The following is a 57671-nucleotide window of genomic DNA, read 5'->3' as shown; positions in this document are numbered from 1 at the left end:
AACACCACGGTTGTTGCAACTGGAGCAACAAGCGCCTTATTTACAATCTATGTTGTGCGCGCCCAGTCGCGAAGCGGTGAGTGAATGGTTGTGGCGACATCATCAGGTCGCGGCCGAGGGAGAAAACGCCCGGCAACTACAACGCGCCATCAGCCACAATCGCGAAGAGGATATTCGTGTTCAACCCGATAGCGTCAGATTCGGGCTGGACGCATTGTCGCACTACATGGATGACCCGCAAGATACCTGGTTTGTTAAATCACCCAAGTCGTTTCTCGGCGCAACCGGACTAAAACCACAGCAGATAGCGCTGTTCGAAGATCTGGTCTGCGCCATGATGCTGCATATTCGTCGTCAGGCCGAGCAACAACTTGACCGGCCTATTGAACAGGCGGTCATCGGGCGACCCATCAACTTTCAGGGGATGGGTGGCGAAGAGTCCAACCTCCAGGCTCAGGGTATTCTGGAGCGTGCCGCCGGGCGCGCCGGGTTCCGGCAGGTGGCGTTTCAATTTGAGCCGGTGGCGGCTGGTCTTGATTTTGAAGCAACCCTGCAACAGGAAAAACGGGTACTGGTGGTCGATATCGGCGGCGGTACCACCGACTGTTCGATGCTACTGATGGGGCCAACGTGGCGTCATCGCCGGGAGCGCGCGGAAAGCCTGCTCGGCCACAGCGGTTGCCGGGTCGGGGGTAACGATCTGGACATTATGCTGGCATTCAGGCAGTTCTGCCCGTTGCTGGGCATGAACGGCAGCACCGAAAAAGGCACCGCCCTGCCGGTCTTGCCGTGGTGGAATGCGGTGGCTATCAACGATGTACCAGCGCAGGCTGAATTCTACAGTAACGCCAGCGGCAAGCTGCTGCGTGATTTGATTCATGATGCCCGCGAACCCGATCAGGTAGCACGCCTGCTGACCGTATGGCGTCAGCGACTCAGCTATCGGCTGGTTCGGCTGGCAGAAGAACAGAAAATTGCCTTGTCGCAGGCAGACATTTCGCAGGCCTGCCTGCCGTTTATCTCGCCCGAACTGGCAACCGACGTCAGCGTAAACCAGCTGGAAGAGGCGATCGCACAACCGCTAGAGCACATTAAGCGCCAGCTTATTCAAGCACAGGAAAGCAGCCAGACGCAGCCGGACGTCATTTATCTGACTGGCGGTAGCGCCCGTTCGCCATTACTACGCACTGCCATCAGCCACTGCCTGCCTGGTGTCCCAATCGAAAGCGGCGATGACTTCGGTTCTGTCACCGCCGGTCTGGCCCGCTGGGCACAGACACTGTTTCGCTAGATAAAACCTGCCGCTGACGACTCAGGTCACAGCGGCACTAAGGCGCTCAAACCAGCGCTGGCTGTCATAACCGTCCGTCAGCACAATCCCAAACTGCTGTTGCAGACAATCCAGATAATCACGATGACTGCTGATAACACGCTCGCTCTTCTGGCCGTGCCGGGTGACAATCAAGCGGTTATTAGACAGGGTTAATCGCCCTTGTGCCGTTACGCGGGTGCAAAGCGACTTGGTGGTAAATGGCGATAATGGCGAGGTTTGATGGTAGTGCGCCATCCCGGCGTAGTCTGCCAGTTGGTAAGCGTGCAGCGTAAACTTGTATTGCGGTTTCCAGTCGTTATCGCCAATCCGCTGCTGCAACTGATAGCCTCCCTCCACCGCCACGACCTGATAGTGGGCAAACGCTTCACTCGACACCTCACCCGACAGTGGCACCGGCACACAGAATGAATCCCCAAAGCTGATATCGGCAATGACGGACGCTTGCGGCAGCGTCACATGTAAAAACAGATGATCGAAGGGCTGCCCATAGTGACCATCATCGTTCCACACCTGACCGGCCAACAGGTGTACCTCAAACCCTAACGCCTGCAACAGCAAATAAAAGCCGTAATTAAGCTCGTAACAAAACCCGCCACGCCGGTCATCAACGATTTTTCGATAGATAGCAGACGGATTCAGGTGTATCGGTTTTCCGAACACCACATCCAGATTTTCAAATGGAACATGCGTGAGGTGGGCAAGATGAAGGGTGCGCAGTTGTAAAGCCGGTTCCGCAGGCAAAGCGCTGACGCCAATGCGCTGTAGATAGCGTTGAACTTCCGAATTATTCAGCATATGTCTTCCCGGTGCCTGAATAAAAGCCAACACACCCGCAACTCGAATTATTTTGGGTAGATAGCTGTAGGCATCATTGGCAATGTGCTATCGATAATACCCCTTCGCTGTCTATTGATAAACGGAACTCACTATTCGACTGACAATAAAGCGATAGCGGTCACGGCACCCTGCCGACAGAGGAGACTGCCGGCAGGGCCTACCCCACGCTGCGGTTAGTTCCGGGAAGGCAGTGTGTACTGCGTGGTGCGCTCGCCATTAATGTACAGCACGCGTTGCTCATCTGGTGGCAACTGCACGGTCAACTGCCGCCACGCCGGTACAAACGCCCCTTCCGGGTAGAAGGTCACGTCAATACGTCCGGCGCTGCAACAGAGCTCCCAACGCAGCCACAACGCCTGTCCATCACGCCAGCGGTGGGTTTCGCCGTCATCTTCAAACAACAGGCCCTGACGTGTGCCATTCCCCATCAGCGGGAAAACTAGCATGGTGCGTTGATCGTCGCTCTGCGGGCTGACAAAATCGGTACGCGCCGACATCGGTATCATGGCACCGGCCCGGACCAGCAGTGGTAAACGTTCCAGCGGCGCATCCAGCGTCACCGTTTGGCCTGCGCTGAACCAGTCACCGCGGTAAAAGTCGTACCAGCCATCGCCATTGTCCGGCAAATACACCTGACGCTGACGTTGCCCCGGCTCCACGACGCTGGCGACCAGCAGGTCTTTACCGAGCATGAAATCGTCACTTTCCTCAAAGGTGCGCGGGTCATGCTCATGATCCAGAAACATCGGGCGTAGCATCGGCTCGTCGTCCGTATGGGCCTGCCAGAACAAGGTATACAGGTACGGCAACAGTCGATAACGCAACTGAATGGCATCACGGATAATCGGCGTGACCGCCGGGTACATCCAGGGTTCGTTAACCGTGGCGTCGTCATTCCATGAGTGAATGGTAAAGCGCGGATGCATCACCCCGTTTTGTACCCAGCGCACAAACAGTTCGGCGTCCGGCTTATTACCGGCAAAACCGCCCACATCATGCCCGACGTTATACAGGCCAGACAGGCTCATACCGACGCCCATGCGGGTGTTATAACGTAGTGTCTGCCAGTTGGTGCGGTTGTCACCACTCCAGGTCTGCACATAACGCTGCATACCGGCGCTGCCGGAGCGTGAAATCAGGTAAGGACGTAGCTCAGGCGCGAAGCGCTGCTGCGCCTCCATAGACGCACGCATCATCAGCAGCGGCATCAACGGGCGAATATGCTTGATGGCAATCGGCTGCCCAAAGCCATGACAGCGCGCCTCGCCATCCCAGACTTCGAATTCGTTGTTATCGTTCCAGGTTGAATCAATGCCTTTTTCCAGCAATTGCCGGGTGACATTTTCCTGCCACCAGGCAACGGTGTCCGGATTGGTGAAATCCAGATGGGAGCCTTCATCGTCCCAGAAACTGGAGCGTTCCGGGTTATCCGATTCTGAATCACGCACAAACAGCCCCTTCGCGGCCACTTCCTGATAGCGGGGATGATCCTGCAACAGGCAAGGCTTGATATTGGCAGCCAGATGCAGCCCCGCGTCATGAAACGCCTGGCTCATCTGCTCCGGCTGCGGCACCTTGTCGTAGTTCCAGTTAAACACGTAGCGCTTATTGCCGATCGAGGTGTACCCGGACGAAAGCTGGAAAGAATCACACGGGATAGCATGCTGACGGCACAATTCAATGAACGACAACAGCTGTTGCTGGGCATCCGGCGCATCGGTGTAATGCATGGTAGACCCACTGTAGCCGAGGCTCCATTTAGGGCCAAAGTAGGTTTTACCAGTCAGCCGCACAAAGGCTTTGGTCACATCCAGGATTGCCGGGCCGAGCAGGAAATAGTAATCCAAATCCCCGGCCTCAGCCTGATAGCGACGGTAAGCCAGATGGTAGTTATCAAGCTCGTTACCCAAGTCCAGCCAGGTGGAACTGAGGTTGTCATAAAACACGCCATAGCTGACACCAGGCTGGTTCACAATGGTGAACGGCAGGTGCTTATACAGCGGATCGGTGCTTTGCGCGTTATAGCCCATCGCATCCAGATTACGGAATTCAAAGCGACGACCGGCGCGGTTGAGATCCCCGGCTTTTTCGCCCAGACCGTAGCAACGTTCCTGTGGTGTACGGCGCTGGTAGTGCGCCACACCATCACCGTGACGGTTAAGCAGATAAGCACCGGTTGGCCGGTCAGAAGCCAGCGGTTGCCAGTTCCCCTGCGCATCACAGTGTTCCCATGACAACCACAGCGGCTGGTGTACCGTCACCCGCAGTTGCGCGGTGCTTATCTGCAACGCATCGCCTTGCCAGGATAAGGTATACCCCGGTAAGGCAAAGCCGTCGCTGCTCTCGCGCACTCGCCCCTGCCAGGGGACATCCTGCTCTGGTGCGATACTCCAGGTACGGTTCAAGCGCAGTTCATCATCCTGCTTAATCAATACCCGCATTAACCCCGGCGCCAGCACATACAACATAAAGCGATGCGCGCCGTCCACCAGCAACTCAACCCGATCCTCGGCCTGATGGTGCAATACCCAGTGTTTCAATGTCTTCATAACATCACTCGTCTATTCGAAAATTCTGTCTATGCTGAAACGTTGTTAATACCAAAACGTTATCAATGTGCGCGCTGACGACGCTCGGCAATGAACGCCACCAAAAACAGTGCGCCAAACAAATCAAAAAAGCCCATCGCCACAAACAGTGGATTAAAGCCAATCTTGTCGGCAGTCACACCAATCAACAACGAAAACAGGAAACTGGCAATCCAGGCGCTGGCACCACGCATGCCGTTAACGGTCGCCATTTGGCCTTTATCGAACGAATCCACCACTACCGCGCTCAGCATGCAGGAAATGATCTGGTGACCAAACCCGCCGATGGAGATCAAAATGATGGCCAGATAAGGGTTTTGGGTCACGCTGACCAGTGCGAGCGACAGCATCAGGAACGCGCCGGTCACCGAACTGCCCACCACGGAATTAATCCGCGAACAACCAAACCAGCGCGTGTAGAGCTTGGTCAGGTAACCACTGGCAATACTGCCAAAGTCAGCAGCCAGAAACGGCAGCCAGGCGAACATGGCGATCTGTTTCAGATCCATACCGCGCTCTTTCGCCAGATACAGCGGCACCCAGAAGCTCAACACCGCCCAGGCAGGTTCGGCCATAAACGCCGGAATGGCGATACCGTAGAAACGGCGGTTTTTCAGCACCGTTTTCATGGCGGTGAAAAAGGGTTGTTTCACCGGTGCCGGTTCGTTGTCCTGACGGATAAATGCCAGCTCGGCTTTACTCAGGTGCGGGTGCTTTTCCGGGTCATGGTAAAACAGCCACCACAACACCACCCAAAGCATCGCCAGCACCCCGGCAAAAATGAATGCGCCCTGCCAGCCCAACAGCGAATGAGCAACCACGATGATCGGCGGAGCCAGCATCGCTCCGATGGAAAAGCCAACACCCGCCCAACCGGCAGCGACAGGCCGTTCCTGACGAGGGAACCACTCGCCAATGGTTTTCGCGTTGGCCGGTGTGGCGGCAGCCTCAGCGCCCCCCATCATAAAACGCAAGACCGCGAGCTGAACCCAACTGCCTGCACCGGCATGCAACAGACACATCAGCGCCCAGATAACCGCGCAAATCATGAAGCCCATCTTTAAGCCGATGACGTCGATAAGCCATCCACATAACGGCTGAAATATGGTGTAAGCCAATTGGAACGCACCGACAATCCAGGAGTATTGTTCGGTGGTAATGTTTAAAACGGTTTTTAATTCAGGTGCCAGTATACCCAGTGAATTACGGGTGATGTAATTGACGGTGACGCCAAACAGAAATAACGCCAGAACCCACCAGCGTAATTGTTTGAATTTTCGTTTTTCATTCACAACGGGAGAGGAATTAACGTCGAGACTCATGGTGATCTCCTTACAGCGGATGTCGGTGAATACCTGTCGGCACACACCATCCTGATGTTCTAATATTCAGATTTTTATAAAGTTTTATGTCTTTTAAATTCATTTTTCCGGCGGAAGATGGCCGGAAAAATCGCGACAGATTCAGCGTAAGGAAATAAAAAAGCGGGAGATACTCACTTTTTTGCAACTATTTTCATGATAACGTCATTACCCGCTGTTTTGGGTCATTTATCTCCGTAAAACCGCCCCTCTTCTGCTTATGAAAATTTTTTCATCAGCCAAATTGAGCAGGATCACAAAATGAAAAAAAACCTCCGGATCCGCGATATTGCCCTGCAAACCGGTTTTTCCGTCAGTACCGTTTCGCGGGTGCTGGCGGGTAAATCCAACACCAGTGAAGAAGCACGGATGCGCATCCTCACCGCCGCCCGGCAATACGGTGTAATGGATAACCTGGCGACCGGTCGTTTATTACTGAATAGCCTGACGGTATTCGCCCCGGAGCGGGCCTTTAACAGCCGGGCCGACATCTTTTATCACAAGGTATTGCAAGGGGTGCAGGAGTCGCTGGACCCGCATGATGTCCGCCTGCGTTACTGCGGGCTGGCGGAAAACGACAGCGATGCCTCTCTCTTTCTGGAAAAAATGTCCGCACCGGAAACCGAAGGCGCGATTTTGATCGGTATTGATGACCCGTATATCCACGCGCTGGCGGCCGAATTGAATAAACCCTGCATACTGGTGAACTGCTTTGATCACAAAATGAGGTTGTCTGGTGTCTCACCTGCGCACCAGCTTATTGGCGAATTCGCCGCTAATTACTTGATTGAGCAGGGACACCGCCAGATCCTCACCCTGCTCTGCCTGCGGCGTTATACCATGGAGTGGCGACTGATGGGGATCCGCGAGGCGTATCAACAGCATAACCTGCCGTTTAGCGAAGAGCGCCACCTGCTCACTCCCCGCGGTTTCGGCAGTGCAGAAACGGAACAAGCCGTCACCGAGTTTCTGGCTACCTGCCCACGGGAGCAGTACCCTACCGCGATACTGGCAGGTGGCAACTTCATCGCAGTCGGTGCGATTAACGCGCTGCATAAAGCAAAGTTGCGGGTACCACAAGACATATCGGTGATGAGTATGGACGGTGCCAACCTGGCGGCGGTGCATGACATCCCGCTCACCTCGATACTGATTCCATGCGAAGAATTGGGCCGGGAAGCCGTCAGATTATTGCAACTGCAGTTGATGCAACCGGGTCGCGGTCACGGCAATCTGTTGCTGAACGGTACGCTGGCAGTGAGAAGTTCGGTCAAGCGTATTCGGCCAAGTCAGCGCCACTCGCCGGTACAAGACACGGATTTATACGATGCCTGATGAGGGGTAGAAACCGGTAGGATTTCATGGCTTCAGGCCCGCCATACCGTCAGGGTGTGGTGGGCCTGTCGGTCTGGCGCATCAACTGGACTGATTGATGACTAACTGACCGTTGCTGTCGAGTGGGATACGGGTACCAGGGTCACGATCCATCCTGATTTTGCCTTCCTGATCGCCAATCTTATAAGTGACGTCATAGCCCAGCACTTTTTGTGATTTGTCATACACCGTTTGGCAGCGTTGCTGCGTAGAGGTAGTGACATCACTGTCCTGCATATTCCCCTGCACCTGATTACCGGCATAGCCACCGGCCAGCGCACCGGCGACCGTTGCCACATCGCGTCCGCGTCCACCACCGATCTGGTGCCCCAGCACGCCGCCTGCCACCGCCCCCAACAGTGAACCGGCAAGGCGATTTTCATCCTGCACCGGCTGACGGTGCGTCACCGTCACATTACGGCATTCCTGACGCGGCGTTTTCACCGTTTCTTTGATGGGTGTAGCTGTCAGCACCTGTGCAAACTGCGGTCGGGATGCGAACACATCCAGACTGGCGACAGCGGCCACGCCCAGAGCAGCCGCCATACCGATACCTACACCCGCTAACATTGACTTGTTCACAGGAAACCTCCTGAATAAATAATCACGCACCGTCCATCTCGTCTTACATGACGGTTTGTCACCGACGGATGACTGACCCGAGAGCCCCGCTTGCGGGGTGCGGCGTGTGCGCGACGCCGCCTGATGCGATGAAGTCTGCCGAATCCCTTCGATACTCTCAATCGGATTACTACCTTAAAAGGGAGGCACAGATAACAAAACTGTCACATTTGAGAGTTTTCTTACCTTAAGTTGGTGTTAGTGCAATATTTTGTTCTGAAATAAGTACGGTATGGCGGGGAATAGCAGGTTACCCGCCGGACAGCGGGCAACCTGAAGGCAAGGCTGGATAGTGTCAGCCTTAGTGCAGTTTGAGACGCGGGCGGATAACCCGGTTGATGCTCCCGACCAGCATCATCAGGCCGGTCTTGAGGTAGCCATGCAACGCAATCTGATGCATACGGTAGAGCGAAATGTAAACGAAGCGGGCGATGCGCCCTTCTACCATCACCGAGCCACGCATCAGGTTCCCCATCAGACTACCGACGGTGCTGAATTTGGATAATGACACCAACGAACCATGGTCTTTATAGACATAGGCTTTTAGCGGCTGACCATTCATCAAGGCCAGAATGTTGCTGTAACAACGTGACGCCATTTGATGCGCCGCCTGCGCGCGCGGTGGTACCACGCCGCCGCCTGGCTGAGGACAGGACGCACAGTCGCCGATGGCGAAAATCGCCGGATCACGCGTAGTCTGTAACGTCGGCTCCACCACCAACTGGTTGATGCGGTTAGTTTCCAGACCCGCAATCTCCTTCATCGCATCCGCCGCTTTGATACCCGCCGCCCATACCATCAGGTCAGCGTCAATAAATTCGCCGTCCTTGGTATTCAGACCGCCTTGCTCAGCGCTGGTCACCATGGTTTTGGTCAGAACGCGAACACCGAGTTGGGTCAATTCATGGTGCGCCGCCGCAGAAATACGCGGAGGCAGGGCTGGCAGAATACGCTCACCGGCTTCCACCAACGTCACGTTCAGTGCCTGATTGCTGAGGCTGTCAAAACCGTAACTGTGCAGCTGTTTGACCGCGTTATGCAGTTCAGCAGACAGCTCCACGCCGGTGGCTCCGCCCCCGACAATCGCGATATTGACCTTCTCTTTTTCGCCCTGAGAAGCGGAGAATTTGAGGAACAGGTTGAGCATTTCGTTGTGAAAACGGCGAGCCTGTTTCGGGTTATCCAGGAAAATGCAGTGATCTTTGACACCAGGGGTACCAAAGTCATTGGAGGTGCTGCCCAGCGACACCACCAGAATGTCGTAAGGCAGTGAACGGGCCGCGACCAGCAGCTCCCCTTGTTCATTGCGGATCTCAGCTAACTGGATAGTACGCTGTTCACGATCAATATCGGTCAGCATACCCAGTTGGAAATTGAAATGATGATGGCGGGCATGCGCCAGATAGCTCAGCGCATCCATGTCATCATCCAGCGAACCGGTCGCCACTTCGTGCAGCAGCGGCTTCCACAGGTGGCTGTGATTACGGTCCACCAGCGTAATTTCCGCTTTATTCTTGCGACCGAGTTTACGCCCCAGGCTCGTCGCCAGCTCCAGTCCGCCGGCACCGCCGCCGACAACCACGATTTTCTTGATTGGCAATGATGTCAAAATGACCCCCTGAAAATTTGTGAACCAATAGTTAATAAAGAGTAAAGAAATAATATCCTTAAATTACATATGGTTATAAATGATTGAATGGGATATTTGTCATGAGAATATCATGTAAGGTCATTTGGTCATACCAAAATTGATTTAAATCAATTTACTTTAGTTACAGATAGTCAGCCTGAAAAATTAGATATTGATAACCAATGGGTTAGCAAAAGAAGTTGGCAGAAGAAAAACAGGCTGCCAGACCCGCACTGAGCGGCTCCGGCAACGATAGAAAGCGGCAGGAAGGGATCAGCCTAAGGATTTAAAGGCTTTGATGCGCTGCAGGTGTGAAGAAATATCGCGGAACTTATGGCCTTCGATGTCGTTCCAGATGATTTCGTAATACTCGCCCAACAGGCGGGCGCTGCGCTGGTTGTCCAGCATGTCGTCATGACGTGATAAGACCACCATACAGCGATCGCGGTTTTTCTCACGGAAATTCTCTACGCATTTGGTGGCGATATCAGCGTACTCTTCCGGGCGATCGATTTTGCCAGCCATATTCTCTTGCGGGAACAAATTAGGGTTGAACATGACCTGACGGATATCGCACAGGAAGCCAATGCGTTCAGCCCAGAATCCCCCCAGCCCGACGCCGCAAATCAACGGGCGATTATCCTCATTGGATTGCAGTATCTTGTCGACTTCCCTGAGCAGATGCTGCATATCATGACGCGGATGCAGGGTGCTGTAGCTCACCAGTCGGACATCCGGGTCGATGAACTGCAACTGCAGCACTTTCTCATGATTACCCGGACTGCTTGAATCAAAACCGTGCAAATAGATGATCATCTGTGCCTTCCCTCCAGCCTTGTTTAGCGGTGATTAACCGGCGGCTTTATGTGCCTGCCAGCGTTCACTCAATGCCGTCAACTGCGACGTCGCCTGCTTCCAGCGCGATGAATTCAGCAGTTCCCGACGCGTGATCATTCCCCGATGATAGAGCGTCTCCAGCCCCGGTACTTTGACCACCGACAGATTATCCAACACGCTGATGGCTCCCTGGCGCTGATTGCAGACCAAAATCATGTCGCAGCCAGCGTCCAACGCGGCCTGGGCACGCTCAGCGTAGCCGCCCATCACCGCCGCCCCTTCCATCGACAGGTCATCCGAGAAAATAATGCCGCCGAATCCCAATTCCTGACGCAACACCTGTTTCAGCCAGTACGGCGACCCGCTGGCCGGGCGAGGATCGGCATCACGGTAGATAACATGCGCGGGCATGATGGCATCCAACTGCTGTCGGGCAATCAACTCCCGAAATACACGCATATCCCGTTCCCTAATCTGCGCCAGCGGCCGGTTATCCTGAGGCGTTTCCTTGTGGGAGTCCGCCGTGACCGCACCGTGTCCGGGAAAGTGCTTACCTGTCGCTTTCATACCGGCGGCACGCATACCCGCAATAAAATGCTCCGCGACGGCCAGCAAGGTATCCGGGTCGTCGTGGAAAGCACGATCGCCGATTGCCGCACTCTGATGTCCCACATCCAGTACCGGCGCAAAGCTGATATCAATGTCGAGGGTGATCATTTCCGCCGCCATGACCCAGCCCGCTTCTTGTGCCAGTTGCTGCGCCTGCTCCAACGGATTCAGTGCAGCAAAAGACTGGGCAGCCGGTAATGAAGTAAAGCCGTGACGAAAGCGTTGCACCCGGCCGCCTTCCTGATCGACAGCCACCACCAACCGTTCACGCGAGGCACGCCGCATCTGGCGGACTAATTCGGTCAACTGGTCAGCATCGTGAAAATTGCGGCTGAACAGGATAACGCCCCCTACCAGCGGGTGCGCCAGCACCTCACGATCTTCCGCGTCCAGCTCGTAGCCAGCCACATCTAACATTAACGGACCCACAAAAACCTCTTCTTGTTAATTGCCATCAGCCTGATGGCCGCAAAACCTGCCATGGCGCTACCCGTCTGCCCGACGCAATGCGTCGGCGGTCTGACGGTAGCTCTGCTCACCGGTTTGCCGCCAGCGGACTTCGAACCACATTAAGACCAGGTAATCCGCCCAATATTGCCAGCGTGCCACCTGTTGCCGCAACGACGTCAGTGACAAACCACGCCAGTGACGGCAGTAAGCCTGTAAAAAATCCTGCTGCTGTGTCGCATCCAGCTCACATCCCCGAAACAACAACGCCAGCTCCAGCCCAATGTCGCCGTCTGCCGCATACTCCCAGTCAATCAGCCGCCAGCCCGCCGTGGTACACAGCAGATTGCCGGGATGCACGTCCAGATGCAGCGGTGCCAGCAATAGCGGTGCGGGTAACGGCCTGTCAATAAGCCACTGACAGGCGCGCTTCAACTGCGGTGAACGTCGGGCCGGGTCCATATGCAGCCAGTGATGTGCTATCAAACGTTTCAACGCCAGCGGATAACCGTAACGCGGCTGGTGATGCAAGCGCGCTATTAACGCCGCCAGCCGTCCTTCAGTGAGCAATTGCGAAAACTGACTGGCATCTACGTCAGAGCCTGCCAGCCATTCGGCTAACAACCAGCCATCACGCCAGCATATCGGGCGCGGTGCCAGCGCGTGTCCGCTCAGCTGACGCAGCACACGGAACTCACGCTGGCGAGAGGTGCCTAACTGCCGCCCTTGCGGCGTTTCGCCACGCGCCAGCCAGATCCCCGCCGGGGACTGCACGCGCCAGCTCTGCTGGCTAAGGCCACAGACCGGCTGCAAATGAAAACCGGCGGTGGCTACCGCCGGCAGAGCCTGCTGCAACAGCGCCTGCAACGCTTCACTGCTGGCGAACCGAGCCATTACCGGACCAGACTATCTCACCGGTCTGCACCAGCATCAGTTGCATCGCCAAATCAGGTGATTTGACATCACCACTGGCATCAGCGTACAACACATACTGCGCACCGACGTAACGGGCCAACCCTACCGCTTTGCTCCGCGATTCGAGGCTATCTTCTTCGGACAAACCTAGCGATTGCCGGGCTACACCTAACTGCTCATGCGACACCATCGTAAATTGTCCCGATGCGGCCAACGCGTTATATAACGCCGTGGTCGCCTGCGCAGACGGTAGCGAACCATTAGTGTTATTTTTAATCTTGTTCACCAACAGAATACTGCCTTTCGCAATACCGTCTGTTTTCACCATCTGCCCGACCAGCGGCGTGACCGCAGCAGACCAATTGAGCACCGGCACCTGAATTTTCGGCGGTGTCGGCAACGGCTGACTTTCTGATGGCGGCAACGTCGGTTTCACCGGCACAGGTGGCGCGACAGGTTCGATCGTCGCCGGTTGTTCTGTTTGCGGCGCGCGGCTGCTACAGCCTGCGATCACCAGCGCCATCAGCACGATGCCAAGATATTTTTTCATGTCTGTCCTCTCAATCACGCATCAGAGAAAAAGATAAAGCCGTACCTGGCTGGCTGCCGGATTAGCATGCGTGGCCACAAGGGAGATATCCGTATGGGCAGGGATCACCACCGTCTGGTTGGTACCCAGCGGCGGCACGTCCAGTCCCTGACGATCATACCAATAAAATTGATAGTGCAGCGTTACCGGCTGTGTAGACGTATTGCTGACACGCGCCGAGGCCTGCTGACCTGCATTGTCACGTGACAGCGACGGACTGGCAGCACGAATGCCCACAGCCAGTACTGCGGCATCCAGCACCAATGTCTGTTTGGAATTAATGTTCAGACTGGCCGTCCTGCTGCATCCGACAAGTGACATCCCCAGCAGCAGGGCGACCAAGATGCCCGGTAACACGCTTTCGGGTAATACCTTACGCATGACCGTATCAACCAGCCAGCAGCGGCCCCAGCGGGCGACCGCCCAGCAGATGCATATGAATGTGATACACCTCCTGTCCACCGTGGCGATTGCAGTTAATGATCAAACGATAGCCGTCATCCGCAATGCCTTCCTGCTGCGCAATCTTACCCACGACCGTGATCATTCGACCAAGCGCGGCCTCGTGCTCTGGCGCGGCCTCATTCACCGTGGGGATCAGTACATTCGGTACAATCAAAATATGGGTGGGAGTGCGGGGTGCGATGTCGCGAAAAGCCGTCACCAGTTCGTCCTGATAAACGATATCGGCGGGGATTTCCCGACGAATGATCTTACTGAAAATGGTTTCTTCAGCCATAACACAGTTCCTTTAAAAACAAGCGCTCTTGCGCGAAGCGGCTTGCAGTATGAGTGATAAATCTAATGCTTTTCAACTCTCTTTGTCAGCGTATGCTATGCCTTAAGCAAGGTATTACGCTGCAAAAAATGCCGCTGACATCCCCAACGAGCACCCGGCATCGGTAATTTTCCGCCACTCACCTTCGGAAATGACGATACCATCAGCCAGACGTTGCACACGCGCCTGACGCTCAGGCTCTCCGGCAATCAGGATCGGCGCGGACGAGTCCGGCACGCGCGACGCACGCACATAAGCCAGCATGGCATCATACTCCTGTTGCAACCATGACATGCCCACCAGCTTCGTCGGATCGATCAGAATCGTGGTCATGTTGTTTACTATCGCGCCTTCGCGCGGGTTACCCGGATGGATAGTGCCGCCGCCGGACAAAATGCCCGCCAGTAATTCCGCGGCCAGAATCAGACCGCCGCCTTTGTGGCGCGCGATCGGTAGCAGCGCACCGGTTTGCTCCCCTTCCCACATGACTCGCGGATCCGCACTCGGATGTCCATCACGGTCCAGCATCACCGGCTCATCAAAGGTTTTCCCCGCCAGCCAGGCTACGCGTGTCTTACCCAGCGCCACCACACTGGTGGCAAAATCCAGAATAAAGTCGGGGTTGTTGTCACTGCCCGGGAAGGCGATACAAATGGGGTTGGTGCCAAAGCGTGCGTCACTGCCGCCAAACGGTGCTACCAGCGGTGCAATATCACTGACATTAACGAAATGAATCGAAATCAGGCCAGCCTGCGCCGCCATTTCACCGTACGTCCCGATCCGTCCCAGATGGCAGGTTGACGATAACGTCATCAGGCACACGCCGGTGGTTTTCACCCGCTCAATCGCCGCCTGCATCGCCTCACGGCCGGTTCGTTGCCCAAACCCGCGATCGCCCGCAAACTGCAATACCGCACCGCCGTCCTGTACCAAACGGGCCGGGGTATTGGGGTGCATGTTACCTGCGGCGATAAAACTGACGTATTCCGGCAACATGCCGACCCCGTGGCTATCGTGCCCCTTGAGATTCGCGCCAACCAGATGGTGCGCCACACACTCAGCCTCATCATGCTCGCACCCGGCATGACGTAACAGTTCATACGCTATCTGCGTCAAGCGCTCAGATGAAATCTGCATCCTGTTCCCTCTGAAAAAGTGATGTTGTGATACGCCGCTGATGGATGATGTTGTTATTCCAACGATATGGTTATTCAGGGCGGCGTTGGTTATCGCGCTACCGGTGATGATAAGCCAACGGTTACATGACACGCGGCAGCGTCAATCATCCTACTGCTGAATATCCTGTGAGGGGAAACGATTCTGTTCGGTCGGGTGGGAATTTAAAGGCACAATATCGATGGCAATAAAAAATCGGCAGCAATAAAAAAGGGGCCGCAGCCCCTTTCGTCAACTCCCTGTCATCCGTCAATGGCGACGGACCTTTCAGTGGTTGCGGATGTAATCATCCATATCGGTTTTCAGGTTATCGGACTTGGTGCCGAAGATAGCCTGTACACCGGAGCCAGCTACCACCACACCTGCCGCGCCCAGTTTCTTCAACTCGGCCTGGTCAACCTTGGACACATCACCCACGCTAACACGCAGACGGGTAATACACGCATCCAGGTTAGTGATGTTTTCTTTACCACCGAATGCCGATACCAGCGACGCGGCCATTTCAGAACCGCCCTGAGCAGACTGCTCGGATGCAGAATCTTCACGACCTGGGGTTTTCAGGTCCAGCTTGGCGATCAGCACGCGGAAGATGGTGTAATACACCACGGCGTAGCACAGACCCACAATCGGGAACAACCACAGTTTGCTACCGTTACCGCTCAGTACAATGAAGTCGATCAAACCGTGAGAGAAGCTGGTGCCATCACGCATACCAAGCAGAATACAAATCGGGAACGCCAGACCAGCCAGAATAGCGTGGATGACGTACAGGATCGGCGCTACGAAGATGAAGGAAAACTCGATAGGTTCGGTAATCCCGGTCAGGAACGCAGTCAGCGCAGCGGAAATCATGATACCGCCCACTTTGGCGCGATTTTCCGGTTTAGCCGAATGCCAGATAGCCAGTGCAGCCGCAGGCAGACCATACATTTTGAACAGGAAGCCACCTGACAGTTTACCCGCCGTCGGGTCACCCGCCATATAACGCGGGATGTCGCCGTGGAATACCTGACCTGCCGCATTGGTGAACTCACCAACTTGCATCTGGAACGGTACGTTCCAGATATGATGCAGACCAAACGGCACCAGGCTACGTTCAACGATACCGTAGATACCGAATGCCAGCACCGGGTTCTGGTAAGCCGCCCATTTAGAGAATGTCTGGATCGCGCTACCCACCGGCGGCCAAATGAACGACAGCACCACACCGGTGATGATGGCGGTCAAACCAGAGATGATCGGCACAAAACGTTTACCGGCAAAGAAGCCCAGGTACTCAGGCAAGCGAATGCGGTAAAAACGATTGAACATGTAAGCGGCGATCGCACCGGCGATAATCCCACCCAACACGCCGGTATCGGCCATGTGGTTAGCGGCGATATCAGCCGGGGACATGTGCAGCACCAGCGGTGCTACCACTGCCATGGTTTTCACCATGATGCCGTAAGCCACTACCGACGCCAGCGCCGATACACCGTCATTGTTGGTGAAGCCCAGTGCCACGCCGATGGCAAAAATCAGCGGCATATTGGCAAAAACCGAATCGCCTGCCTGCGCCATCACGCTGGAAACAATCGTCGGCAACCAGCTAAAGTTGGCTGACCCGACGCCCAGCAAGATACCGGCGATAGGCAGCACAGACACTGGCAGCATCAGCGATTTACCTACTTTTTGCAGGTTTGCAAATGCATTCTTGAACATAATAGAGAGTGCTCCTGAGTAATAGTGCTTCTACTTCTGATAGTTTCTGACAGTTCACCTGAAGGTGGGGAGGTCATCCTTCACGCGGTCGGGATGTGATATGCATCCTCATTAATTTTTACGCAGAGTAAAATAAATGTTGCATCAAATGTTTGATAGCAGTCACGTTTCAAATCATGGAAAACCCACGTTACTATCAGAAGTCTTATAGTTTGTGATCTAACGCCAAAAATTAGCCCTACCACCGTGCAGAAAACACTGCAAATGGCAGGGATTATTAGCGATTAATTACGAAGCAAAAAAAAACTCGCGTATTCTCAACCAGGATCAGGCCCCGGTCAACCGTGCTGAATCAATGTGGAACAGACGGGCGAAGTTTTCAGTGGTGGTGGATGCCAGCTTTTCAAGACTGACATTTTTGAGAACAGCCAGATATTCCGCGACATCACGCACGTACGCGGGCTGGTTTTCCTTGCCGCGATAGGGAACCGGTGCCAGCCACGGTGAATCGGTTTCAATCAATAGCCTGTCTAACGGCACATAGCGCGCGACATCTCGCAGCGCCTCGGCATTACGGAAGGTCACAATCCCGGAAAAAGAAATGTAGAACCCGAGATCCAGCAGTTGCTCCGCTGTTTCCTTATCCTCGGTAAAACAGTGCAGTACACCACCGCACTCATCGGCTTTTTCTTCGCGCAGGATAGCCAGCGTATCTTCACGCGCAGAGCGGGTATGCACGATAACGGGTTTGTTCAATTCCCGGCCGATGCGAATGTGTTCACGAAACGACGCCTGCTGCGAAGAGACGGTATCTTGCTGATAATAGTAATCCAGCCCGGTTTCACCCAATGCCACCACCGACGGCAACGCCGCCAGTGCTCGCAGTTCAGCGAAATCATACGGTGTTTCCTGGCTGAGTGGGTGCACCCCGCAGGAAAACGCCACATCGTTACGATCGCCAATCAACTCGGTCATCGCACGAAACCCAGGTAACGTGGTGGCTACCGCCAGAAAAAAGCCCACATCACGCTCACGTGCCTTGTTCAATACATCAGACACATCACGATGCAGGGACTGATAATCCAAACCATCAAGATGGCAGTGGGAATCGACTAGCAACATAATCAGGACTTCCGGTATTCAGGAAAAAGGTGACGGAATCGGCAGCGTAGGGGACGACAATACCGACTCCCACGTCAACAACAGTTCCGTTAATAACAATTCGCGGTTAACGCCAGTCACCGACACCAGTTGGTGCCGACACTGTAGCCAACACCGCAGACTGGCATGCAAGCGGGCATCGCCACATTGTGATGACAGTTGCGCCACTAATGATGCCTGATCCTGGTTGGTTCGTTGGCCAGACGCCTGATAGCGCCATTTCAGCGCATCCAGAAACACAGTGCTGACCCAGTGAATTCGGCGTTCGGCATCATCATGATTCAAGACGGGCAACAGCGTCAGCGCATCGCCCGATTGCAGGCTTTGGCTTAACTGCTGACAGACCGACTGACGAGCCTTCCAGTGGTCAGGTTGCAGCAACGCCTCCGCTGCCAGCGGTGCCCCTGCCGACAACCTCAATGCGGTCTGTAATGCAATTTCATCAGCGTATCCGCGCGTACGCAGCCACTGCATTCCTTGTACCTCAGTCGGCACATCCAGATATAAATGCAAACAGCGGCTGCGCAACGTCGCCAGTAACTGACCCGGTGCCCGGCACCCCAACAGGAAATAGGTGTGTGCTGGCGGCTCCTCCAGCGTTTTCAGCAACGCGTTGGCTGCCGCTTCAGTCAGGCTTTCCGCCAAGGGTAGCCAAACTACCTTGGCCCCTCCCTGCCGCGAACGCTGGTACACCGGCTCCAGTGCGTCACGCACCGCGTCAACCCCCAGACTGTGTTTCCCTTTCTCGGGGCTGAGGGTGTGCCAGTCAGGGTGGGTTCCCGCGCTCATCAATTCACAAGAGTGGCAACGTCCGCAACTTTTAGCCCCCTCCGGCTGCTGGCACAGCAGCCATCGACTGAAGGCATACGCCAGCGACGCCTCCCCCATCCCCTCGATAGCCTGCAACAACACCGCATGATGACCACGCTTTGCCTGATGCGACGCCAGTAACTGTCGGTAAGGGGCATTCAGCCAGGGATACCACTCCATCAACGACTCACTCCCCTCGCCCGGTCAGCTGCTGCAACCAGTCACGGAGTACCCGACGAATATCAGCGTTAACCTGCTCCAGCTCGCGAGAGGCATCCACCGTCACAATACTGTCGTCGGCTGCCGCCAATTGCTGATAGCGGGCTCGCGTACGCTCGAAAAACGTCAGCGACTCCTGCTCAATGCGATCCAGCTCACCACGCTGGCGGGCGCGTTTTAGCCCCAGCTCAGGTGGGATATCCAGATAAAGCGTCAAGTCAGGACGAAAAGTGCCCAGCACCGTATCTCGCAATGACGTCATCAAGTGAGGGTCCATTCCCCGACCACCGCCCTGATAAGCCTGGGACGAGAGGTCGTGGCGATCGCCAACCACCCAGGCACCACGCGCTAGTGCTGGGCGGATCACGTTCTCCACCAGTTGCACGCGAGCGGCGTACAACATCAGCAATTCTGCTTTGTCCGTGAGCTTTTCTTCTGCCACACCCTGTTTGATCAGCGTACGCAATTTTTCCGCTAATGGCGTACCGCCGGGTTCACGGGTAAAAACGATATCGTCAATGCCAAACTCACGTAGCGTTGCTACAACCACGGCATGAGCACTGGTCTTACCCGCCCCTTCCAGGCCCTCAATCACAATAAATTTACTGTTCATTCTTTTCCTTTCCGGCGGCCGCAGCCTGCGCGGAACGATATGCCTGCACGGCGCGATTATGATCGTTCAGATTCGTGGTAAACGTATGACCACCTTTACCATCGGCCACAAAATAGAGATAACTGGTTTTGGCCGGATGCGCTGCCGCTTCAATCGATGCCTTGCCCGGCATGGCGATAGGCGTTGGCGGCAGCCCGTTAATCACATAGGTATTGTACGGTGTGGCTGCTTCAAGCGCACTGCGGGTAATCACGCCGTTATAGCTCTCGCCCATGCCGTAAATCACCGTTGGGTCAGTCTGCAAGCGCATCCCTATTCGCAGGCGGTTGATAAACACCGACGCCACCAGTGGCCGCTCCTCGTTAATGGCGGTCTCTTTTTCAATCAATGACGCCATCACCAGCAGTTCTTCCGACGTTTTATACGGCAGGCCGTCATCCCGTGCGGTCCAGGCATCATTAAGTATTTTGGTCATCCGCTGGTGCGCCCGCTGCAGAATCGACTTATCACTCATCCCAGCGGTATGGAGGTAGGTATCTGGATAAAACCACCCTTCAGGGTTCGGTTTATCTTTCAATCCTATCGCGTCGGCAATCTCCTGCGGGGTTTTATCATCCAGCGTGTGCCGCAGATACGGTGCCGACTTCAGCGTTTCCAGCCAGTCTTTCAGGCGAGACCCTTCCACAAATCGCAGCGAAAACTGTGCTTCCTTGCCACTGGCCAGCAATGCCAGCATATCGCGCACGGTCATGGCAGGCGTCAGTCGATAGGTTCCGGCTTTAAACGTCGCCAGTTCCGGCTCCAACTGTAGTAGCCAGGGAAACCAGTGACTGTCGTCGATAATATGCTGTTCTGTCAGTAATTCTTTCAAGCCTTCACGATTCGTGCCAGCAGGGAGAGTAAAAATGGTTTCCTGTTTGATGATAAGCGGCGACGCAGCGAAGTGTTGTATTTGCCGCCACCCGCTCCAGACAACCACCGCCAACAGAACAATAATCCCAAGACCCCACTTCGTTCTCTTCATAACCCATCATGACTCACAGTTAGGGCTCAGAAAGTCGTATAACTCTCGTGAGCGATAACGCCAGATGTGCGCCTGATTCACGGGTATCACCGGCATCAGCGCATTACACACCAGCACTTCATCGGCATCCGCCAACGTTTCCAGAGGCTCCGACACCACATGGAGTTCAAACGCAGAGGGCTGCAACAGCGCCATAATATGTCGACGCGCCACACCGTCAACACCACAAAGTGAGATATCGGGCGTAAAAACCCGCGATCCCTTACGCCAGAATAAATTAGCGGCACAGCATTCCACCAGCGCCCCGGAGGTGTCAAGCACCAGCGCCTCATCAGCACCGGAGCGTTCAAGATGCGTGCGAATCAGTACTTGCTCCAGTCGGTTCAAATGCTTGATACCCGCCAGCCACGCATTTTGCGCCAGCGGTACCGGGCTGAGCGCCAGCCGGATGCCATCCTGACGCCAGTTGACGTAATGCTGTGGGTAAGGTGCCTGCATCACGATCCGCACCGGTTGGTGACAGCCCGCGGTGCTGTAACCACGACCACCATGACCCCGGCTAATGATGACTTTTACTACGCCATCCGCACGGCCTGCTGCCGCTTGTTGTATTTCATCGCGCAAACACAGCCAGTCAACTTCAGGCAACAGCAATGTTTCCGCCGCCTGCTGAAGCCGCTGAATATGTCGATCCAGCCATACCACCCGCCCCGCGACGACTCTGGCCGTAGTAAAACACCCATCGCCAAATTGTACACTGCGATCTGATACCGGCAGTTGTTGTTCCGCCTTTCCGTCAACCCACCACATAGTCGCCTCCCCGGCCAGAGTGCAAGCCTGTCAATCGCCGGGGTGTCCGGCAAGCGGCAATACTCCTATTTTTGCACAGACGAAAAAAAACCCGGCATAACCGGGCTCTTTATTAAAGCATTACATCAGACTTTTCGGAACACCACAGAACCGTTGGTACCGCCGAAGCCAAAGGAGTTACACAAGGTGTATTCCATATTGGCGACCTGACGCGCTTCATGCGCCACAAAATCCAGATCACAACCCTCATCAGGGTTATCCAGATTGATGGTCGGTGGAACGGCATTATCACGCAACGCCAGAATACAGAAGATTGACTCTACCGCACCCGCGGCGCCCAGCAGATGGCCTATCATCGACTTGGTCGAACTGACCAACACACGGGTATCTGCACCAAAAACGGATTTCACCGCCTGCGTTTCGGCCTTGTCACCCGCTGGGGTAGACGTACCGTGTGCATTGATATAACCCACTTTATCGGTGGTAATGCCTGCATCACGCAACGCGTTTTCCATTGCCAGAGCGGCTCCGGCACCGTTTTCCGGTGGAGAAGTCATGTGGTAGGCGTCGCTGCTCATACCAAAACCGACGATCTCGGCGTAAATTTTCGCGCCGCGTTTTTTGGCATGCTCATACTCTTCCAGCACCAGAACACCGGCACCATCGCCCAGCACGAAGCCATCGCGATCTTTATCCCACGGACGGCTCGCAGCCTGTGGATTCTCGTTGCGGGTCGACAGCGCTCGCGCTGCGCCAAACCCGCCCACGCCCAACGGCGTACTGGCTTTTTCAGCCCCGCCGGCCAACATAACATCGGCATCGTTATACGCGATAATACGCGCAGCGTGGCCGATGTTATGCACACCAGAAGTACATGCGGTGGCAATCGAAATGGTAGGTCCACGAAGACCAAACATGATGCTCAGGTGCCCGGCGACCATGTTAACAATGGTAGACGGCACAAAGAACGGACTGATTTTACGCGGGCCACCATGCACCAATGCGCCATGGTTTTCCTCGATCAGCCCCAGCCCACCAATACCCGACCCGATAGCAGCCCCGATACGACTCGCATTAGCTTCCGTTACCTCAAGGCCTGAGTCCCGCATGGCCTGAATGCCTGCTGCAATTCCGTATTGAATAAAGGCATCCATCTTGCGCGCTTCTTTGCGCGAGATGAAGTCTTCACTGTTAAAGTCCTTTACTAAGCCAGCAAAACGCGTTGCATAGGCACTAGTATCGAAATGATCAATCAGGCTGATACCACTCTGACCGGCAAGCAGAGCATTCCAGGTTGACGCTACTGTATTGCCGACAGGAGATAACATGCCCAGACCAGTCACAACTACTCGACGCTTAGACACGCTGATCCTCCAGGGAGGGAAAAAATGATACTGAGGTAGAAGAAAACTTAGGCGGTCGAACGACCGCCTAGATATGTTCGATTACTGCTGATTAGCCTGAATGAAATCGATGGCTGCCTGAACAGTCGTGATTTTTTCAGCTTCTTCGTCTGGAATCTCGGTATCGAATTCTTCTTCCAATGCCATTACCAGCTCAACAGTGTCAAGAGAATCAGCGCCCAGGTCATCAACGAAAGAGGCATTGTTCACGACTTCTTCCGGCTTAACACCCAGCTGTTCAACGATGATTTTCTTAACGCGTTCTTCGATAGTGCTCATACTCTTAAATTTCCTATCAAAACTCGCTTTCGCGATGGTTTTCGTAGTGTATAAAATGTTGAAAAAGATGCAACAAAATCAATACTGGTCAAACCAAGATTTTGTGCTTTTTGCAGTTTTCGCTGTAAATTAACGCAAATTACGGTGCTACTTATCAGATCATATACATGCCACCATTGACATGCAATGTTTCACCGGTAATGTAGCCCGCCTCATCAGAGGCTAAAAACGCCACAGCACTGGCGATTTCTTTTGGATCACCCAGACGGCTGGCAGGAACACCCGCCAAAATGCCCGCCCGTTGTTCCTCGGTCAATGCCCGGGTCATATCGGTTTCAATGAAGCCAGGCGCGACGACGTTGACAGTAATACCGCGAGACGCGACTTCCTGCGCCAGCGACTTACTGAAACCCACTAACCCTGCTTTAGCCGCGGCATAGTTAGCCTGCCCCGCGTTACCGCGAGAACCAATTACGGAACCAACAGTAATGATGCGGCCAAAACGTTTTTTCATCATGGCACGTAGCACAGCTTTTGACAGGCGGAAAACCGAACTCAGGTTGGTATCCAGCACTTCCTGCCAGGCATCGTCTTTCATGCGCATCATCAGATCATCGCGCGTGATACCGGCATTGTTTACCAGAATATCAATATCGCCGAACGCTTCTTTGATGCTGGCCAAAACGCTTTCAATCGAGGCGCTATCCGTAACGTTTAACGCGTAGCCTTTGCCTTTCGGCCCCAGCCATTCGCTAATATCCGCCGCCCCTTTCTCACTGGTGGCGGTACCGATCACGGTGGCGCCACGAGCAGCCAGCATCTCGGCAATCGCACGGCCAATGCCTCGACTTGCGCCCGTCACCAGGGCAACTTTTCCTTCAAAATTCATTATCTTCACCGTTTTTACTGTTCAAGCGCTGCTGATAAGGAAGCAGGATCATTAATCGCCGTCGCCGTGAGGCTGTCGACGATTCGTTTGGTCAGCCCGGTCAATACTTTACCAGGACCAACTTCCACCAGGGTTGATACCCCCTGAGCGGCTATATATTCGACACACTCCGTCCAGCGGACCGGGCTGTGTAGTTGACGCACCAGTGCGCTGCGGATAGCCTGTGGCGCGGATTCCGCACTCACATCCACATTATTGACCACCGGTACCTGCGGTGCATTGAACGTCACCGCCTCCAGCGCTTGCGCCAGTTTATGGGCTGCGGGCTCCATCAGTGCACAGTGTGATGGCACGCTAACCGGCAATGGCAATGCGCGTTTCGCACCCACTGCTTTACAGGCAGCGCCCGCACGCTCAACCGCTTCTTTATTACCGGCGATAACAACCTGCCCTGGCGAATTGAAGTTCACCGGCGAAACAACCTGACCTTGCGCCGCGTCGGCACAGGCAGTGGCAATCGCGTCATTATCGAGACCGATGATCGCGTACATTGCGCCCGTACCTTCCGGTACCGCTTCCTGCATCAGTTTACCGCGCAGTTCAACCAGGCTAACCGCCTGTTTGAAATCCAGTACCCCTGCGCACACCAGCGCGGAATACTCGCCCAGACTATGGCCAGCCATTAATGTCGGCTGTGGGCCACCCTGTTGCTGCCAGACACGCCAAAGCGCTACGGATGCGGTCAGCAGCGCAGGCTGGGTCTGCCAGGTTTTATTCAATTCTTCTGCCGGCCCTTGTTGGGAAAGCTGCCACAGGTCATATCCCAGTACGGAGGAAGCCTCGTCAAACGTTTCTTTGATAAGCGGAAACTGTTCAGCCAGCTCTGCCAACATCCCCACAGACTGGGAACCCTGACCGGGAAATACCATTGCAAATTTCGTCATAGTAATAGGTCCTGATTAATCAAAAACGAATCAGCGCTGAACCCCAGGTGAAACCACCACCGAATGCTTCTAAGAGAATCAACTGACCGCGCTGGATACGACCATCGCGGACCGCTTCGTCAAGCGCTGAAGGCACGGAAGCCGCGGACGTATTGCCATGGCGATCGAGCGTTACCACCACTTTATCCATGCCCATACCTAATTTTTTGGCGGTGGCACTTATAATGCGCAGGTTTGCCTGATGGGGAACCAGCCAGTCGATTTTGCTCTTATCAAGGCCAGACGCATCCAGCGTTTCTTCAACAATATGGGCCAGTTCCGTTACAGCGACTTTAAATACTTCGTTACCTGCCATCGTCAGATAAGCAGGTTCGGGGGCTTGCCGATCCGAATAAGGCAAGGCCAGAAGCTCACCGTAACGGCCGTCAGCATGCAGATGAGTGGACAGGATGCCCGCTTCTTGCGAGCGACCCAGCACTACCGCACCCGCCGCGTCGCCAAAAAGAATCAGCGTACCGCGATCGGCTGGATCAAGCGTTCTGGACAAGGCATCAGACCCGATGACCAGCGCGTAGTCCACCGCACCGCTTTTGACATACTGATCGGCGACGCTTAACGCATAGGTAAACCCTGCACAGGCGGCAGCGAGATCAAAAGCGATGGTATCTTTAATTCCCAGCATTTGCTGGATTTGACAGGCCGAGCTGGGGAAAGCATGGCTGGACGAGGTCGTCGCTACAATAAGCAAACCAACCTGACTCTGGTCGATACCCGCCATATCCAGTGCGCTCTGTGCCGCGCGATACCCCATTGAGGCGACGCTTTCATCAGGCGCAGCAATGCGGCGTTCACGGATACCGGTACGTGTAACGATCCATTCGTCTGACGTATCCACCATTTTTTCTAAATCAGCATTCGTCCTGATTTGTTCGGGCAAATAACTTCCCGTTCCGAGAATCTTTGTATACATGTACGCTCAGTCACTCTTGGGTAATACAGCCTTTAGTCGCGACGCAATCCGCTCCGGGAGTTGCCGCTGCACCGTCTGCATGGCTTGTTCGATCGCTACGGCAAACGCATTCTGATTCGCAGCGCCGTGGCTCTTTATGACAGTTCCACGTAATCCTAACAGACATGCACCGTTATAGTGGTCAGGGTTCAGGTGTCCAAAACGCCTGGCCAGGCGCCTTTTCAAAAAACGCCCTAAAAATTTCAACCACCACGGCTGTGCTTGCCGACCTTCTCCCTCACCGGACGTCCCCTTCAGGAGAGACAGAAACATTCGCACGACACCTTCCATAGTTTTTAACGTGACGTTACCTACGAAGCCGTCACAGACCATCACATCCGTTTTGCCGGTCAGCAATTCGTTACCTTCCAGATAACCAATATAGTTAATCGAAGGCATTGCTTTCAGTTGCGCTGCGGCGTCACGGATACTGGCAAGCCCTTTGCTCTCTTCTTCACCGATATTCAGCAGCGCCACACGCGGATTCTTCAATCCGAGTACTTCTTCCGCCATGACCGACCCCATCACGGCGAACTGCACCAGCATCGTGCTGTCACAGTCAACATTCGCTCCCAAATCCAATACGACGCTCTTCCCGTGCTGCTGATGAGGCAACATCGTCATCAATGCCGGACGATCAATCCCTTCAATCGGTTTGATCAGTAACGTCGCCAACCCCATCAGCGCACCAGTATTGCCTGCACTAACGCAGGCTTGCGCCCGCCCTTCCCGGATCAACTCCAGAGCGATACGCATAGAAGTCCCTCTACTGGCTCGAATAGCCTGGGATGGACGCGCATCACCAGCGATCACCGATTCTGCTGGCACAATTTCCAGACGGGAAGATAAAGGGGGATCGACGTTGGCAAGTAATGGAGTAAGCGCAGAAGGATCGCCGACCAACAGCAAATGGAGGTCTGGATTAGAATCCAGTGCCTGCAATGCAGCAGGCACTGTAACGCAGGGACCGAAGTCCCCGCCCATTGCATCTAACGCCAAGGTTAGGCGCGTCAAAGTGTTTCCTTGCGAAATCGCAAGAATTACTTAGCAACAACCTTGCGACCGCGGTAGTAACCATCCGCAGTGACGTGGTGACGCAGATGAGTTTCGCCGGAAACTTTATCTACGGATACAGCGGAAGTGGTCAGCGCATCGTGAGCACGACGCATACCACGTTTGGAACGGCTAGGTTTATTCTGTTGTACGGCCATGGACCTTACTCCTTAATTACTTACGCTTTAAACTGGCTAATACGGCAAATGGATTCGGTTTTTCCGCCTCAGCGGGCAACTGACCAAACACCATATCCGCTTCGGACACTTCACAGTGTTCAGAATCATGCACCGGCGCAATGGGTAAAGAGAGGATAAGTTCATCTTCAACCATCGCCAGCAAATCAACCTCACCGAACTCATTGACTTCGATAGGTTCATAAGCCTCCGGCAAGGCTTCGGCCTGTTCATCACTGATGACCGGGCTAAAACAGAACGTGGTGTGGACCTGATGTTCGAACGTCTTGCCGCAGCGCTGACACAGCAACGTCACCGTTACATCAGCCTGTCCATCAATCACCGCCAGCCGCTGGCTGTCAATGTTGAATGACAGCGTCGCATTCACATCACTGTCCACACTAACCACTGATTCGGCAACACGCATCACCTGTTCAGCCGTATAGACACCAACATAATCTAAACGTTTTTGAGCAGTGCGAACCGCATCAAGGGTTAAGGGTAATTTTACCTTTTGCATAGGGCGCGCATATTAACGTCGTAACGACGGAGAGTCAAAGAAAAAGGTGGCGATGTCAGTGCTTTCACCCAAATTTACTTTCGCACACCTCAATTCGCTTCCAGAGCGACAAGCAGTTTAAAATGCCTTCCCTGATTACGCTATGACCTGGTTGAAATTTATGTCCCGGATTGTACTCGCCTCTACATCCATTTATCGCAAGGCCCTGCTTGAAAAACTGGGGTTGACGTTTATCTGCGCCGCACCTGATTACGATGAAACACCAGATACCGGAGAAAGCGCCACCGAACTGGTTCGCCGACTGGCTATCGGTAAGGCAAAATCGCTTGCAGAACGCTATCCAAATAGTCTGATCATTGGCAGCGACCAGGTGTGTGTGATGGGCAACTCAATTACCGGAAAGCCGCACACGTCGGAAAACGCGATACGCCAGTTACAACAAGCCAGTGGGCAATGCATCACCTTTTATACCGGACTGGCGTTATTCAACAGTGCAACGGCGCATCTGCAATCGGTCGTTGAGCCGTTTGACGTGTACTTTCGTACACTCAGTACACGGGAAATTGAACGCTACGTTGATATTGAGCAGCCACTTGACTGTGCAGGCAGCTTTAAAAGCGAGGGGCTTGGCATCACCTTGTTTGACCGGCTATCAGGGCGTGACCCCAATACCCTTGTCGGCTTACCGCTCATTACCCTGCTGGAGTTATTACGCGCAGAAGGCGTGAATCCGTTACTGGGATGATGGTGGATAGATTTCGCGGCAGAGCGCGTGCGTGCACTCTGCCAGTCAGGCAACACGTGCACAGTAACGCACGTGTTATTTCTGACTTTGCCGTTGTCGCAACACTTGCAGACAGTGACGTAAGCCAGCATCAAGCGGAGCCTCAATGCGTAACGTTTCACCGGTATGGGGATGTTCGAAACGCAATGCCTGGGCATGGAGAAACAAACGTTTTAGTCCGGTACCTACCAGTTGTGCGTCGAAATCACGATCACCGTAGCGATCATCAAACGCAATCGGATGACCGGCATGCTGAGTATGTACGCGAATCTGGTGGGTTCTGCCGGTTATCGGGCTGGCACGTACCAGTGTGGCGCAATCGAATCGCTCTTCCACCTTAAACAAGGTTTCCGACGGTTTACCTTCACTATTAACCCGCACGATACGCTCGCCGCTTTGCAGCACATTCTTCAGCAACGGTGCCTGCACCGACTTGCAATGTGACTGCCACTGCCCACGAACCAGTGCCAGATAGTCCTTCTGCATGCCTTTAGCACGCAGTTGTTCATGCAATGAACGCAGCGCCGAACGCTTCTTGGCCACCAGCAGCACCCCGGAGGTATCGCGATCCAGACGATGTACCAGTTCCAGAAAGCGGGCTTCAGGACGCAGTGCTCTCAACCCCTCGATCACCCCAAAGCTGAGCCCGCTACCGCCATGCACCGCTGTCCCTGACGGTTTATTCAGCAGCAACAGGTAGTCATCCTCATAAAGGATGCAGTTTGCCAACGCGGAGACTTTATCCAGGCTGGCGGACACCGCTGCTTCTTCACGCTCTGACTGGCGCACCGGAGGAATGCGAATTTCATCACCATCCAGTAATTTGTATTCTGGCTTCACGCGCTTTTTATTTACCCGCACTTCGCCTTTACGCAAAATGCGATAAATCATGCTTTTCGGTACGCCTTTAAGTTGCGTACGCAAAAAATTGTCGATCCGCTGGCCTGCTTCTTCGGCGGAGATCGTCAGAAATTGTACGGTTGGATTCTCTGTTTTCATGGAGGCGGATTCTAAAGAGCACACACCGATAGCGCCACATCTTTTTCTATGGTTAACTGTCAGTCTGGCTTATGAAGATATTGTTACTGTCCATGGCCCGACTGGTTTCAGCATCAACAGGTATCAGTTTGGTCAAAAACAGCACAATAAACTTTATATTGACAGGCAAAGTCACCTTGCTATCGACGTGTCAGCAATGGAATAATGCTTTGGCTTTCCGTGCTGATTTCCGGTGAAACAAGGGAAATTGCGGAATTATTATATTTGTCTGATTACTCATAAACGCAGCAATGGCGTAAGACGTATTGAATAATCAGGCAGTTAGCGAGCTGTGGTTTGCAGCTTGGCCGGCATATGGAATCAGATCTGGCAACCTATTTTCAGAAGCTGTTCCCGCAGTAAACGTGCTGTATTCCATCAGGAAATACAGGCTACCGAAACATGCGCCTCTATGCAGGCGACAACCGTGAGGTTGACGCCCCTGCGATAAGACACGAGGCCATCGGTCCCCTCCGGTCATGCACCGCGTTCACCCGCAGCTCTATCAATAATGCAAGTAAAAATAACGAGTTAAGTACGATGAAAAGAATGTTGATTAACGCAACTCAGCAGGAAGAGTTGCGTGTTGCCTTGGTTGATGGTCAGCGGCTCTACGATTTGGACATTGAAAGCCCTGGGCACGAACAGAAAAAGGCAAACATTTATAAAGGCAAAATCACCCGCATTGAACCCAGCCTTGAAGCCGCTTTTGTTGATTATGGCGCAGAGCGACATGGCTTCCTTCCCCTCAAAGAAATCGCACGCGAATACTTCCCCAGCAATTACAACGCTCACGGCCGTCCGAATATCAAAGATGTGCTCCGTGAAGGCCAGGAAGTTATCGTTCAGGTGGACAAAGAAGAGCGCGGCAACAAAGGGGCTGCCTTAACGACGTTCATCAGTCTGGCAGGCAGCTATCTGGTGCTGATGCCAAATAACCCCCGCGCTGGCGGCATTTCCCGCCGAATTGAGGGGGATGACCGTACTGAATTGAAAGAAGCGCTTGGCTCACTGGAATTGCCAGACGGCATGGGGCTCATCGTCCGTACTGCCGGGGTGGGTAAATCCGCCGACGCATTGCAGTGGGATCTGGCGTTTCGTCTGAAACACTGGGAGGCTATCAAAAAAGCAGCGGAAGGCCGCCCTGCGCCATTCCTGATTCATCAGGAAAGCAATGTGATTGTCCGCGCGTTTCGTGATTACCTGCGCCCGGATATCGGCGAAATCCTGATCGATAACCCCAAAATTCTGGAATTGGCCAAAGAGCATATCGCTGCGCTGGGCCGTCCGGATTTCAGCAGTAAAATAAAGCTGTATACCGGTGAAATTCCGCTGTTCAGCCATTATCAGATTGAATCGCAGATAGAGTCCGCCTTCCAGCGTGAAGTGCGTCTGCCATCTGGCGGCTCTATCGTCATCGATACTACCGAAGCGTTGACCGCTATCGATATCAACTCTGCCCGGGCAACACGCGGCGGCGATATTGAAGAAACCGCGTTTAACACCAACCTTGAAGCCGCTGATGAAATTGCCCGCCAGTTACGTCTGCGCGACCTGGGTGGTTTGATCGTTATCGACTTCATCGACATGACGCCCGTTCGCCATCAACGCGAAGTGGAAAACCGCCTGCGTGAAGCCGTCCGCCAGGACCGCGCCCGTATTCAGATTGGTCGCATTTCACGCTTTGGTTTGCTGGAGATGTCTCGTCAGCGTCTGAGCCCTTCACTGGGTGAATCCAGCCATCATGTCTGCCCTCGCTGTAGCGGCACCGGTACGATTCGTGACAACGAATCGCTGTCGCTGTCTATCCTGCGATTGATTGAAGAAGAGGCACTGAAAGAAAACACCAAAGAGGTACATGCGATTGTACCGGTGCCTATCGCGTCTTATCTGCTCAACGAAAAACGTGAGGCCGTCAACGCGATTGAAAAACGCCAGGGCGGCGTACGCGCCATTATCGTCCCGCACGACGGTATGGAAACCCCGCACTACGCCGTACTGCGCATCCGTAAAGGTGAAGAAAGACAGGCCCTGAGCTACATGTTGCCTCAACTGCTGGAAGCAGAATCCCAGCAGGCAACGGAAGAACAGGTTTCTGAGCGTCGGGCACCGGAGCAACCGGCGCTGGCCTCCTTCACCATGACGGATATTCCACCGGATGAAGCCCAGCCCACTCCAGTCACCCCGGCCCCGAGCGTGGAAAAACCAGCCGCTTCCGAACGCGGGTTATTTGGCCGATTTATTGGTGCGCTGAAAGGGATGTTCTCTTCCTCTGATGACACCGCTAAAGATAAACCGGTTGAGGCAGCGAAAACCGAGTCTGACGATCAGGAACAGAAGCAGGATCGTCGAAACAATCGCCGTCAGTCTGGCCGACGTGATCGTACCCGTGATAATCGCGAACCGCGTGAACGTGGCGAACGAGGCGAACGAGGCGAACGTGATGAGCAACGCCGTAACAAGCGTGCACAGCAACAAAATGCCGACGCCGATACCACCGAGGTAACAGAAACATCTGCGCAGGATAAGGCGGTACGTGACGAACAACGTCGTGAGCAACGTGCTGAACGCCAACGTCGCCGTCAGGAAGAAAAACGTCAGGCACAGAATGACGTTAAAGAACTGAATACGGCCGCCGTCGAAGCAGAAGACACTATTGCCGCCGAACAGGAAAAACCGGCGCAAGTAATGCCGCGTCGTCAACGCCGTCAGTTGACCCAGAAAGTGAGGGTGGAAGACGGCAGCGCTGCTGGAGAGACCACAGTAGAGAATGTTGACGCGTTGCCTCTGGCGGTATCCTACGTGCAGGAATCACCGGTAGAGAAAGCGCCGGAGTCAGCGACCTCAGCCGCTGATGTGACCGATACGGAAAACGAGGTAACAACCGAGAATAACCGTGAAAACGGTCTGCCACGTCGTTCTCGCCGCTCACCTCGCCATCTGCGCGTCAGTGGTCAGCGTCGTCGCCGTTACCGCGATGAGCGTTACCCTACACAGTCGCCGATGCCGTTGGCACAAGCGTCTGCTTCACCGGAAATGGCTTCAGGTAAAGTCTGGGTACACTATCCGGTTGCGCAACCACAGCAACCAGAACGTGTAGAAGAGCTGAACACGGTTACCGATGAGCAACTGTCTGCCGCACCGGTTCTGGCAACTGCCCTGACAGCGTTACCTGATGTCACTACAACTGATATCACTAGCGCTCTGGATACAACGCCTGCCAGCACCCCGGTTGAGGAGAATCCGACCGCTGCACCGATACTGTCATCGACGCAGCAGGATATTGCCTCAGTCGAAGCCACTCAACCTGTTGAAAGCACTGTACAGCAGGCGGCTACAGCGCCTTTAGAAGTACAAGAGCCGACATCACCGGTTGTGGAGCCACAGGTTGAAGAACCGGTTACACATGTTGCAGAACGCGCTGAAGAAGCGCCTGCTACCGTCGTTGCCGATAACGCCACAACAACCAGCAGCGGTGATGAATCCGTTGATGCTCAACCGACCGAACAAGCGCCGGTGATGCATGCGCCTGTGGACGTGACACCAGCCTCTGTGGCTCAGGAACCAGTGTCTGCTCCAGCACCCGTTGATACCACCGTGGCGGTACAACCTTACCAGCATCACGCCACGGCACCAATGACGCGAGCACCAGCACCGGCTTATATTCCGGATGCACCGCGTGTCAGCGACTGGCAACGTCCGGCGTTTGAGTTCACAGGCAAAGGCTCTGCTGGCGGTCACTCTGCCGTTAATCAGGCCAGTGCTCCGGCAACGCGTCCTGTGGAATAACAGAAAAAAGCACCTGCTAATGCAGGTGCTGATGGTGATTCGATGCCCGTCTGTATGACGGGCATTTTTTTATGCTACTGGCTGCAATAATTTAATATCCATACTCTCTACTTTGCCTTCCAACTGCGCGACAAGCGCACGGAAATGCGCGGTCTGCTCATGTTCACTGATGGCCTGCTGACTCTTCCAGCGCTCAAAAAAGACGAATGAGCCGCTTTTGTTCAACTCTTCATGCAGTTCATACTGCAAATTTCCCTCTTCCTGACGGCTCGGTGCAACCACCTGACGAACCGCAGCGGCAACCTCATTGATAAATTCCGGCTTGGCCTGAACACTGGCAACGATACGAATTTCCATCACAATACTCCATTGATATAGCAACAGATTGAATATTCACCCATAAAACGCCAATAACAAGCTAATTTCAACCTTTTCACAACGAACGGATGCATTCACTACACTTTCCGCTTATGCTTATTCCCCGCCGTATTTCCCCCTGCTTCAGGGGCGTTATTTACTGACCGCGGAGCGTTTCATGACCCCTTTGCCGACTATTTTGAAGATTCGTCGCCCTGACGACTGGCACCTTCATCTGCGTGATGACGAGATGCTCAAAGCCGTGCTGCCTTACACCAGCCGCCTGTTCGCCCGAGCTATTGTCATGCCGAATCTGACACCGCCCATTACCAGCGTCGCCCAGGCAGAGGCGTACCGGCAACGGATTTTGTCTGCCGTACCGGCTGGCGACACCTTCCAGCCACTGATGACCTGTTATTTGACAGAATCACTGGATAAAAACGAAATTATCTCCGGCTACCAGCAAGGCGTTTTTACTGCCGCTAAACTTTACCCGGCTCATGCCACCACTAACTCCAGCCATGGTGTATCCGATATCAAAACCATCTACCCCATACTGGAATCGATGCAGAAACTGGGTATGCCGCTATTGGTTCATGGTGAGGTCACCGACCCACAAGTCGATATCTTCGATCGCGAAGCCCGCTTTATCGAGCAAATCATGGAGCCGCTGCGCCAGCACTTCCCAGAACTGAAGGTGGTGTTTGAGCATATCACCACCCGCGAAGCCGCCCAGTATGTGCAAGCAGCCGATCGCTTCGTCGCTGCCACCATTACCCCACAGCATCTGATGTTTAACCGTAACCATATGCTGGTCGGTGGTATCCGCCCACATTTGTACTGCCTGCCCATACTTAAACGTAACATTCACCAACAGGCATTACGTGAAGCCGTTGCCTCAGGCAGTGAGAAGTTTTTCCTTGGCACAGACTCCGCCCCCCACGCGAAACACCGTAAAGAGTCCTCCTGCGGTTGTGCTGGTGTTTTCAACGCTCAGGCTTCATTAAGCGCTTACGCCACGGTATTTGAGGAGTTGAATGCGCTGGATAAACTGGAAGCATTCTGCTCATTGAATGGCCCGCGTTTTTATGGATTGCCCGTCAATGAAGATACTCTGGAATTACACCGCCAGCCGGTGCAATTTCCCGAAGAGATCGTGACAGGTGAAGAATGCATTATTCCATTCCTTGCAGGACAGAGCCTGAACTGGTCTGTCGTCTGATAGCGGGCGGCGCGCGGTCATGTGAAGGCCGCGCGTTACATTTTCATCCATGTTGTTATTTTTTATCCATGTTGTTGCCTTTTTCTTTTTGCTGTATAAAATCACAGTAAAAAGGAGGCAACCATGCGTATTGAACTGACTATTGCAAAAACCACCCTACTGCCTACTGGCGCACTTGAAGCATTAACCCATGAGCTTAGCCACCGGGTTCATGACATTTACCCGGATACCCCGGTGAGCATCCGTTATGCCGCCTCGAATAACCTGAGCATTTTTGGCGGCAGTAAAGACGACAAAGAGAAAATATCGGAAATCCTGCAGGAAACCTGGGAAAGCGCTGAGGACTGGTTTGTTCAGAGCGAGTAATACCTTTTTTCTATTCGCACTGGTTACCCAACGGCCAGACATCTCGTCCGGCCTTTCTTTTTTTCGCTAAAGATGTGGTGATGCATTGCCATCTTACATTAACGCACTGTACTATTTTTGTTCAATTCATTCCCCTCATTCTGCTGGATAATTAATCGAAACATCCACTTGAGTTTTTTTTACATTTAATTTCCATAAATGAATCCGACAGAGATATACTGATATTGCTCAGCTACAAGAGCCGTCTTAAACCTCGTTTAGTCACTCACGGTAGTAACTAGTCAATAAGGGGTATTTATGGACAGAAAAAATGAGATTATTCAAACGCACCCGCTTGTGGGTTGGGATATCAGTACCGTTGACAGTTATGACGCGATGATGATCCGTCTGCATTACCTCGCTATGGAGGACCAGGCGCCGGACGAAGCCCAGGTCGATCGCACATTATGGTTGACCACCGATGTGGCAAAACAGCTCATCTCTATCCTGGAGGCTGGCATTGCCAAAATTGAATCAAAAGACTGCCAACTGATTGACTACCTTAAGCATTAACACTTTTTATATTTATCATCATTCACCACTATTTTTCACCATCCGGACACCGCTCCCTGAGCGGTGTCCTACCGTTATCATCACCAGACCAATAATTTATTCTCTTATTTCTTTGTTAAGAGAAAAATCAAAATAAAACAACCAGAAAATAAATAATGTATTTTAAGATAAATCCAATTTATTTATTAAAAAATAAAAAATCATAAAAATAACAAACCACACTCAAGCAACCCATTTGAATAAAATACAAACACACATTCAAAAACACTGAAATATTATCCAGCTGATTTGAATATGCTATTTTTATATTGATTTTACGATTCCGTATAGTTATGTTCCTGTAACAGTTGCCAGTAAATGATAAGGATTTCAATAATGGTTTGGCGTAATACATCAACCCGATATGGATATATCAGTGTACTCCTGCACTGGGTCAGTGCCATAACAGTGTATGGTATGTTTGCCTTAGGACTGTGGATGGTCACACTGGGATATTACAACCCCTGGTATCACAACGCACCGGAAATACACAAGGGGATAGGCATACTGCTGTTTCTGACCCTGTTTTTCCGCGTTATATGGCGCTGGCTTTCCCCACCGCCTCCAGCGCTTTCAAGCTATTCAACGTTAACCCGTGTCGGTGCTACGGCAGCGCATATCTTTCTGTATTTACTGTTATTTAGTATTCTTATTAGTGGCTATCTGATTTCCACGGCTGAAGGTCAGGCTATTTCTGTTTTTGGCTGGTTCTCCGTCCCTGCGACGCTAAGTGGTATTCAAAACCAGGCTGATACTGCTGGCAAGATTCACTTATATCTTGCCTGGTCGGTTGTCGTTTTATCGGTTTTACATGCACTCGCGGCACTAAAACATCATTTTATTGATCGTGATGTAACGCTAAAACGCATGTCTGGTCGACATGTTGATTAATTCATTTTGGAATTTAAGGAAAAATACCAATGCTGAAAAAAATGCTTCTGCTGGGTGTCACCCTGGCATCACTGTTCTCCTGGACCGGCCCGGCTTCTGCTGCCGATTATCAAATTGACAAGAAAGAGCAACATGCGTTTATTCAATTTCGGATTCAACATCTGGGATATAGCTGGATTTACGGTTCATTCAAAGACTTCGACGGGACATTTACGTTCGACGAAAATAACCCCGCAGCGGATAAAGTGAACGTGACAGTTAATACCAACAGTGTGGATACCAATCAGGCAGAGCGCGACAAACACATTCGTAGTGCTGAATTGTTAAATGCTGACAAATACCCTCAGTCAACATTTGTCTCAACCGGCGTTCAGAAAGATGGGGATATATTAAAAATCACCGGTAATTTGACATTACACGGTGTCACCAAACCCTTAACGCTGGATGCCAAACTGATGGGCAAAGGTGATGACCCATGGGGCGGGTACCGTGCTGGTTTTGAGGCGAAAGGTAAACTGGCGCTAAAAGATTTCAATATCACAACCGATCTTGGCCCAGCGTCTCAGGAAGTAGAACTGATTATCTCTATCGAAGGTGTTCGTCAGAAATAATCGCTAATGCAGGGCTCTTACAGGCCCTGCACTTATTTTCACTCTGATTATTTGTCTTTTCTGGGTTCTTTTTCCGGTGCTGGAATCCCCAATGTGGTGTTCAGCAACCCTTTCGATTTGTTAAAAATCTTCATGCTGATTTCACGATTCTTGCGACGCAGACGCTGCTCTTCAAGCGGCAACCGTGTTTCTTCCTGACACGCGCTGCTACAGCAACCCGCATATTTTTCTGCGCATGTCGGGCATTGGATGAACAACAAATGGCATCCCTGATTTTTGCAATTGACGTGAGTATCACAAGGCTCCCCACATTGATGACAATGCGCAATCACATCATCGGATACCCGCTCCCCCATCCGTTCGTCAAACACGAAATTCTTGCCGATAAACTTCAGTGGTAACCCGCGGGATTTAGCCTGACGGACATATTCAATAATGCCGCCTTCAACATGGTAAACATTCCTGAAGCCATGATGAAGCATATAAGCACTGGCTTTTTCGCAGCGAATCCCGCCGGTGCAGTACATCACGATATTCTTATCACGTGCTTCTGCAAGCATATCGACGGCCATCGGCAATTGCTCACGAAATGTATCGGAAGGCACTTCGAGCGCGTTTTCAAAATGGCCAACCTCATATTCGTAATGATTACGCATATCCACGAACAAGGTGTCGGGGTCATCGGCCATCCGGTTAACCTCTTCCGCCTTGAGGTACTGCCCTACCCGTGTTGGATCGAAACTGGCGTCGTCAATCCCATCGGCAACAATGCGATCCCGCACTTTCATGCGTAATACCCAAAATGACTTACCGTCATCTTCCAGTGCAATATTCAAACGAACGCCGTTTAATGCCGGATGCGCGCCATACAACGCGGTACGAAAATCCTCAAACCGACTGGCAGGGACGCTTATCTGCGCATTGATCCCCTCGCTGGCGATATAGACGCGGCCGAATACCCGAGCCTGCTCAAACGCGACATACAGTGCGTCACGAAAAGCCTGTGGCTCATCTAGTTGGAAATACTTGTAAAAGGACACTGTCGTTCGCGGCTCGGCTTCAGCGAGCATGCGCGCTTTCAGTTCCTCATTGGAAACACGGTTATGTAACACTGGCATGGTGTACTGTCCTGTTTTTATTGAGGTGAATGGCGTTAAGATGATATGAACGCGATGTTGCGTAACCAATAAATTTCCGTCGCATCATACAGGAGGGACAGCATGCTGTCAGTGAACGACGGGGATATCGGAATGTGAAATCCGTAGTTCAGACACAGCAGCCACTCTGGCATGGTGTGCTGAATTTATCTTAGATGAGGGTTTATCTTCATGAGCAAGCTGTTCAGTCCATTGGCACTGGGAAACCTGACGCTACCAAACCGTATTATCATCGCACCCATGTGTCAGTACTCCGCAAAAGACGGCAAAGCCACAGAGTGGCACATGATGCACCTGGGCACGTTGTCGCATTCCGGCGCGGGCTTACTGATTCTTGAAGCCACCGCCGTGGCACCGGAAGGACGCATCTCACCACACGATCTCGGCCTGTGGGATGACGATACCGAACGTGCTTTAGCACCCGTCATCCGGGGAATCCGTCAGCACTCCACTATCCCGTTGGGTATTCAGCTCGGCCATGCTGGCCGAAAGGCCTCAACCGATGCCCCTTGGGCTAACAGGGCCTTCCTGTCTCCCACACAAGGTGGCTGGCAAACCGTCGCGCCCTCGGCATTGCCTTATGCCCCTGATGACACCGTGCCGGTCGCCATGAGCCATGATCAAATCAAAAACCTGATTGATGCCTTTGCCGCCTCAGCCAAACGGGCAGACCGACTGGGATTCGATTTGATAGAGATCCATGCGGCACACGGTTATCTGTTGCACCAGTTTCTCTCGCCGCTATCCAACCAGCGTGACGACGAATACGGTGGTTCACTGACCAATCGGATACGGTTACTGCGTGAGGTTTATATGGCGGTACGAGAGGTGTTTCCACCGCATAAAGCAGTCGGTGTTCGCATTTCCGCCACGGATGCCGTTGAAGGCGGCTGGGATTTGGCACAGTCCATTGAGCTTGGTCACGTGCTGAGTCAACTGGGATGTGACTATATTCATGTTTCCAGCGGTGGACTATCGCCGTTGCAACACATCCAGCCTGCTCCCAACTATCAGGTGCCTTTCGCACAAAAGATTCGTCAGGAAACGGGGCTGGTGACGATTGCCGTCGGGTTGATTACGGAGCCTGAGCAGGCGGAAGCTATTCTTGCGACCGAAGAAGCGGACGCGGTAGCCCTTGCCCGTGCCATGTTGTTTAATCCTCGCTGGCCATGGCATGCCGCGATCCGACTGAAAGAAAACGTCACCGTACCGCCTCAGTTCTGGCGCTGTGAGCCTCACTACGCCAAAGGATTGTTCACCTCCTGACAGCCAATAATCCCCGCCGTCACCGTGCGGGGATCGCTGGCGCAATGTTGACTCCCGCCCTAATGTCATCAAACGTTAAAACCTGTATTTCACAGATGCTATGATAAATACCGTGTTGAATTTGCGGATAAAAACACACACGTGTTTTCTTCTCAAAAACGTTGCCTTTGGCTGCTCTGTTGGAAAACGCAAATAACTCCATTAACCGTCGGCGTATTATTCGCCGTTTTTTAATACTAACGCTATGACTCAAATCCCCGCCTTCAATCGCTCGCTGCTACACCCACGCTACTGGCCGACCTGGACAGGTATCGCGCTACTCTATCTGTTGGTACTGTTACCCTATCCTCTCATCTATCGCATCGGCACTGGGTTGGGAAGGCTGTCAATGCGCATACTGAAACGCCGCGTCGCGATCACTCATCGGAATTTGCAGCTTTGCTTCCCGGATATGCCGACGGAGGAACGGGAGACGTTGGTTAAGAAAAATTTTGAATCCGTCGGAATGGGCGTCATGGAAACCGGTATGGCCTGGTTTTGGCCAGACTGGCGGGTGGAGCGCTGGTTTACGGTAACCGGACTAGAACACATGCGACCGCTGCGAGAACAACAGCGCGGTGTGTTACTGATTGGCCTGCATTTCCTTACCCTGGAATTAGGGGCCCGTATCTTTGGCATACAAAACGCCGGCATCGGTGTTTATCGACCTAACGACAACAAACTGATCGACTGGCTGCAAACCTGGGGAAGAATGCGCTCTAACAAATCCATGTTGGACCGAAAAGACGTAAAAGGCATGATCCGTGCGCTCAAGCAAGGCGAGATTATCTGGTACGCCCCCGATCATGACTATGGTCCACGCAGTAGCGTGTTTGTTCCTTTATTTGCTGTTAAACATGCCGCAACAACGGTTGGTAGTTATATGCTAGCCCGTGCGGCAAAACCAGCTATTGTGCCGTTCGTCCCCCGCCGTTTGCCGGATGGCAAGGGTTATGAACTGCTCATTCGTCCTGCCCAACTGGATATCCCATTGGAAAATGAGGCCACCACCGCTGCCTGGATGAATAGGCTGGTTGAAGAAAATATTCTGCTGGCACCGGACCAATACATGTGGCTGCATCGCCGTTTTAAAACACGCCCTGACGGGGAACCTTCGCTCTATTGAGCGCTTTTTAAATCACGTGCTGGCTACGACCAGCCAGGGAAACACGATGGACGATACCGCTCCGATTGACTGGAAACGCAACCTCTACATTGCCTGGTTGGGATGTTTCTTTACCGGGGCGGCCTTCAGTTTGGTCATGCCTTTTCTTTCACTTTACGTCGAACAACTGGGTATACAGGGCCATGAGGCGTTAAATCTCTGGTCAGGTGTAGTGTTCAGCATCACGTTTCTATTTTCAGCCGTCGCATCCCCCTTCTGGGGGCGTCTTGCCGATCGCAAAGGGCGAAAATTGATGTTATTACGCTCTGCTCTGGGGATGGCGATAGTGATGGCGCTAATGGGCCTGGTGCAGAATATCTGGCAGTTTTTGTTACTCAGAGCCGCATTGGGTGTTTTGGGCGGATTTGTGCCGAATGCCAATGCGTTGATCGCCACACAAGTGCCCCGTAATCGCAGTGGCTGGGCACTGGGAACCTTGTCTACCGGCGCGGTCGGTGGTGCGCTGCTTGGCCCGCTACTCGGAGGGTATCTGGCCGATACCTTCGGTTTACGCCCCGTATTCTTCATTACTGCTGTGGTGCTGTTTATCTGCTTTCTGGTTACCTTCTTTTTCATTCGAGAACGCATTGAGCCTGTCAGGAAAAAAGACATGCTCAGCGGGCACCAGGTCATGGTTTCACTGAAAAACCCTCAGCTGGTGATGAGCCTGTTCGTCACCACTCTGATCATTCAGGTAGCAACCGGCTCTGTTGCGCCGATACTGACCCTGTATGTACGAGAACTGGCAGGCCAGACCGACAATCTGGCGTTTATCAGTGGCGCGATTGCGGCTATTCCGGGGGTTTCAGCACTCCTGAGCGCCCCCCGGTTGGGAAAACTTGGCGACAAGATTGGTCCGGAGCGGATTCTGGTAGCCATGCTGATATTGTCGGTCTTGTTGCTGATCCCCATGGCGTTCGTGCAATCGCCCTGGCAACTGGCGGCATTACGTTTCCTGCTGGGTGCGGCTGATGGCGCATTACTGCCTGCGGTGCAAACACTACTTATCTATCACTCCTCTCACCAGGTCGCCGGGCGGATATTCAGCTATAACCAGTCATTCCGCGATGTCGGCAATGTGACGGGTCCTTTGTTAGGTGCCAGCGTCTCTGCAAGTTTTGGGTTCAGAGCCGTATTCCTGGTAACGGCCAGCGTTGTGATGATCAACGCATTTTACTCCTGGCTCTCTTTGCGCCGTAAATCAAACCGGGAACCGATATCCGAAGCGGAATGACGCTGAAAACATCACGTTCGGACATACGATGGGCATAAAAAAAGCAACGGACTGGCCGTTGCTTTTTCACTGACTTACGCAAGTTTATTCGCTTTTAATCACCGGCGCAGCAAGCGTCTGGTAATGGTTTCGCCAGTTACTGTACGCATCCGCCTGACTCCAGACCCGATGATGTAAGCGAGCCAATGTCACCGGATCGCTAATCAACGCCAGACGCAAATTGCCATCAACCTCCTGAGGGTTACGGTGCAGTGCGTCATTCACGCGCTGTTCACGCATATCCTCAATCGGCTTACTCAGGCAGTGACGTGCTGTTGCCATGGCACTGGCTAACGCATTGACTGACGGATCAAACACCGCATGCATAAAACCATGCTCCAGCTTGCGCTCACGATTGCGGCGGAAGTACTCGTCGGTCGCCACCAGCTCTCGCGGTGGGTTGGACTCTTCCGGAATAAGTAAAAACTTACCACGTTTGCACGCCAGACCAAGGTTGGCACGACTGGACAATACAGAAACCAGCGGTGACAGAATCAACGAGAAGACGATAGGTCCGAGCCACCACAGGAAGCGCAAATCCAGCCATGCCATGCCGCCAGCCCATACCAAACCCAGTAGCAACTGAGAGCCATGGCGGGCGAAAGCCTCGCTCCAGGGCGTTGCGTCATCATCACGCTGTGGCGATTTCCATTGTACTGACCACCCCAGAAATGCGCTGACCACAAATACGGTATGGAACAACATACGCACCGGCGCCAGTAAGACGGAAAACAGCATTTCAATCAGCAGTGAAGTACACAACCTTATCGAACCACCATACGCCTTAGCCCCCTTGGCACAGACCAGAATGACACTCAGCAGCTTGGGCAGGAACAGCAACACCAGTGTTGTTGAGAACAACGCTATCGCCAGTTCCGGACGCCACTGCGGCCACACCGGGAATAATTGACGGGGCTGCAGGAAATACTGCGGCTCCATCAGCGTATGTACCACCTGCAATGCTGTAGAAAGCGCCAGGAACATGAACCACAGCGGCGCAGACAGGTAAGACATCACCCCCGTCAAAAATACCGCACGGTGTACCGGGTGCATGCCTTTGACCAGAAACAGGCGGAAATTCATCAAGTTGCCGTGGCACCAGCGACGATCGCGTTTCAATTCGTCCAGCAGGTTAGGCGGTAATTCTTCATAACTGCCCGGTAAATCATAGGCTATCCATACGCCCCACCCGGCACGACGCATCAGCGCAGCTTCGACAAAGTCATGCGACAGGATAGAGCCGGCAAAAGACCCTTCACCTGGCAACGGCGCCAACGCACAATGCTCTATGAAAGGTTTCAACCGGATGATGGCGTTATGCCCCCAATAATGGGATTCACCTAACTGCCAGAAATGCAGACCGGCAGTGAACAGCGGCCCATAAACACGGGTAGCAAACTGCTGGCAGCGGGCATACAGCGTATCCATACCCGATGCACGCGGCGCAGACTGGATAATCCCGGCGTTTGGATTGGCTTCCATCAAGCGAACCAGTGATGTTAAGCACTCCCCGCTCATCACGCTGTCCGCATCCAGCACCACCATATAGCTGTACTGGCTGCCCCAACGACGGCAGAAGTCATCGATGTTGCCACTCTTACGCTTCACACGACGACGACGGCGACGATAGAAGATACGACCCGCACCGTCGACTTCGCGGCACAAATCCATCCACGCTTTTTGTTCCGCGATGCAAATATCCGGATCATTACTGTCACTGAGGACATAAATATCAAAATGATCCAGATCACCGGTAGCCGCCACCGACTCATAGGTCGCCCGCAGACCTGCGAAAACGCGTTCTACGTCTTCATTACAGATAGGCATAATCAATGCCGTGCGATGCGCCGGGTTCAACGGCTCATTCCCGGTGACTGTCGATGAGATACTGTATTTATCCTTACCGATCAGCAACTGCAGGAAGCCCATCAGCGCCGTCCAGAAACCGGCGGAGACCCAGCAGAACAGTATCGCAAACAGGATCAATATTCCGCTTTGCAGCACATAAGGCAGCAATTGCATGATGGTGCGCCAGACATCCTGATGGACCATCGCAAACGGATCGATCAAGGCCCACCCCTGATAAGGAAGAATAGTCTTCATATACCAGGTAGCAATCGCGGTTTGAAACAGGGTCAACACCAGCAGAATATAACGACGCAGCGTTCCCACCTTACGCCAGCGGTTTTCCGCTTCGTTTTCCTCTGCCGTTTTGTACTGATGACGAGGAGGTTTGGTGCGGCCTTTGAAGGTATCCCACCAGCGTACCATTGGGTTCGTCTGCCAGGCATCGGGGAACATGGAAGCGCGGGTAATACGCGGCATAGCCTGCAATGCGGTACGACCTTCACGATCTTTGCCCAGTTGCTTACCGCCATTGAGCCCATCTTCCCACGCCATTTCCAGACGGCGCGACACAGAAACCAACGGAACATCGTCCGGCGACTGCATATTGACAGCAGAACCGTCAGACAGTGACTGATGCAAGGAAGACAGATCCTGAGACGAAGACAGCGTCTCACGAAGGGCCTCTGCCTGCCCGGCAGGCAGAGGTAATTTCTCGATATACTCGAGGGAAGCAGTTGATTTATTCATTAGCAGGCAGCTGATAGCTCCAGGTTTCAGTCAATGTGGTATCACCATTGACCAACGCTGCTCGCATTTCCGTCGGCTGCTTGTTGTCCTTCACTTTCAGACGCAGTGTCAGACGCCAGCCATGTGTTACCGGATTATAGCGAACACTGTTTTCCACAATTTCGCCGTTGTCGCCAATACTGGCCTGCGACGCGACCGGCGTATTCGGATCCAGATCCTTCATTTTGCCGCCGGCAAAATCAACCAGGAATGCGATGGTGCCATCCGGCTGACGAATCAGGTTAGACTGTTTCACATCACCCGTCGAACGCATGGTTTGCATGACATAAGCCTGTTCCGGCGAATGCAGTGCTTCTTCATCCCGGGTGAAATGCAGGCGGTACTTCATTTCCAGCGGCTTGCCTTTTTCTGGCAGGTTTTCCGGTGTCCAGAAAGCCACAATATTGTCATTGGTTTCATCCGCAGTCGGAATTTCTACCAATTCAACTTTGCCTTTACCCCAGTCGCCTTTGGTTTCAACCCAACCGCTTGGACGCAGGTCATAACGGTCGTCCAAGTCTTCATAACCGGAGAAGTTACGGCCACGTTGCAGCAGACCAAAGCCTTTCGGGTTTTCAATGGTATAAGTGCTGACCGACAAGTGTTTGGGATTATTCAGCGGACGCCAGATCCACTCACCATTACCGGCATGAATCGACAGACCATCGGAATCATGCAGCGCCGGGCGGTAGTTCAGCGTCGGCGATGGCTGGTTTGGCCCAAACAGGAACATACTGGTCAACGGCGCTACGCCCAATTTACCCACTTTGTCACGCAGATAGATTTTGGCTTCCACGTCCATCATGCTGTCACTGCCCGGATAAAGCACAAACCGGTAGGCACCAACAGAACGCGGAGAATCCAGCAACGCATAGATCACCAGATGCTTGTCTTCCGGTTTCGGATGCTCAATCCAGAATTCGCGAAAACGCGGGAATTCTTCACCGGAAGGCAATGCCGTGTCGATAGCCAACCCGCGGGCAGACAAACCATACACCTGCCCTTTACCAACGATACGGAAATAACTCGCCCCCAGCATGCTGAGGATTTCATCGTTCTTATCCGCTTTATTGATTGGGTAAAGCACCTTGAAGCCAGCAAAGCCCAGATCTTTCACGGTTGCCGGGTCATGGTTGACCGAGCCAAAATCGAAGTAATCCGTAGAATATTTGATTTCGTTGACTTCAGTGGCAGTCACTTCGTTGATTTTGACCGGAATGTCAAAATACATACCTTGATGGTAGAACTGCAGTTTGAAAGGCGTTGGGTCTGAATTCCAGTAGGATTTGTCCTGGTTGAAGCGAATTTGCTGATAATCGGCAAATTTCATGTCACGAAACTGGGCTGGAAGATTGCTCTTTGGCGCTTCATAACCCTTTTCAGCCAGCTTTTCCGCCTTTTGCGCCACATCATCAATGGAAAAAGCCCAGGCGTGCAATGATGTCAGAGACAACATGACCGCCGCTGAAACCCAGCGAAGATTAGCAACACGCTGCTTAACCCTAAATTTATTAACCAGCACATCTCCCCCTGTATGTGTGCCTAAATCAACTAAAACCCATATTAATGGATAAGTTAGCTTTCCGACAACTTGAGAAAAGAATGGTTCATCATAATAGGTCACCGTTTAGACAACATCGACCTACTTCAGCGATAAACCACGTCCTCAAGATGAAAAACCATAACGGATATGACGCCAGAAATGCCTAGGAATCATCCGTTGAGAAACGAGGGTAAATTTTCCTCTCACATGACGGCAGTAGCAAGAAACTTCTGGCTCCGACAGGCATTAAACGGCGATTTATGGAAAACAGAGCGCAATTTTTTCACCGAACGAGATCAAAAAAGAACATTTTCTTAACCCTAACCGACTGATCGGGTACAGTGTCGCCCATTCTGCCTTTTTCTGAGCATCGCATGTAACGCATGTCCCTGTTTGAACTGAGACAACGACGCCTCCCTGCCTGGCTTGGGATATTGGCCCTTGTCATGATCTTTTTGGCTCCGCCCATTTCGCAATCGCTGCGAAATAGCCATCTCGTTCAAACCCCCTATCCCGCTTTACTGTCAGCAATGGCCCCCATGCCGGGTCATCATGAACGCCACAGTATGTCTACGCCCCCTGCGCATTCTGCTCATTCGCCTATCACCCCGATGTCACACGGGGAAATGGGGATGGAGGATCATGCAGCCTGTGGTTACTGTGTCCTGCTGTCACATTTACCGCTGCTGGCACTATCTGGTGCACTCCAACCAGTCCATGCTGTCTGGCTATCCCGCTGGCAGACACCTCGCCCTACATTTTCATCGCCTTATATTCTACGTTTCCTGCCGCCGTTACCGCGCGCGCCCCCCTTATAAATCGCCCGGTGATAAAAACGACTGTGTTCATAAAGCGTGCCATCACGCCGCATTACTTACGGCCGAGTTCACCAATGAGAAGGTGACTTCAGATGCCGTTGAACACCCATGTCCGCCAACAAGCGCAGTGATATCCGCTGTCGGCGGCAGGCTTATGCTATTACGGAGATGTTATGTCCGAGTCAAAAACAGCCACCCCCTATGCCCATCAGGCAGAAACGCTCACGGATGTGTCGCCCGTGCAGGATGCGAGTCGCGACAATCTGGTTCGCTCTCAACGCGTCGCGGTGCAGGCATTATTGATGCGTTTGCATTTTTACATTGGGTTATTTGTTGGCCCGTTCATCTTTATTGCGGCCCTGACGGGTACGCTCTATGTGCTAACCCCTCAGATTGAAACAAAACTCTATTCTCACCAGTTATTTACCGATACCACAGGAACTCCGCAGTTGCTGTCGCAACAGATTACCGCCGCAGCGCAGGCATTGGGTAATAAGGCACAATATGCCCGGCTGACCGCCGTTCGCCCCGCCCCCGGCGCTGGACAGACGACGCGGGTGATGTACTCACTGCCAGAACTCGGCCCTTCCGAAAGTTTTGCGGTTTTTGTGGATCCGGTATCTCTTGATATCCGTGGTGCCCTGACTGTCTACGGCACCAGCGGTATTTTACCGTTTCGCACCATGCTGGATTATCTACATCGCAACCTGTTGCTGGGCGATATTGGCCGTCATTACAGCGAACTGGCGGCTTCCTGGCTATGGATTGCCGCACTGGGAGGGGGTTATATCTGGATCTCGACCCGCAAAGCGCAGCCCCGTTTACGCCGTCGCCCCACCAGCGGGCGTCAAAGTCCCGTCCGACTGCGTCAGGGATTGCGCCGCAATCACTCGACTATTGGTTTGCTGTTGTTGCTTGGATTGCTTTTTTTCTCAGCAACCGGCCTGACCTGGTCACGCTGGGCAGGCGACAATGTTGCCCAGCTTCGCGCTGTACTGGGGTGGCAAACCCCGTCGGTGAATACCCATCTGGATACGGTGCCGAACACGCCAGCGTCACCACATGCAGAACATCACATGATGCCGATGCCTGCGATACCCTCCTCTGTCACACCGCAGACCTTCGATAACGTGCTGGCCGCTGCCAGAGACGCGGGTATTGATGCGGGGAAAATAGAGATTCGGCCATCACTCAAACCCCAACGTGCCTGGACTGTTAGTGAAATTGATCGAACATGGCCTACACAGGTTGATGCGGTTGCCGTTGACCCAACAACGTTCCATGTCATGGATACCGTCCGTTTTGCTGACTATCCATTGGCCGCCAAACTGACTCGCTGGGGCATTGACGCTCACATGGGCGTGCTGTTCGGCCTGCCCAACCAACTGTTGCTCGCGGCTTTTGGGCTCGGACTCTGCTGTCTGATTGCCTGGGGATATCGCATGTGGTGGATACGTCGTCCAACATATACGTCCACCCGCAACCCGGCACAGACTCTGACCACGGCGTTCTTACAATTGGCTGTGCCTCTCCGGCTGCTGGTGCTGATAATTTCAGGCGTATTGATGGTTAGCCTGCCCGTTATGGGAGTCAGTCTGATACTGTTTTTAGTGGCCGATATCTGGCGATGGTCGCAACATCGGCGCATTGGGTAATTATCCGGTCTGACAAGATCGCAAAAATCATTAACCACCACGGTACACTCCAGTGATACCGGTGTTGGGCTGTAAAAAAACCGCAGTACGACATCGTGTCGCTGCGGTTTTTATTTGCATCGGCAATGAATCATTGATCAGAACGTTACCCATTCTGGGGTATCAGACACGTTCGCGTTTTTTGTACCCGGCAACCCGGTCAGCGCCAGCCCTTTTCCTGCTGATTCGCGCCGTATCGTCCCTTTCTCCGTGCCCGACTTGTTCAGCTTGAATACACTGACGGTCTTCGCCAGCGTTTGTGCCTGCTCCTGTAGCGATAATGCTGCTGCTGCGGATTCCTCTACCAGAGCAGCATTCTGCTGCGTCGTCGTATCGATCTGACCGATCGCCAGGTTTATCTGATTAATGCCTTCACTTTGCTCCAGGCTGGCTCTCGCGATTTCCGTAATCACACTATCGGCGTTGTGCGCATTATCAATCACCGCCCCCATCGTGTGCTCCGTGTTTTCCACCAGCGACATGCCGTCCTGCACTTTCTGCACCGAGTTATCAATCAGCTCTTTAATTTCTTTGGCCGAATTCGCACTGCGTTGTGCCAGAGCCCGAACTTCGCTGGCCACTACCGCGAACCCTCGCCCTTGTTCGCCTGCCCGGGCTGCTTCCACGGCAGCATTCAGCGCCAGAATATTGGTCTGGAACGCAATACTGTCGATAACCCCGATAATTTCAGCCATGCGTTGGGAAGCATCGCGTATTTCACGCATCTCCCGGGTGACGTCCACCATCATTTCACCACTCTGACGCACAATATCAGAAGCCTGTCCCGCCAGTGACGCGGCGTGTTCCGTATTGGCCGCCGTATTTTTGATAGTCGCGGTCAGTTGTTCAATCGACGCGGCGGTTTCTTCCAGCGAACTGGCCTGTTCCTCTGTTCGGGCGGACAAATCCTGATTGCCTGATGCAATCTGCGAGGCAGCAGAAGAGATGGTTTCAGCGCCCTCACGAACCTGACTGACGATATTGCACAAACTGTCATTCATCCCATACAGTGCGTGCAATAACTTCCCGGTTTCATCTTGTGTGCACACCGACGCTTCAGACGTTAAATCACCTTTGGCAACTTTCTCTGCCAGTGTGAGCGCCTCCTGCAACGGCCGCGTCACACTACGGGTAATCCCCCAGGCGATCAGCCCGCCAGCCACAATGCTGATGATAAAAACCATCAACAGCATCATACGAATTTCGTTGTAACTCGTTTGCACCATATCCTGTGCGCCAATCATTTGGCTATCCTGGTAATTGATGAAGTCGGCAACTTTGCTTTTATATTTTTTCTGCAACGCCTGTGAGACGCCCATCAATTCAGCCATAGCTTCACGCTTGTTCCCACGACTAGCCAGGTCCATCAACTTATTCGCTGACAAGGTGTACTCGCTGCGAATCTGCTGGATATCTTTAAGCAAACCAATAGAGTGAGCATCTTTAACGTCTTTATTCAATTCATTCAGTAAAGTCGTAATTTCCGCAGAGTGCGCTTTAATCTCTTCATTCTGCTTTTGAATATCCGCCGCGGAGTCTGACATTAAAACAAACTGTTGCCCCAGCAACGCATTATTCAGCTCATCAACCAACTTATTTCCTTTTGCTGTCAACGGATAAAGGTCAGAGACGGTATAATCCATTTTTTGGTTAAAATCGCTCAATTTACTTAATGCCACAGCACCTGAAATCAATAGCATAACAATAAGAAATGAAAATCCGATTGCCAGTCTGTAGCCTATTTTTAAATTAGAAAAATTCATTATGAGCCCCTTTAATAAAATCCTTTTGTTTACAATCCAATAAACCGATTGGTAAATAATGTATATTTACCCGATCCCATACCTTGGCAGATTCATTCTTTTGGCTGTATGAATCATGGGTTCCCCCTCTATACACGCCATACTTCAGCCTGAACTTGCCCTAAAGTACCCCGCGTGGCGCGTACGCATTTTGTCCTGACTTTCAAATTATTTGAGGTATATCACTGTATTGGATATATACCCATTTGGGATATATCCCCATATAGAAAGAACGAGAAGTAAGATAACAGCACTGATCTCTTACCTGAGCGACAGGTGACAGCATCTGTGTGATGCAATGTACATTGGGGAAATGCACATCGGGGAAAGTCGGGCTTTAATATGTCTCGGTTGGTACAGTGGGTACATTTACCGTATATTTTATGTCTGGAAATCACATTATCCTCCATGATTATCATTTCCTGCGATGAATCCGTCGCTAAAGCAACCCTGCATGGTTTAGTGTTAAGTCTGAAACATGGCACAGTTATATCTATTAGATATTGATTGCAATAATCGGATTCGGCGTCCTGCCATCCTCATTATCAGCGTCATCTCTGTGATGAAATCACACCGATGGTGGATTGTTTCATATTATAAAAAGAATAGTAAGTGCATTGTTGTTGTTGACAGGAAAATCTTACAAAATTTTCCATATCATTACGCTATAAATAATGTGACTGTCTATTTAAGCAATATTTTTGATCCGAAAATACTTTTCATAGGAACACACGTTTCTCTGCAAGAGAGCAGGAAAATATTCGGTTTTTTTTGGAAAGATAGCGCAATGTTTATTTTTCAGGCGAACACCTGGCAAAACGGCACCCAGCTTTATTCAGATACACTGGATGCTGTTTGTTCGCCTTCGTCATCTCTCATGCCTTACTGGAACCGGCGTGGTCGACTATCGGCATCAGATCATAGCGAACAATACACACGACACCCTGTGCTAACAACAGTTGATGAAAACTGAGTAGTCCGAATCAGGTAAAAGTTCCTTCAGGCTACCCTTCTCTTTGCAACGACGCTGTTGCTATCAAGCATACGGGGATAAGGCGGCTGTATTGATGAAGCAGGCAGGGAAAGCGGGGGCTCAAACTCAATCGAGAAAAACAAGATAAATGCTGTACCACTTAAGGCTGATACAGCATGCAAGGCACGGATTATTTCTTCCTGGATGTTCCTTTGCCTTTTAGCAACTGGCGAAGTTTCTTGATTTCCTTCGCTGTCAGCGGTTGTTCGACGATCTCTTCCGTGTTCTGGCTATCAACGATCTCTGCCTCATCAGCGTCATGGGCATGATCTTCGATATCAAAACTTCTCAGCAAACGGGCACTGACCTCAGCGCTGATAGAAACCTCGTTTTCCAACGCGGCAGCTTTGATCTTTTCTTTCAGCTCTGATGGGATTTTCAGTGACAGACTGGATATCTCACTCATTTCATTACCTTTCTGGCAGGATAAAGTCCCAAACTATGCCAGTCCTTTAGTAAAGTCCATACTGAAACAAAAAATTAATATAATCGTCATATAAATAACAAAAAAACATAAAAAATACGTGTTTTTGATGTGATATAGATCTCGGTTTTATTCTTTTTAACGCATCCGCTTTTTAAACGTATCCTGACTATACACCGTGAGTAGCGAGTTTTATCACAGCCACACATTGCGTTTTATACTTTGCCTGAAAATAAATAATTATCTAAAAAAGGGATAAACGCAGCTCAGACTATTCCGGATTTGTATTCTTTGACATATCTGACAAAAATAAAATCTGACTCTGTGTAATATTATTACAAAGTAAATTTTACGGCTGAGTGCCCAACAGCAGCGGCATTCCATGCTGTTAACATTTTTCCGGCACTCAGGCACGCATAGTGAGAGTCTGCCACGACAGTGGTGATGTTCGCTGAGTGGCCGTGTGGCAAGGTTTACCCGCCGGTATGTCCACACAGGCATCACTCAGGTCGGTTAATCGATTGATCGTAAAATTTTAACGGCATAGAATACGCGCCCCTGCAACCATAAGGAAGTAAATGTGTCACACCATCACCTGTGGGAAATGATCAGAACCCTCTATTTCCTGGGCCTTTCGGTCTCGATGATATTTACTTTTTTTATGAGCAAAGATAATTCGTTAATCATGCGTTTTTTAGCCGCCATATTAATTGGTGTCACCTGGCCATTAAGTTTTCCGGTCGTCATCGTTTTTTCATTTTTTTAATTATTGTACCCAAAATAATTTAAGTCTCAGGGCAATCAGTTAGCATGTGGAAATGTGTTGGTATGCGGAACTGCCCGGTACTCTCGGAGATGAGGTCTGAAGTCTGCTATGGAACACCGCGTGCACAGAGAAGGCTAACATCAGGGATAACGCATTAACGCGGCTTAACGAGTAACCCCTGCTTAATCGATGAACTTAACTTATGAAATAGCGCGTTATCACCGATATGTTTCAGTCAGAAACGTCATTTTCCGGTGGCTGATTTAGCAAGGCCTGGAGGTCTTGTCTGAGCAGCGACATCTGGCTGGCGTACTTTTCTTTATGCTCTGCGTCTTCAAGCAATTGCACAATAGTTTCCGACAGGGTAATACCGCGACGCTGCGCCAGCGCTGCCAGACGTTGCCACACCAGATAATCGAGATCGATAGATTTTTTACGGGTGTGCTGGTGTTCCGCGTTGAAATGCCGTTTACGCCGGGCTCGAATCGTCTGCTTCATGCGATTCTCCAGAGTGGGATTCATGCACTGCGCAATCCACTCCAGTACCAGCACCGGCTGACTTTCCATTTTCAATAGCCGGTTGACGGCTTCATCAGCTGCACTTTGCTCAATAAAGCGCGTTATAGGCTCACCCTCACGATGTTTTTTAACCAGGTACTTCCACTTCCAGCCGCACTCAAGATTTTTTAGTTGTTGATATTTCATACATTATTCTTTAGTGACCGTGTAACGTGCCTGAACTTGCCCCCATTGTTGCCCGATATTCCCACTACAGGCAATCCCTGTCTGGCTATTTTTCACCCAGAATAGGCCCTGAATGCTCTCTTGTTAGCCTCTCCCGCCTCTGCACGTATGCAGCCTTGAGAATTCTTGTATAATTACGCTTTTCCTTTAAACGATTACAGCAGATACTTTGACCAATAACCGACTCGAATGGCAGCACCTGCTGCCCGATCATACGCCATATCAGACGTTATTCTCCCAGGCAGCCCAACTTGCCCCCGCTGAGTTCTCTGCGGTGCAACCTCGGCTTGCTGATGCGCTGACGATTTTTTGCCATCCCCGCTCACCTTCGCAGTTTATGCTGCTGAAGGCACAGGAGAATAATGCCTATCTGGCTTTGATTGCCAATGCCATCGCGCAGTTGCCTGCACGGCAGCCAGAAACGCTATCTGGCTATCGTTATCATATTGATGGACGTCAGATCAGCATTCAGCCAGCCCAGTATCCGGATGACAATTTTGCGGCTACGTTGCGCTGCGGCTATCAGGAGTGGATCGAACCGGAACAGCTATTTGGCTGTGTACGGATGTACAAAGATGACATCAGCCTGCAACCCGGCCTGCTCCATCGCGTCAACGGCGGTACCCTGATACTGTCCGCACGGACATTGCTGGCCCAGCCGCTGATGTGGTTGCGGCTTAAGCAAATTATCATCGATGGTCAATATCACTGGTTGTCTCCCGATGAGCGACGACCGTTACCGGTAGAGATCCCGCCGATGCCGGTCGACCTGCGTCTGGTCGTGCTCGGCGATCGTGACAGTCTGGGCGATATCCACGATATGGAACCAGAACTGGGCGAACTGGCGATCTATGGTGAATTTGAGTCGCAGCTGCAATTAATCGAGCCGGAAGATATGGTGCACTGGTGTTCTTACATCAACGCATTGTGTCTGGAAAATCAGTTGCCGTTGCTGTCTGCCGACGCCTGGCCGGAACTGTTCTCACTGGCCGTTCGCTATAGCGGCGATCAGGGTAATGTGCCGTTATGTCCGCAATGGTTAACTCACCAGCTCAAACACGCGGCTCTCTATACGCGCCAGGAAGAAATTACCGGGCAAGCGTTTATTGATTCGGTGACGGCACGCCGCTGGCGCGAAGGATATCTGTCCGAGCGCATGCAGGATGAAATCGAATTAGGCCAGATTCTGATCGAAACCGAAGGCGACATGATTGGCCAGGTCAACGGCCTGTCGGTGCTGGAATACCCTGGCTACCCGCTGATGTTTGGTGAGCCGGCCCGTATCAGTTGCGTGGTCCATCCCGGCGATGGCGAACTCACCGATGTCGAGCGTAAGGCCGAATTGGGTGGCAACCTGCATGCTAAAGGTATGATGATCATGCAGGCGTTTCTGATTTCCGAGTTGGAACTCGAGCAACAGCTGCCATTTTCTGCCTCGATCGTGTTTGAACAGTCCTATGGTGAGGTCGATGGCGATAGTGCGTCACTGGCTGAACTTAGCGCGCTGGTGAGTGCCTTGTCGCAATGCCCTATCAATCAACAACTGGCTGTGACCGGTTCCGTCGACCAGTTTGGGCATGTACAGCCGATTGGTGGCGTTAACGAAAAAATCGAAGGGTTCTTCGAAGTATGCCAACGTCGCGGACTGACAGGTAAGCAAGGGGTAATCATCCCATCGACCAATCAACGTCATTTATGCCTGTTGCCGGACGTCGTTGATGCTGTGCGCAACGATCAGTTCCATATCTACGTCGTGGATTCGGTTGCCGAAGCACTGACGTTGTTGACGCAGATACCTTACGACGATGAACATCAACCCAGCCTGCTGGCAGCGATCCGTGAACGAATCGCGCAGTTGGCGCCACCGGAACGGCGTCGCTTTCCGTGGTTTTTCCGTTGAAGAAACTGGTTGGGCCAGAAGCAACAGACTTGCTCAGCGTACATCTGTACGCTAACCTGCCTGCTCCACAAAAACAGGGCTTATAGAAACATGGTAGACAAACGCGATTCCTATTCAAAAGAAGATCTTTTCGCCAGCGGACGCGGTGAACTGTTTGGGCCACAAGGGCCACAACTGCCAGCCGGCAACATGCTGATGATGGATCGTGTCATCTCTATGACCGAAGACGGTGGTCTGCATGGAAAAGGCTATGTGGAAGCAGAACTGGATATCAATCCTGATCTGTGGTTCTTCGGTTGCCACTTCATCGGTGACCCGGTGATGCCAGGCTGTCTGGGTCTGGATGCAATGTGGCAGTTAGTTGGTTTCTATCTCGGCTGGCTGGGCGGCGAAGGTAAAGGTCGAGCGCTGGGCGTAGGCGAAGTGAAGTTCACCGGGCAGGTGCTGCCGAACGCTAAAAAAGTGACATATCGTATCCATTTCAAGCGCGTTATCAACCGTAAGCTCATCATGGGCATCGCCGACGGCGAAGTGTTGGTTGATGGTCGCCTGATCTACACAGCAACCGATTTGAAAGTCGGCCTGTTCAAAGATACCAGCACATTCTAATTCCGCGTCGCTTATCGATAGCGATGAGATGAATAGAAAAAACGCGGCGATAACGCCGCGTTTTGTTATTACTATTTCTGTTATACCTGACACCTACCCCCTTACCATGTGCCGTTTGCACATTAAATACGCCGTCCGGCAACCCAGCCCATTCGCACAACACATCACAGCAGCATCGGTCATCACGAGATGGTCGAGCAGGTCACGTTTTTGCGATCAATTCCGGTTTCTGGTGGTTTGCGGTTTCTGATGAGCAAGGTATACTGGGCCAATTGAAATGAAATAGTGTTTTAAAAAATGTAGTTGTCCGCACACTTAAAGGAACGAACATGAAAATTGCACTGATTAACGAGAACAGCCAGGCGGCAAAAAACGCGATTATCGCGGCTGCTCTGTCCAAAGCCGTTGAACCGATGGGTCACACCGTACACAACTACGGTCAATATGCTGTTGAAGACGCTGCACAGCTGACCTACATCCAGAACGGTATTCTGGCTGCTATCCTGCTGAACTCCGGTGCCGCTGATTTCGTGGTTACAGGTTGTGGTACGGGTCAGGGTGCGATGCTGGCCTGTAACTCTTTCCCGGGTGTAATCTGTGGTCTGGTTGTTGACCCGTCTGACGCTTACCTGTTCTCTCAGATCAATAACGGTAATGCCGTTTCTCTGCCTTACGCCAAAGGCTTTGGCTGGGGTGCTGAACTGAACCTGGAAAACCTGTTCACCCAGTTGTTCAAAGAAGAAGGTGGCCGTGGTTACCCGAGCGATCGCGTTGCTCCGCAACAGCGCAACAAGAAAATCCTGGATGCAGTAAAAGCAGTGACCTACAACGATCTGATCACCATTCTGAAAGGTCTGGATCAGGATCTGGTTAAAGGCGCTATCGCTGGTCCGAAATTCCAGGAATATTTCTTCGCCAACAGTACCAACGCAGAGCTGGCCAGTTTCATCAAATCCCTGCTGAACTAATTCAGCCAGTCTCTGTTATCCCGACCACCGCATACGCGGTGGTCTTTTTTTATCGGTAATTTGACGCACGTCTGTTCAGGTCGAACAACTGTTAGCCAGACGTTTTAAAAGCCTGAAATACTGCTTGACCATAACTGGGTGACTCCCTATAGTAGCGCCCCGTTGCCCTTGAGGTAACAATCCGGTGAGGTGTCCGAGTGGCTGAAGGAGCACGCCTGGAAAGTGTGTATACGTGAAAACGTATCGAGGGTTCGAATCCCTCCCTCACCGCCAGATTAAAAACAAAAACCCCAGACGCAAGTCTGGGGTTTTTGTTTTTAACCGATGACGGGACAGATGAGAAGCCTCGACAGGGTTCGACAAAACGGCCTGCCGTTTTGGACCGCCGCAGGCGACCCGCAGGGCGAGCGCCACGCGCGAGTCTATCCCGACCGGGCCGGTATCGCTTCCCCTTCTTTCCAGACGCAAGTCTGGGGTTTTT

53 protein-coding genes and 1 tRNA gene (1 of these 54 only partly in view) are annotated in these 57671 nt (G+C 52.5%); 20 read left to right on the top strand and 34 right to left on the bottom strand.

The annotated features are described in order from the left end of the window. Positions 1-1291 carry the 3' portion of a molecular chaperone gene (gene yegD / locus DZE2538_RS07200; protein ID WP_038917128.1) on the top strand. The gene continues 59 nt to the left of window position 1, outside the view, so 1291 of the gene's 1350 nt are visible here — the last part of the coding sequence; its start codon lies beyond the left edge, outside the window; the stop codon is at positions 1289-1291. Between the two features lie 21 nt (positions 1292-1312). Here yegD and DZE2538_RS07195 read toward each other — a convergent pair whose 3' ends face one another. The 3 genes from DZE2538_RS07195 to DZE2538_RS07185 all read right to left on the bottom strand — a co-directional run bounded on the left by DZE2538_RS07195 (position 1313) and on the right by DZE2538_RS07185 (position 6080). After that, positions 1313-2128: an arylamine N-acetyltransferase family protein gene (locus DZE2538_RS07195; RefSeq protein ID WP_038915965.1), complete on the bottom strand. Its 816-nt coding sequence runs from the start codon at positions 2126-2128 to the stop codon at positions 1313-1315. Between the two features lie 215 nt (positions 2129-2343). Beyond that, positions 2344-4719 carry a glycoside hydrolase family 31 protein gene (locus tag DZE2538_RS07190; RefSeq protein ID WP_038915964.1) on the bottom strand — a complete coding sequence of 792 codons (2376 nt, stop codon included), beginning with the start codon at positions 4717-4719 and terminating at the stop codon, positions 2344-2346. Between the two features lie 62 nt (positions 4720-4781). After that, entirely contained in the window at positions 4782-6080 is a 1299-nt protein-coding gene (locus DZE2538_RS07185; RefSeq protein ID WP_019846120.1) for an MFS transporter, read from the bottom strand. A gap of 300 nt (positions 6081-6380) precedes the next feature. Between DZE2538_RS07185 and DZE2538_RS07180 the strand changes: the two genes are divergently transcribed. Continuing rightward, positions 6381-7454: a LacI family DNA-binding transcriptional regulator gene (locus tag DZE2538_RS07180; protein WP_019846119.1), complete on the top strand. Its 1074-nt coding sequence runs from the start codon at positions 6381-6383 to the stop codon at positions 7452-7454. 81 nt (positions 7455-7535) lie between these two features. On the opposite strand, the gene DZE2538_RS07175 is transcribed toward DZE2538_RS07180, so the two are convergent. The 23 genes from DZE2538_RS07175 to yceD form a co-directional block, all read right to left on the bottom strand. Beyond that, on the bottom strand, positions 7536-8075 hold the full coding sequence (locus tag DZE2538_RS07175; RefSeq protein ID WP_019846118.1) for a glycine zipper 2TM domain-containing protein: 540 nt from the start codon (positions 8073-8075) through the stop codon (positions 7536-7538). A gap of 340 nt (positions 8076-8415) precedes the next feature. Beyond that, on the bottom strand, positions 8416-9723 hold the full coding sequence (locus DZE2538_RS07170; protein ID WP_019846117.1) for an NAD(P)/FAD-dependent oxidoreductase: 1308 nt from the start codon (positions 9721-9723) through the stop codon (positions 8416-8418). A gap of 294 nt (positions 9724-10017) precedes the next feature. Beyond that, complete coding sequence (gene ycfP, locus DZE2538_RS07165) at positions 10018-10560, bottom strand: alpha/beta hydrolase YcfP (protein WP_038913734.1); 543 nt, start codon at positions 10558-10560, stop codon at positions 10018-10020. A gap of 33 nt (positions 10561-10593) precedes the next feature. Then, complete coding sequence (nagZ, locus tag DZE2538_RS07160) at positions 10594-11619, bottom strand: beta-N-acetylhexosaminidase (RefSeq protein WP_071603571.1); 1026 nt, start codon at positions 11617-11619, stop codon at positions 10594-10596. A gap of 57 nt (positions 11620-11676) precedes the next feature. Then, complete coding sequence (locus DZE2538_RS07155) at positions 11677-12531, bottom strand: phosphotransferase (protein ID WP_038915962.1); 855 nt, start codon at positions 12529-12531, stop codon at positions 11677-11679. Continuing rightward, positions 12509-13102 (bottom strand): penicillin-binding protein activator LpoB, encoded by a 594-nt coding sequence (gene lpoB, locus DZE2538_RS07150; protein ID WP_023640131.1) that lies wholly within the window; start codon positions 13100-13102, stop codon positions 12509-12511. Before lpoB ends, DZE2538_RS07155 begins: the two co-directional genes overlap by 23 nt. A gap of 21 nt (positions 13103-13123) precedes the next feature. Then, positions 13124-13522 carry a YcfL family protein gene (locus DZE2538_RS07145; RefSeq protein ID WP_050568660.1) on the bottom strand — a complete coding sequence of 133 codons (399 nt, stop codon included), beginning with the start codon at positions 13520-13522 and terminating at the stop codon, positions 13124-13126. A 7-nt stretch (positions 13523-13529) separates the two neighbouring features. After that, positions 13530-13880 (bottom strand): purine nucleoside phosphoramidase, encoded by a 351-nt coding sequence (gene hinT, locus DZE2538_RS07140; protein ID WP_038915961.1) that lies wholly within the window; start codon positions 13878-13880, stop codon positions 13530-13532. A 114-nt stretch (positions 13881-13994) separates the two neighbouring features. Further along, the gene (locus DZE2538_RS07135; protein WP_038915959.1) at positions 13995-15056 is read right to left on the bottom strand and encodes a malate/lactate/ureidoglycolate dehydrogenase; all 1062 of its coding nucleotides are present in this window, start codon (positions 15054-15056) and stop codon (positions 13995-13997) included. A gap of 306 nt (positions 15057-15362) precedes the next feature. Beyond that, positions 15363-16796, bottom strand: coding sequence for a PTS glucose transporter subunit IIBC (ptsG, locus tag DZE2538_RS07130; protein ID WP_019846109.1), 1434 nt, complete (start codon positions 16794-16796; stop codon positions 15363-15365). A gap of 327 nt (positions 16797-17123) precedes the next feature. Beyond that, the gene (locus DZE2538_RS07125) at positions 17124-17918 is read right to left on the bottom strand and encodes a metal-dependent hydrolase (RefSeq protein WP_038913729.1); all 795 of its coding nucleotides are present in this window, start codon (positions 17916-17918) and stop codon (positions 17124-17126) included. 18 nt (positions 17919-17936) lie between these two features. After that, entirely contained in the window at positions 17937-18947 is a 1011-nt protein-coding gene (holB, locus tag DZE2538_RS07120; protein WP_038915958.1) for a DNA polymerase III subunit delta', read from the bottom strand. Positions 18948-18954: 7 nt separating this feature from the next. After that, entirely contained in the window at positions 18955-19599 is a 645-nt protein-coding gene (gene tmk / locus DZE2538_RS07115) for a dTMP kinase (protein WP_038913726.1), read from the bottom strand. Then, entirely contained in the window at positions 19589-20623 is a 1035-nt protein-coding gene (gene mltG / locus DZE2538_RS07110) for an endolytic transglycosylase MltG (protein ID WP_038915957.1), read from the bottom strand. The genes tmk and mltG overlap by 11 nt, the downstream gene beginning before the upstream one ends. Before the next feature lie 6 nt (positions 20624-20629). Next, positions 20630-21433 (bottom strand): aminodeoxychorismate lyase, encoded by an 804-nt coding sequence (gene pabC, locus DZE2538_RS07105; RefSeq protein WP_019846104.1) that lies wholly within the window; start codon positions 21431-21433, stop codon positions 20630-20632. A 125-nt stretch (positions 21434-21558) separates the two neighbouring features. Further along, positions 21559-22797 (bottom strand): beta-ketoacyl-ACP synthase II, encoded by a 1239-nt coding sequence (fabF, locus tag DZE2538_RS07100; protein WP_019846103.1) that lies wholly within the window; start codon positions 22795-22797, stop codon positions 21559-21561. An 81-nt stretch (positions 22798-22878) separates the two neighbouring features. After that, a complete protein-coding gene (gene acpP, locus DZE2538_RS07095; protein ID WP_012765204.1) occupies positions 22879-23115 on the bottom strand; it encodes an acyl carrier protein in 237 nt (78 codons plus the stop codon). Between the two features lie 154 nt (positions 23116-23269). Beyond that, a complete protein-coding gene (fabG, locus tag DZE2538_RS07090) occupies positions 23270-24004 on the bottom strand; it encodes a 3-oxoacyl-ACP reductase FabG (protein ID WP_019846102.1) in 735 nt (244 codons plus the stop codon). A 14-nt stretch (positions 24005-24018) separates the two neighbouring features. Beyond that, positions 24019-24948: an ACP S-malonyltransferase gene (fabD, locus tag DZE2538_RS07085; RefSeq protein WP_038915956.1), complete on the bottom strand. Its 930-nt coding sequence runs from the start codon at positions 24946-24948 to the stop codon at positions 24019-24021. A gap of 19 nt (positions 24949-24967) precedes the next feature. Beyond that, positions 24968-25918, bottom strand: coding sequence for a beta-ketoacyl-ACP synthase III (locus tag DZE2538_RS07080; RefSeq protein WP_019846100.1), 951 nt, complete (start codon positions 25916-25918; stop codon positions 24968-24970). 6 nt (positions 25919-25924) lie between these two features. Further along, positions 25925-26971, bottom strand: coding sequence for a phosphate acyltransferase PlsX (plsX, locus tag DZE2538_RS07075; protein WP_071603570.1), 1047 nt, complete (start codon positions 26969-26971; stop codon positions 25925-25927). Positions 26972-26997: 26 nt separating this feature from the next. Next, positions 26998-27168 carry a 50S ribosomal protein L32 gene (gene rpmF, locus DZE2538_RS07070; RefSeq protein ID WP_012769343.1) on the bottom strand — a complete coding sequence of 57 codons (171 nt, stop codon included), beginning with the start codon at positions 27166-27168 and terminating at the stop codon, positions 26998-27000. A 16-nt stretch (positions 27169-27184) separates the two neighbouring features. Then, entirely contained in the window at positions 27185-27706 is a 522-nt protein-coding gene (gene yceD / locus DZE2538_RS07065; protein WP_016940850.1) for a 23S rRNA accumulation protein YceD, read from the bottom strand. Between the two features lie 160 nt (positions 27707-27866). On the opposite strand from yceD, the gene DZE2538_RS07060 reads away from it, so the two are divergent. Further along, positions 27867-28451 carry a Maf family protein gene (locus DZE2538_RS07060; RefSeq protein ID WP_038917125.1) on the top strand — a complete coding sequence of 195 codons (585 nt, stop codon included), beginning with the start codon at positions 27867-27869 and terminating at the stop codon, positions 28449-28451. Positions 28452-28526: 75 nt separating this feature from the next. Here the strand turns inward: DZE2538_RS07060 and rluC are convergent, their stop codons facing one another. Beyond that, the gene (gene rluC / locus DZE2538_RS07055; RefSeq protein ID WP_016940852.1) at positions 28527-29489 is read right to left on the bottom strand and encodes a 23S rRNA pseudouridine(955/2504/2580) synthase RluC; all 963 of its coding nucleotides are present in this window, start codon (positions 29487-29489) and stop codon (positions 28527-28529) included. Between the two features lie 579 nt (positions 29490-30068). Between rluC and rne the strand changes: the two genes are divergently transcribed. Continuing rightward, on the top strand, positions 30069-33317 hold the full coding sequence (gene rne / locus DZE2538_RS07045; protein WP_038917124.1) for a ribonuclease E: 3249 nt from the start codon (positions 30069-30071) through the stop codon (positions 33315-33317). Between the two features lie 69 nt (positions 33318-33386). Here rne and DZE2538_RS07040 read toward each other — a convergent pair whose 3' ends face one another. After that, entirely contained in the window at positions 33387-33674 is a 288-nt protein-coding gene (locus tag DZE2538_RS07040; protein WP_023640140.1) for a putative quinol monooxygenase, read from the bottom strand. Positions 33675-33852: 178 nt separating this feature from the next. On the opposite strand from DZE2538_RS07040, the gene pyrC reads away from it, so the two are divergent. From pyrC to DZE2538_RS07015, 5 genes are all read left to right on the top strand, one after another. Continuing rightward, positions 33853-34896 (top strand): dihydroorotase, encoded by a 1044-nt coding sequence (gene pyrC / locus DZE2538_RS07035; protein WP_019846094.1) that lies wholly within the window; start codon positions 33853-33855, stop codon positions 34894-34896. Between the two features lie 123 nt (positions 34897-35019). Then, positions 35020-35262 (top strand): DNA damage-inducible protein I, encoded by a 243-nt coding sequence (gene dinI, locus DZE2538_RS07030; protein ID WP_038915955.1) that lies wholly within the window; start codon positions 35020-35022, stop codon positions 35260-35262. Between the two features lie 297 nt (positions 35263-35559). Then, positions 35560-35814 carry a biofilm formation regulator BssS gene (gene bssS, locus DZE2538_RS07025; protein WP_038915954.1) on the top strand — a complete coding sequence of 85 codons (255 nt, stop codon included), beginning with the start codon at positions 35560-35562 and terminating at the stop codon, positions 35812-35814. A gap of 375 nt (positions 35815-36189) precedes the next feature. Continuing rightward, positions 36190-36744 (top strand): cytochrome b, encoded by a 555-nt coding sequence (locus DZE2538_RS07020; RefSeq protein ID WP_019846091.1) that lies wholly within the window; start codon positions 36190-36192, stop codon positions 36742-36744. Positions 36745-36773: 29 nt separating this feature from the next. Then, on the top strand, positions 36774-37355 hold the full coding sequence (locus DZE2538_RS07015) for a YceI family protein (RefSeq protein ID WP_019846090.1): 582 nt from the start codon (positions 36774-36776) through the stop codon (positions 37353-37355). A gap of 47 nt (positions 37356-37402) precedes the next feature. Here DZE2538_RS07015 and trhO read toward each other — a convergent pair whose 3' ends face one another. Continuing rightward, on the bottom strand, positions 37403-38473 hold the full coding sequence (trhO, locus tag DZE2538_RS07010) for an oxygen-dependent tRNA uridine(34) hydroxylase TrhO (RefSeq protein WP_023640143.1): 1071 nt from the start codon (positions 38471-38473) through the stop codon (positions 37403-37405). A gap of 210 nt (positions 38474-38683) precedes the next feature. Here trhO and DZE2538_RS07005 point away from each other — a divergent pair, with 210 nt between their 5' ends. The 3 genes from DZE2538_RS07005 to mdtG all read left to right on the top strand — a co-directional run bounded on the left by DZE2538_RS07005 (position 38684) and on the right by mdtG (position 42216). Continuing rightward, positions 38684-39778, top strand: coding sequence for an NADH:flavin oxidoreductase/NADH oxidase (locus DZE2538_RS07005; protein ID WP_023640144.1), 1095 nt, complete (start codon positions 38684-38686; stop codon positions 39776-39778). A 244-nt stretch (positions 39779-40022) separates the two neighbouring features. Then, positions 40023-40943, top strand: coding sequence for a Kdo(2)-lipid IV(A) acyltransferase (locus DZE2538_RS07000; protein WP_023640145.1), 921 nt, complete (start codon positions 40023-40025; stop codon positions 40941-40943). Positions 40944-40989: 46 nt separating this feature from the next. Further along, a complete protein-coding gene (gene mdtG / locus DZE2538_RS06995; RefSeq protein WP_038915953.1) occupies positions 40990-42216 on the top strand; it encodes a multidrug efflux MFS transporter MdtG in 1227 nt (408 codons plus the stop codon). An 84-nt stretch (positions 42217-42300) separates the two neighbouring features. Here the strand turns inward: mdtG and mdoH are convergent, their stop codons facing one another. Both mdoH and DZE2538_RS06985 read right to left on the bottom strand, forming a co-directional pair. Next, the gene (gene mdoH / locus DZE2538_RS06990) at positions 42301-44850 is read right to left on the bottom strand and encodes a glucans biosynthesis glucosyltransferase MdoH (RefSeq protein ID WP_019846086.1); all 2550 of its coding nucleotides are present in this window, start codon (positions 44848-44850) and stop codon (positions 42301-42303) included. Further along, positions 44843-46345, bottom strand: a complete 1503-nt coding sequence (locus tag DZE2538_RS06985; RefSeq protein WP_102802721.1) for a glucan biosynthesis protein G — start codon at positions 46343-46345, stop codon at positions 44843-44845. The genes mdoH and DZE2538_RS06985 overlap by 8 nt, the downstream gene beginning before the upstream one ends. 470 nt (positions 46346-46815) lie before the next feature. Between DZE2538_RS06985 and DZE2538_RS21465 the strand changes: the two genes are divergently transcribed. Both DZE2538_RS21465 and DZE2538_RS06980 read left to right on the top strand, forming a co-directional pair. After that, positions 46816-47250 carry a DUF2946 family protein gene (locus DZE2538_RS21465; RefSeq protein WP_080638964.1) on the top strand — a complete coding sequence of 145 codons (435 nt, stop codon included), beginning with the start codon at positions 46816-46818 and terminating at the stop codon, positions 47248-47250. Between the two features lie 173 nt (positions 47251-47423). Beyond that, the gene (locus DZE2538_RS06980; RefSeq protein WP_038915952.1) at positions 47424-48905 is read left to right on the top strand and encodes a PepSY-associated TM helix domain-containing protein; all 1482 of its coding nucleotides are present in this window, start codon (positions 47424-47426) and stop codon (positions 48903-48905) included. Positions 48906-49042: 137 nt separating this feature from the next. Here DZE2538_RS06980 and DZE2538_RS06975 read toward each other — a convergent pair whose 3' ends face one another. After that, positions 49043-50707, bottom strand: coding sequence for a methyl-accepting chemotaxis protein (locus tag DZE2538_RS06975; RefSeq protein WP_038915951.1), 1665 nt, complete (start codon positions 50705-50707; stop codon positions 49043-49045). Between the two features lie 517 nt (positions 50708-51224). Here DZE2538_RS06975 and DZE2538_RS20815 point away from each other — a divergent pair. Continuing rightward, on the top strand, positions 51225-51719 hold the full coding sequence (locus DZE2538_RS20815) for a hypothetical protein (RefSeq protein WP_152486132.1): 495 nt from the start codon (positions 51225-51227) through the stop codon (positions 51717-51719). A gap of 190 nt (positions 51720-51909) precedes the next feature. On the opposite strand, the gene DZE2538_RS06970 is transcribed toward DZE2538_RS20815, so the two are convergent. After that, on the bottom strand, positions 51910-52185 hold the full coding sequence (locus DZE2538_RS06970) for a hypothetical protein (protein ID WP_012884257.1): 276 nt from the start codon (positions 52183-52185) through the stop codon (positions 51910-51912). Between the two features lie 598 nt (positions 52186-52783). On the opposite strand from DZE2538_RS06970, the gene DZE2538_RS20255 reads away from it, so the two are divergent. Then, entirely contained in the window at positions 52784-52969 is a 186-nt protein-coding gene (locus DZE2538_RS20255) for a GhoT/OrtT family toxin (protein WP_019846082.1), read from the top strand. Between the two features lie 231 nt (positions 52970-53200). On the opposite strand, the gene matP is transcribed toward DZE2538_RS20255, so the two are convergent. Beyond that, positions 53201-53674, bottom strand: coding sequence for a macrodomain Ter protein MatP (gene matP, locus DZE2538_RS06965; protein WP_038915950.1), 474 nt, complete (start codon positions 53672-53674; stop codon positions 53201-53203). 208 nt (positions 53675-53882) lie between these two features. On the opposite strand from matP, the gene DZE2538_RS06960 reads away from it, so the two are divergent. The 4 genes from DZE2538_RS06960 to DZE2538_RS06945 all read left to right on the top strand — a co-directional run bounded on the left by DZE2538_RS06960 (position 53883) and on the right by DZE2538_RS06945 (position 57463). Then, positions 53883-55613, top strand: coding sequence for an AAA family ATPase (locus DZE2538_RS06960; protein WP_038915949.1), 1731 nt, complete (start codon positions 53883-53885; stop codon positions 55611-55613). A gap of 90 nt (positions 55614-55703) precedes the next feature. Then, a complete protein-coding gene (fabA, locus tag DZE2538_RS06955) occupies positions 55704-56222 on the top strand; it encodes a bifunctional 3-hydroxydecanoyl-ACP dehydratase/trans-2-decenoyl-ACP isomerase (protein WP_038913710.1) in 519 nt (172 codons plus the stop codon). Between the two features lie 329 nt (positions 56223-56551). Continuing rightward, on the top strand, positions 56552-57190 hold the full coding sequence (locus DZE2538_RS06950; protein WP_038915946.1) for an RpiB/LacA/LacB family sugar-phosphate isomerase: 639 nt from the start codon (positions 56552-56554) through the stop codon (positions 57188-57190). Between the two features lie 183 nt (positions 57191-57373). Then, positions 57374-57463, top strand: a tRNA-Ser gene (locus tag DZE2538_RS06945). Positions 57464-57671: the final 208 nt, after the last annotated feature.

The organism is Dickeya zeae NCPPB 2538, from assembly GCF_000406165.1.
GTDB classification, from domain to species: domain Bacteria; phylum Pseudomonadota; class Gammaproteobacteria; order Enterobacterales; family Enterobacteriaceae; genus Dickeya; species Dickeya zeae.
The sequence above is the reverse complement of the archived record's forward strand: the minus strand, read 5'-3'. Positions and strand labels throughout refer to the sequence as shown.

Bases quoted from the DNA above. Each gene is read 5' to 3' on its own strand.
- DZE2538_RS07195 (WP_038915965.1), bottom strand. From the start codon at position 2,128: ATGCTGAATAATTCGGAAGTTCAACGCTATCTACAGCGCATTGGCGTC.
- DZE2538_RS07190 (WP_038915964.1), bottom strand. From the start codon at position 4,719: ATGAAGACATTGAAACACTGGGTATTGCACCATCAGGCCGAGGATCGG.
- DZE2538_RS07185 (WP_019846120.1), bottom strand. From the start codon at position 6,080: ATGAGTCTCGACGTTAATTCCTCTCCCGTTGTGAATGAAAAACGAAAA.
- DZE2538_RS07180 (WP_019846119.1), top strand. From the start codon at position 6,381: ATGAAAAAAAACCTCCGGATCCGCGATATTGCCCTGCAAACCGGTTTT.
- ycfP (WP_038913734.1), bottom strand. From the start codon at position 10,560: ATGATCATCTATTTGCACGGTTTTGATTCAAGCAGTCCGGGTAATCAT.
- DZE2538_RS07155 (WP_038915962.1), bottom strand. From the start codon at position 12,531: ATGGCTCGGTTCGCCAGCAGTGAAGCGTTGCAGGCGCTGTTGCAGCAG.
- lpoB (WP_023640131.1), bottom strand. From the start codon at position 13,102: ATGAAAAAATATCTTGGCATCGTGCTGATGGCGCTGGTGATCGCAGGC.
- DZE2538_RS07145 (WP_050568660.1), bottom strand. From the start codon at position 13,522: ATGCGTAAGGTATTACCCGAAAGCGTGTTACCGGGCATCTTGGTCGCC.
- hinT (WP_038915961.1), bottom strand. From the start codon at position 13,880: ATGGCTGAAGAAACCATTTTCAGTAAGATCATTCGTCGGGAAATCCCC.
- DZE2538_RS07135 (WP_038915959.1), bottom strand. From the start codon at position 15,056: ATGCAGATTTCATCTGAGCGCTTGACGCAGATAGCGTATGAACTGTTA.
- ptsG (WP_019846109.1), bottom strand. From the start codon at position 16,796: ATGTTCAAGAATGCATTTGCAAACCTGCAAAAAGTAGGTAAATCGCTG.
- DZE2538_RS07125 (WP_038913729.1), bottom strand. From the start codon at position 17,918: ATGTTGCTAGTCGATTCCCACTGCCATCTTGATGGTTTGGATTATCAG.
- holB (WP_038915958.1), bottom strand. From the start codon at position 18,947: ATGGAGTGGTATCCCTGGCTGAATGCCCCTTACCGACAGTTACTGGCG.
- tmk (WP_038913726.1), bottom strand. From the start codon at position 19,599: ATGAACAGTAAATTTATTGTGATTGAGGGCCTGGAAGGGGCGGGTAAG.
- mltG (WP_038915957.1), bottom strand. From the start codon at position 20,623: ATGAAGAGAACGAAGTGGGGTCTTGGGATTATTGTTCTGTTGGCGGTG.
- pabC (WP_019846104.1), bottom strand. From the start codon at position 21,433: ATGTGGTGGGTTGACGGAAAGGCGGAACAACAACTGCCGGTATCAGAT.
- acpP (WP_012765204.1), bottom strand. From the start codon at position 23,115: ATGAGCACTATCGAAGAACGCGTTAAGAAAATCATCGTTGAACAGCTG.
- fabG (WP_019846102.1), bottom strand. From the start codon at position 24,004: ATGAATTTTGAAGGAAAAGTTGCCCTGGTGACGGGCGCAAGTCGAGGC.
- fabD (WP_038915956.1), bottom strand. From the start codon at position 24,948: ATGACGAAATTTGCAATGGTATTTCCCGGTCAGGGTTCCCAGTCTGTG.
- DZE2538_RS07080 (WP_019846100.1), bottom strand. From the start codon at position 25,918: ATGTATACAAAGATTCTCGGAACGGGAAGTTATTTGCCCGAACAAATC.
- rpmF (WP_012769343.1), bottom strand. From the start codon at position 27,168: ATGGCCGTACAACAGAATAAACCTAGCCGTTCCAAACGTGGTATGCGT.
- yceD (WP_016940850.1), bottom strand. From the start codon at position 27,706: ATGCAAAAGGTAAAATTACCCTTAACCCTTGATGCGGTTCGCACTGCT.
- DZE2538_RS07060 (WP_038917125.1), top strand. From the start codon at position 27,867: ATGTCCCGGATTGTACTCGCCTCTACATCCATTTATCGCAAGGCCCTG.
- rluC (WP_016940852.1), bottom strand. From the start codon at position 29,489: ATGAAAACAGAGAATCCAACCGTACAATTTCTGACGATCTCCGCCGAA.
- rne (WP_038917124.1), top strand. From the start codon at position 30,069: ATGAAAAGAATGTTGATTAACGCAACTCAGCAGGAAGAGTTGCGTGTT.
- DZE2538_RS07040 (WP_023640140.1), bottom strand. From the start codon at position 33,674: ATGGAAATTCGTATCGTTGCCAGTGTTCAGGCCAAGCCGGAATTTATC.
- pyrC (WP_019846094.1), top strand. From the start codon at position 33,853: ATGACCCCTTTGCCGACTATTTTGAAGATTCGTCGCCCTGACGACTGG.
- dinI (WP_038915955.1), top strand. From the start codon at position 35,020: ATGCGTATTGAACTGACTATTGCAAAAACCACCCTACTGCCTACTGGC.
- bssS (WP_038915954.1), top strand. From the start codon at position 35,560: ATGGACAGAAAAAATGAGATTATTCAAACGCACCCGCTTGTGGGTTGG.
- DZE2538_RS07020 (WP_019846091.1), top strand. From the start codon at position 36,190: ATGGTTTGGCGTAATACATCAACCCGATATGGATATATCAGTGTACTC.
- DZE2538_RS07015 (WP_019846090.1), top strand. From the start codon at position 36,774: ATGCTGAAAAAAATGCTTCTGCTGGGTGTCACCCTGGCATCACTGTTC.
- trhO (WP_023640143.1), bottom strand. From the start codon at position 38,473: ATGCCAGTGTTACATAACCGTGTTTCCAATGAGGAACTGAAAGCGCGC.
- DZE2538_RS07005 (WP_023640144.1), top strand. From the start codon at position 38,684: ATGAGCAAGCTGTTCAGTCCATTGGCACTGGGAAACCTGACGCTACCA.
- DZE2538_RS07000 (WP_023640145.1), top strand. From the start codon at position 40,023: ATGACTCAAATCCCCGCCTTCAATCGCTCGCTGCTACACCCACGCTAC.
- mdtG (WP_038915953.1), top strand. From the start codon at position 40,990: ATGGACGATACCGCTCCGATTGACTGGAAACGCAACCTCTACATTGCC.
- mdoH (WP_019846086.1), bottom strand. From the start codon at position 44,850: ATGAATAAATCAACTGCTTCCCTCGAGTATATCGAGAAATTACCTCTG.
- DZE2538_RS06985 (WP_102802721.1), bottom strand. From the start codon at position 46,345: ATGTTGTCTCTGACATCATTGCACGCCTGGGCTTTTTCCATTGATGAT.
- DZE2538_RS21465 (WP_080638964.1), top strand. From the start codon at position 46,816: ATGTCCCTGTTTGAACTGAGACAACGACGCCTCCCTGCCTGGCTTGGG.
- DZE2538_RS06980 (WP_038915952.1), top strand. From the start codon at position 47,424: ATGTCCGAGTCAAAAACAGCCACCCCCTATGCCCATCAGGCAGAAACG.
- DZE2538_RS06975 (WP_038915951.1), bottom strand. From the start codon at position 50,707: ATGAATTTTTCTAATTTAAAAATAGGCTACAGACTGGCAATCGGATTT.
- DZE2538_RS20815 (WP_152486132.1), top strand. From the start codon at position 51,225: ATGGCACAGTTATATCTATTAGATATTGATTGCAATAATCGGATTCGG.
- DZE2538_RS06970 (WP_012884257.1), bottom strand. From the start codon at position 52,185: ATGAGTGAGATATCCAGTCTGTCACTGAAAATCCCATCAGAGCTGAAA.
- matP (WP_038915950.1), bottom strand. From the start codon at position 53,674: ATGAAATATCAACAACTAAAAAATCTTGAGTGCGGCTGGAAGTGGAAG.
- fabA (WP_038913710.1), top strand. From the start codon at position 55,704: ATGGTAGACAAACGCGATTCCTATTCAAAAGAAGATCTTTTCGCCAGC.
- DZE2538_RS06950 (WP_038915946.1), top strand. From the start codon at position 56,552: ATGAAAATTGCACTGATTAACGAGAACAGCCAGGCGGCAAAAAACGCG.